The organism is Streptomyces sp. NPDC018693, from assembly GCF_044391385.1.
Lineage (GTDB): Bacteria > Actinomycetota > Actinomycetes > Streptomycetales > Streptomycetaceae > Streptomyces.
The window spans coordinates 1,943-59,613 of sequence record NZ_JBIRZZ010000003.1 but is presented as its reverse complement, the minus strand read 5'-3'; the positions used below and the strand labels follow the sequence as shown (position 1 = coordinate 59,613).

At 71.3% G+C, this 57,671-nt stretch carries 38 protein-coding genes, 1 rRNA gene, 1 pseudogene and 3 other annotated features (1 of these 43 cut by a window edge); of the genes and pseudogenes, 25 read left to right on the top strand and 15 right to left on the bottom strand.

Annotated features, from left to right (window positions below; all coding sequences use genetic code 11):
- The 9 genes and pseudogenes from ACH5AC_RS08580 to ACH5AC_RS08540 form a co-directional block, all read left to right on the top strand.
- Positions 1–2,149, top strand: partial view of an FHA domain-containing protein gene (locus ACH5AC_RS08580; protein WP_398861611.1) — the 3' portion only. The gene continues 1,337 nt to the left of window position 1, outside the view; 2,149 of the gene's 3,486 nt are visible here — the last part of the coding sequence; its start codon lies off the left edge, out of view; the stop codon is at positions 2,147–2,149.
- 210 nt (positions 2,150–2,359) lie between these two features.
- On the top strand, positions 2,360–3,739 hold the full coding sequence (locus ACH5AC_RS08575; protein ID WP_398860967.1) for an ABC transporter substrate-binding protein: 1,380 nt from the start codon (positions 2,360–2,362) through the stop codon (positions 3,737–3,739).
- 4 nt (positions 3,740–3,743) lie between these two features.
- Positions 3,744–5,087 carry a carbohydrate ABC transporter permease gene (locus ACH5AC_RS08570; protein WP_398860966.1) on the top strand — a complete coding sequence of 448 codons (1,344 nt, stop codon included), beginning with the start codon at positions 3,744–3,746 and terminating at the stop codon, positions 5,085–5,087.
- Positions 5,084–5,941: a carbohydrate ABC transporter permease gene (locus ACH5AC_RS08565; protein WP_398860965.1), complete on the top strand. Its 858-nt coding sequence runs from the start codon at positions 5,084–5,086 to the stop codon at positions 5,939–5,941. Before ACH5AC_RS08570 ends, ACH5AC_RS08565 begins: the two co-directional genes overlap by 4 nt.
- Positions 5,942–6,087: 146 nt before the next feature.
- Positions 6,088–6,336: pseudogene (locus ACH5AC_RS08560) on the top strand (glycosyltransferase family 2 protein); the annotation flags it as partial.
- Positions 6,337–6,686: 350 nt separating this feature from the next.
- Positions 6,687–8,891 (top strand): CDP-glycerol glycerophosphotransferase family protein, encoded by a 2,205-nt coding sequence (locus tag ACH5AC_RS08555; protein ID WP_398860964.1) that lies wholly within the window; start codon positions 6,687–6,689, stop codon positions 8,889–8,891.
- A gap of 2 nt (positions 8,892–8,893) precedes the next feature.
- On the top strand, positions 8,894–11,113 hold the full coding sequence (locus ACH5AC_RS08550; protein WP_398860962.1) for a CDP-glycerol glycerophosphotransferase family protein: 2,220 nt from the start codon (positions 8,894–8,896) through the stop codon (positions 11,111–11,113).
- Between the two features lie 11 nt (positions 11,114–11,124).
- Positions 11,125–12,414 carry a hypothetical protein gene (locus ACH5AC_RS08545; protein ID WP_398860961.1) on the top strand — a complete coding sequence of 430 codons (1,290 nt, stop codon included), beginning with the start codon at positions 11,125–11,127 and terminating at the stop codon, positions 12,412–12,414.
- A gap of 72 nt (positions 12,415–12,486) precedes the next feature.
- Positions 12,487–14,154, top strand: coding sequence for a hypothetical protein (locus tag ACH5AC_RS08540; RefSeq protein WP_398860960.1), 1,668 nt, complete (start codon positions 12,487–12,489; stop codon positions 14,152–14,154).
- Positions 14,155–14,169: 15 nt separating this feature from the next.
- Here the strand turns inward: ACH5AC_RS08540 and ACH5AC_RS08535 are convergent, their stop codons facing one another.
- The gene (locus ACH5AC_RS08535) at positions 14,170–14,583 is read right to left on the bottom strand and encodes an organic hydroperoxide resistance protein (RefSeq protein ID WP_398860959.1); all 414 of its coding nucleotides are present in this window, start codon (positions 14,581–14,583) and stop codon (positions 14,170–14,172) included.
- Between the two features lie 103 nt (positions 14,584–14,686).
- Between ACH5AC_RS08535 and ACH5AC_RS08530 the strand changes: the two genes are divergently transcribed.
- The 3 genes from ACH5AC_RS08530 to ACH5AC_RS08520 all read left to right on the top strand — a co-directional run bounded on the left by ACH5AC_RS08530 (position 14,687) and on the right by ACH5AC_RS08520 (position 17,292).
- Positions 14,687–15,187 carry a MarR family winged helix-turn-helix transcriptional regulator gene (locus tag ACH5AC_RS08530; protein ID WP_398860958.1) on the top strand — a complete coding sequence of 167 codons (501 nt, stop codon included), beginning with the start codon at positions 14,687–14,689 and terminating at the stop codon, positions 15,185–15,187.
- Positions 15,188–15,315: 128 nt separating this feature from the next.
- Positions 15,316–16,296 (top strand): UDP-glucose 4-epimerase GalE, encoded by a 981-nt coding sequence (galE, locus tag ACH5AC_RS08525; protein WP_398860957.1) that lies wholly within the window; start codon positions 15,316–15,318, stop codon positions 16,294–16,296.
- A gap of 27 nt (positions 16,297–16,323) precedes the next feature.
- On the top strand, positions 16,324–17,292 hold the full coding sequence (locus tag ACH5AC_RS08520) for an ADP-ribosylglycohydrolase family protein (protein ID WP_398860956.1): 969 nt from the start codon (positions 16,324–16,326) through the stop codon (positions 17,290–17,292).
- 27 nt (positions 17,293–17,319) lie between these two features.
- On the opposite strand, the gene ACH5AC_RS08515 is transcribed toward ACH5AC_RS08520, so the two are convergent.
- Complete coding sequence (locus ACH5AC_RS08515) at positions 17,320–17,955, bottom strand: TetR/AcrR family transcriptional regulator (protein ID WP_398860955.1); 636 nt, start codon at positions 17,953–17,955, stop codon at positions 17,320–17,322.
- Positions 17,956–18,118: 163 nt separating this feature from the next.
- Here ACH5AC_RS08515 and ACH5AC_RS08510 point away from each other — a divergent pair, with 163 nt between their 5' ends.
- The 4 genes from ACH5AC_RS08510 (at position 18,119) to ACH5AC_RS08495 (ending at position 23,929) form a co-directional block, all read left to right on the top strand.
- On the top strand, positions 18,119–19,054 hold the full coding sequence (locus tag ACH5AC_RS08510; protein WP_398860954.1) for an ABC transporter permease: 936 nt from the start codon (positions 18,119–18,121) through the stop codon (positions 19,052–19,054).
- Positions 19,047–19,871 (top strand): ABC transporter ATP-binding protein, encoded by an 825-nt coding sequence (locus ACH5AC_RS08505; protein WP_398860953.1) that lies wholly within the window; start codon positions 19,047–19,049, stop codon positions 19,869–19,871. Before ACH5AC_RS08510 ends, ACH5AC_RS08505 begins: the two co-directional genes overlap by 8 nt.
- A 186-nt stretch (positions 19,872–20,057) precedes the next feature.
- Positions 20,058–22,256, top strand: a complete 2,199-nt coding sequence (locus ACH5AC_RS08500) for a CDP-glycerol glycerophosphotransferase family protein (RefSeq protein ID WP_398860952.1) — start codon at positions 20,058–20,060, stop codon at positions 22,254–22,256.
- Positions 22,253–23,929: a glycosyltransferase family 2 protein gene (locus ACH5AC_RS08495; RefSeq protein ID WP_398860951.1), complete on the top strand. Its 1,677-nt coding sequence runs from the start codon at positions 22,253–22,255 to the stop codon at positions 23,927–23,929. The genes ACH5AC_RS08500 and ACH5AC_RS08495 overlap by 4 nt, the downstream gene beginning before the upstream one ends.
- A gap of 377 nt (positions 23,930–24,306) precedes the next feature.
- Here the strand turns inward: ACH5AC_RS08495 and ACH5AC_RS08490 are convergent, their stop codons facing one another.
- Both ACH5AC_RS08490 and ACH5AC_RS08485 read right to left on the bottom strand, forming a co-directional pair.
- The gene (locus tag ACH5AC_RS08490) at positions 24,307–25,782 is read right to left on the bottom strand and encodes a hypothetical protein (RefSeq protein WP_398860950.1); all 1,476 of its coding nucleotides are present in this window, start codon (positions 25,780–25,782) and stop codon (positions 24,307–24,309) included.
- Positions 25,783–25,865: 83 nt separating this feature from the next.
- Positions 25,866–30,803: an NAD-glutamate dehydrogenase gene (locus ACH5AC_RS08485; protein ID WP_398860949.1), complete on the bottom strand. Its 4,938-nt coding sequence runs from the start codon at positions 30,801–30,803 to the stop codon at positions 25,866–25,868.
- A 1,197-nt stretch (positions 30,804–32,000) separates the two neighbouring features.
- On the opposite strand from ACH5AC_RS08485, the gene ACH5AC_RS08480 reads away from it, so the two are divergent.
- Complete coding sequence (locus ACH5AC_RS08480) at positions 32,001–32,567, top strand: DJ-1/PfpI family protein (protein ID WP_398860948.1); 567 nt, start codon at positions 32,001–32,003, stop codon at positions 32,565–32,567.
- A 45-nt stretch (positions 32,568–32,612) separates the two neighbouring features.
- On the opposite strand, the gene ACH5AC_RS08475 is transcribed toward ACH5AC_RS08480, so the two are convergent.
- Positions 32,613–33,278 carry an HAD family hydrolase gene (locus tag ACH5AC_RS08475; RefSeq protein WP_398860947.1) on the bottom strand — a complete coding sequence of 222 codons (666 nt, stop codon included), beginning with the start codon at positions 33,276–33,278 and terminating at the stop codon, positions 32,613–32,615.
- A 71-nt stretch (positions 33,279–33,349) separates the two neighbouring features.
- Positions 33,350–33,865 (bottom strand): DUF6912 family protein, encoded by a 516-nt coding sequence (locus tag ACH5AC_RS08470; RefSeq protein WP_398860946.1) that lies wholly within the window; start codon positions 33,863–33,865, stop codon positions 33,350–33,352.
- Positions 33,866–34,194: 329 nt separating this feature from the next.
- Here ACH5AC_RS08470 and ACH5AC_RS08465 point away from each other — a divergent pair, with 329 nt between their 5' ends.
- Positions 34,195–34,824 carry an Rv3235 family protein gene (locus ACH5AC_RS08465; protein WP_398860945.1) on the top strand — a complete coding sequence of 210 codons (630 nt, stop codon included), beginning with the start codon at positions 34,195–34,197 and terminating at the stop codon, positions 34,822–34,824.
- Between the two features lie 73 nt (positions 34,825–34,897).
- Here the strand turns inward: ACH5AC_RS08465 and secA are convergent, their stop codons facing one another.
- A complete protein-coding gene (gene secA / locus ACH5AC_RS08460) occupies positions 34,898–37,744 on the bottom strand; it encodes a preprotein translocase subunit SecA (RefSeq protein ID WP_398860943.1) in 2,847 nt (948 codons plus the stop codon).
- A 290-nt stretch (positions 37,745–38,034) separates the two neighbouring features.
- On the opposite strand from secA, the gene ACH5AC_RS08455 reads away from it, so the two are divergent.
- The gene (locus ACH5AC_RS08455; protein ID WP_398860942.1) at positions 38,035–38,604 is read left to right on the top strand and encodes a GNAT family N-acetyltransferase; all 570 of its coding nucleotides are present in this window, start codon (positions 38,035–38,037) and stop codon (positions 38,602–38,604) included.
- A gap of 49 nt (positions 38,605–38,653) precedes the next feature.
- Positions 38,654–39,826, top strand: coding sequence for a winged helix-turn-helix domain-containing protein (locus ACH5AC_RS08450; protein WP_398860941.1), 1,173 nt, complete (start codon positions 38,654–38,656; stop codon positions 39,824–39,826).
- 19 nt (positions 39,827–39,845) lie between these two features.
- Here the strand turns inward: ACH5AC_RS08450 and ACH5AC_RS08445 are convergent, their stop codons facing one another.
- From ACH5AC_RS08445 to mtnA, 7 genes are all read right to left on the bottom strand, one after another.
- On the bottom strand, positions 39,846–40,610 hold the full coding sequence (locus tag ACH5AC_RS08445) for a response regulator (protein WP_398860940.1): 765 nt from the start codon (positions 40,608–40,610) through the stop codon (positions 39,846–39,848).
- 203 nt (positions 40,611–40,813) lie between these two features.
- Positions 40,814–41,506: a ribosome hibernation-promoting factor, HPF/YfiA family gene (hpf, locus tag ACH5AC_RS08440; RefSeq protein ID WP_398860939.1), complete on the bottom strand. Its 693-nt coding sequence runs from the start codon at positions 41,504–41,506 to the stop codon at positions 40,814–40,816.
- A 315-nt stretch (positions 41,507–41,821) separates the two neighbouring features.
- Positions 41,822–42,880 carry a ComF family protein gene (locus tag ACH5AC_RS08435; protein WP_398860938.1) on the bottom strand — a complete coding sequence of 353 codons (1,059 nt, stop codon included), beginning with the start codon at positions 42,878–42,880 and terminating at the stop codon, positions 41,822–41,824.
- 111 nt (positions 42,881–42,991) lie between these two features.
- Positions 42,992–44,845: an LpqB family beta-propeller domain-containing protein gene (locus tag ACH5AC_RS08430; RefSeq protein ID WP_398860937.1), complete on the bottom strand. Its 1,854-nt coding sequence runs from the start codon at positions 44,843–44,845 to the stop codon at positions 42,992–42,994.
- Entirely contained in the window at positions 44,835–46,919 is a 2,085-nt protein-coding gene (mtrB, locus tag ACH5AC_RS08425) for an MtrAB system histidine kinase MtrB (protein ID WP_398860936.1), read from the bottom strand. Before mtrB ends, ACH5AC_RS08430 begins: the two co-directional genes overlap by 11 nt.
- A 1-nt stretch (position 46,920) precedes the next feature.
- Complete coding sequence (mtrA, locus tag ACH5AC_RS08420; RefSeq protein WP_015659998.1) at positions 46,921–47,610, bottom strand: two-component system response regulator MtrA; 690 nt, start codon at positions 47,608–47,610, stop codon at positions 46,921–46,923.
- A gap of 4 nt (positions 47,611–47,614) precedes the next feature.
- Positions 47,615–48,757 carry an S-methyl-5-thioribose-1-phosphate isomerase gene (gene mtnA, locus ACH5AC_RS08415; protein ID WP_398860935.1) on the bottom strand — a complete coding sequence of 381 codons (1,143 nt, stop codon included), beginning with the start codon at positions 48,755–48,757 and terminating at the stop codon, positions 47,615–47,617.
- Between the two features lie 140 nt (positions 48,758–48,897).
- Here mtnA and ACH5AC_RS08410 point away from each other — a divergent pair, with 140 nt between their 5' ends.
- From ACH5AC_RS08410 to ACH5AC_RS08390, 5 genes are read left to right on the top strand one after another with little or no spacing between them, the layout of a single operon-like run.
- Positions 48,898–50,304, top strand: a complete 1,407-nt coding sequence (locus ACH5AC_RS08410; protein WP_398860934.1) for a hypothetical protein — start codon at positions 48,898–48,900, stop codon at positions 50,302–50,304.
- A gap of 4 nt (positions 50,305–50,308) precedes the next feature.
- On the top strand, positions 50,309–51,103 hold the full coding sequence (locus ACH5AC_RS08405) for a DUF4129 domain-containing protein (protein ID WP_398860933.1): 795 nt from the start codon (positions 50,309–50,311) through the stop codon (positions 51,101–51,103).
- Positions 51,100–52,299 carry a DUF4350 domain-containing protein gene (locus tag ACH5AC_RS08400; protein ID WP_398860932.1) on the top strand — a complete coding sequence of 400 codons (1,200 nt, stop codon included), beginning with the start codon at positions 51,100–51,102 and terminating at the stop codon, positions 52,297–52,299. Before ACH5AC_RS08405 ends, ACH5AC_RS08400 begins: the two co-directional genes overlap by 4 nt.
- A complete protein-coding gene (locus tag ACH5AC_RS08395) occupies positions 52,299–53,288 on the top strand; it encodes an AAA family ATPase (RefSeq protein WP_398861610.1) in 990 nt (329 codons plus the stop codon). Before ACH5AC_RS08400 ends, ACH5AC_RS08395 begins: the two co-directional genes overlap by 1 nt.
- A complete protein-coding gene (locus tag ACH5AC_RS08390) occupies positions 53,288–54,598 on the top strand; it encodes a DUF58 domain-containing protein (protein ID WP_398860931.1) in 1,311 nt (436 codons plus the stop codon). Before ACH5AC_RS08395 ends, ACH5AC_RS08390 begins: the two co-directional genes overlap by 1 nt.
- Positions 54,599–54,694: 96 nt before the next feature.
- Here the strand turns inward: ACH5AC_RS08390 and rrf are convergent.
- Positions 54,695–54,811, bottom strand: a 5S ribosomal RNA gene (gene rrf, locus ACH5AC_RS08385).
- A gap of 80 nt (positions 54,812–54,891) precedes the next feature.
- Positions 54,892–55,759 (bottom strand) — a sequence feature (23S ribosomal RNA rRNA prediction is too short).
- A gap of 1 nt (position 55,760) precedes the next feature.
- Positions 55,761–57,392: a sequence feature (23S ribosomal RNA rRNA prediction is too short), on the bottom strand.
- Between the two features lie 99 nt (positions 57,393–57,491).
- Positions 57,492–57,671, bottom strand: a sequence feature (23S ribosomal RNA rRNA prediction is too short).

The window sequence follows — 57,671 nt, the reverse complement described above, 5'->3', positions numbered from 1 at the left end:
GCTCGGTCCGGGGCCCCGGCTGTGGGAGCGCGCCCCCGGGCATCCGGAGGCGCTGACCGTGCGGCTCGGGACGGCCGACCGGCCCGCCCCGGACGGCTCGGGTCTGCTGCCCGCCGTGCCGGTGACGGCGGGCCTGCGTGAGGTCGGCTCGCTGGGTCTGGCCGGGCCGCGTGAGCGGCTGTCCGGGCTGGCCCGCGCGGTGCTGGCGCAGCTCGCCGCGCTGCACTCGCCGGACACCCTGGAGATCGTGCTGCTGAGCACGGACCCCTCCCGCCCGCTCCAGGACCGCACGGCCGAGTGGTCCTGGCTGGGCTGGCTGCCCCATGTGCGCCCCGGCCACGGCCAGGACTGCCGTCTCCTCCTCGCCCACGACCGGGAACAGGCCACCGCCCGCACCGGCGAACTCCTGCGCCGACTGGAGGAGCACCCCGCGCCGGCCGGACACCGCCCCTCCTGGGCCCGGGCCGACACCCCGGACGGCGAGGCATCCGGCGGCGGCCCCTACGCCGTGCTCGTCGTGGACGGCGACCCCGGGTCCGCCGCGCTGCGGGCCGCCGTGGCCCGGCTGGCTCTCGACGGGCCCCGGGCCGGCATCCACGTCGTCTGTCTCGCCGAGACCGCCGCCGCCTCCCCGTCCTCCCCGGTGACGCAGACCTACGAGGCCGCCTGTGCCGCCGTGCCCGTGTTCCGGGAGTGCGGTGCGGTGGCGCTGCTCAGCGGGGACGTGGCGACGGCCCTGCGGCTGCTGCGGGTCGCCCGGAGCGGCGGGCAGGGGCAGCAGGCCGGCCCGGTGGGCCACGGCACCATGGCCGCCGTCGACGCGGTCTCCCTCGCATGGGCCGAGCGGTTCGCGCGGGCCCTGGCCCCGCTGCGCCCGGACGGCGGCAGCGGTGAGCGGCACGCGCGCGTGTCCGTGCCGCTGCCCCAGTCGGCCCGGCTGCTGGACGAACTGGGGCTGGCCCGGGCCACCCCGGCGTCCCTGATGGCCCGCTGGGCGGACGCCGCCGACGACACCGGGGCGCTGGGCGGCAGGGCGACGGCCGTGCTGGGCGCGGGCCCGCGCGGCCCGGTCGGCGTGGACCTCGCGGCCGAGGGCCCGCACCTGCTGGTCGAGGGCCCGCCCGGCAGCGGCCGTACGGAGCTGCTGCGGGCGCTCGTCGCCTCGCTGGCCGCCGCCGAGCGGCCCGACCGGCTGGGGATGGTCCTGATGGACGGCCGCGACAGCGTCGGCAAGGGCGGCGCGGGGCACGGCGACGGACTGCGGGTCTGTACGGACGTACCGCATGTGACGACCCATCTGACCGCCAACGACCCCGTGCGCATGCGGGAGTTCGCGCAGTCGCTGAGCGCCGAGCTGAAGCGGCGGGCGGAGCTGCTGGGCCGGACGGACTTCGCGGAGTGGCACCGCCACCGCGAGGTCTCCGGCCGCCTCGTCCCCCAGCGCGGCCCGCACTCCCCCACGAGCTCCCGCCCGCACACCCCGACCACCGGCACCGGCAACACGGGCACACCCGGCACCGGCACCACAGGCACACGCAGCACCGGCCCCGGCGCCGCCGACCTCGACGCCCCGCCCAGCTCCACCCTGCGGCTGCGCCCCGGCGCGGCGGCCCGGCGGCGGGACGGGGCGGCGCCCCCGCTGCCCCGGCTGGTGGTGGTCGTGGACGATCTGGACGCCCTGGTCAGCCCGGCGCTCGGCTCCCCCGGCCGTCCCGCCGCCGGCTCGGTCATGCGGGCGCTGGAGGCGGTGGCCCGGGACGGCGAGCGGCTCGGCGTGCATCTGATCGTGGCGGCCGGCCCGGATGGCCGTACGGCGGATTCTGAGCCGGCCCGCCGGGCCGGCCTGCGGGTCACACTCGACGCGCCCGGCTCCGGCGCGGACGAACCGACCGCCGGGCGTGGCCGTCTGACCTGTGCGGACGGTCGTACGACCGGTTTCCAGGGCGGCCGGGTCTCGGGCCGTATCCCCCGCACGGCGACCCTGCGCCCCACGGTGGTCCCCCTGGAGTGGCACCGCATGGGCGACCCGCCGGCCCGCCGCCCGGTGCGGGAGCTGGGCAACGGCCCGACGGACCTGGCCCTGCTGGCGAGCGCCCTGGAACGGGCGGCCCGGGAGGTGTCGGCGGCACAGGTCCCGTCACTTCTTTAGCCGACGCCCGCCCCTTCGGCCCACGCCCGCCGCGGGCCGGCCCACAGCCCCCGCCCGCACTGGGCCAACGGTGGTCGAACCAGTCACGACGCGGTCACGATCCCCCGCTTGACACCCCGTGCGCACTTGCCGACCTCTCCCACCCGGCGTAGACCAGAGCCCACGGGACAGCGCTCGAACGTTCGACGAGGCACGAAGAACGGGGCAGTGATGCGTAGCAACACCATCCGGAAGAGCAGGACCGTGCGGGCAGCGGCGGCGTTGGCGGCGGGGGCGCTGGCGCTCACGCTCACCGCCTGCGGCGGCGACAGCGACAACAACGGCGGCACCGCCGGCCAGGACCCAGGGGACACCGAGACGGCCGGCTCCGTCACCCTCCCGAAGCTGGACGGCACGACCCTGGAGGTCGCCGCCGTCTGGACCGGCACCGAACAGGCGAACTTCAAGAAGGTCCTCGCGGAGTTCGAGAAACGCACCGGCGCGAAGGTGACCTTCGTGCCCGCGCAGGACCCGATCATCAACTTCCTGGGCTCGAAGATCGCGGGCGGCGCCCCGCCGGACGTGGCGATGCTGCCGCAGCCCGGCGCGATCAAGCAGGCCGTGGACCGGGGCTGGGCCAAGCCACTGGGCGACAAGGCGCTCGATGAGCTGAAGGAGAACTACTCGCAGGGCTGGCAGGACATCGGCAAGGTCGGCGACCAGCAGTACGGCGTGTACTACAAGGCCGCCAACAAGTCGTTGATCTGGTACAACGCGCAGGTCTTCGAGAACGCGGGGGCGAGCGAGCCCAAGACGTGGGACGAACTGCTCACCACCGCCCAGACGGTCTACGACTCCGGGGTGACCCCGTTCTCGATCGGCGGCGCCGACGGCTGGACCCTGACCGACTGGTTCGAGAACGTCTACCTGTCGCAGGCGGGCCCGCAGAAGTACGACCAGCTGGCCAAGCACGAGATCAAGTGGACGGACTCCTCCGTCAAGGACGCCCTGACCACGCTCGCCGACATCTGGGGCAAGAAGGAGTGGATCGCGGGCGGCCCGGACGGCGCGCTGCAGACGGAGTTCCCGGCCTCGGTGACCCAGACCTTCACCGGCGGTGACCAGCCGAAGGCGGCGATGGTCTACGAGGGCGACTTCGTGCAGGTCAACATCGCGGACACCGACGCGAAGGTGGGCACGGAGGCCAAGGTGTTCCCGTTCCCGTCGGTGGGTGCGACCGCGCCGGTGGTCTCCGGTGGTGACGCGGCGGTGATCCTGGAGGACTCCGAGGGCGCGCAGGCGCTGGCGACCTGGCTGGCCTCGCCGGACGCGGCGACGATCCAGGCGAAGCTCGGCGGCTACCTGTCGCCGAACAAGAACGTCGACTCGTCGGCGTACCCGAACGACACGCAGCGCACCATCGCCGAGTCGCTGATCGCGTCCGGTGACGACTTCCGCTTCGACATGTCGGACCAGGCGCCGCAGGCGTTCGGCGGCACCCCCGGCAAGGGCGAGTGGAAGATCCTCCAGGACTTCCTGAAGAACCCGTCGGACGTCGCGGGCACGCAGGCGAAGCTGGAGGCCGAAGCGGCACGGGCGTACGGGAACTGACGCGGTGGCGTCGGCAGCGGCGGCGGGGGCCTCCAAGGTCCCCGCCCCTCGTTCGCGCAAGAGCGTGACCGGCACCCGCAGGACCGTGGCGGCGCTGTTCCTGCTGCCCGCCCTGGTGCTGCTGGGCGCGCTCGTGGTCTACCCGATCGGGTATTCCGTCATCCGCAGCTTCTACGACCAGCCCGGTGACGGCTTCGCCGGACTCGACAACTACCAGGCGCTGTTCACGGACGACGGCATCCGTATGGCGCTGAAGAACAACATCTTCTGGGTGGTGTTCGCACCGACGATCACCACCGCGCTCGGGCTGATCTTCGCGGTGCTCACCGAGCGGGTCCGCTGGGGCACGGCCTTCAAGCTGGTCGTCTTCATGCCGATGGCGATCTCGATGCTGGCGGCGGGCATCATCTTCCGGCTGGTGTACGACCAGGACCCGGACCGGGGTGTCGCCAACGCGGTGTGGGTGGGGGTGCACGACACGTTCGCCGAGGCGTCGGCGTTCCCGAAGGCCCACCCGGGGCGGGACTCGCCGCTGGAGCCCGCCCCGGGCGGCGGCTTCATCACCAAGGCGACCGTCAGCGCCGGGGAACCGGTCACCCTGCCCCTCGTCGGGGTCGCCCCCGACAACATGCCCGGCGACGCGAAACCGGCCGTGGCGGCCCAGGCGGACCCGGGCAAGGTCACCGGCACCACCTGGCAGGACTTCACCCGGGGCAAGGGCGTCGGCGCGCTGAACGCACCCGACGCGGCCGAGCTGGGCTATCCCGGCATGCGGATCGAGGCGGTGAAGGACGGCAAGGTCGTGGCGTCGACCAAAGCGGCCGCCGACGGCACCTTCACCCTGCCGGAGAAGGCCGACGGGGCCCAACTGAGGCTTCCGGCGAGCAACTTCAAGGAGGCGTACAACGGACTGGACTGGCTGGGCCCGTCCCTGGTCACCCCGGCCATCATCGGCTCGTACATCTGGATGTGGGCCGGTTTCGCGATGGTGCTGATCGCGGCGGGGCTCGCGGGTGTGCCGCGTGATCTGCTGGAGGCGGCACGGGTGGACGGGGCGAACGAGTGGCAGGTGTTCCGCAGGGTGACCGTGCCCCTGCTGGCGCCCGTCCTCGCGGTCGTCACCGTCACCCTGATGATCAATGTGCTGAAGATCTTCGACCTGGTCTTCATCATCGCCCCGGGCTCCTCCCAGGACGACGCGAACGTGCTCGCCCTGGAGCTGTACCGCAAGGGCTTCTCCGAGAACCAGCCGGGCATCGCCAGCGCGATCGCGGTGTTCCTGCTGCTGCTCGTGATCCCGGTGATGTGGTTCAACGTCCGGCGGCTCAGGCGGGAGGTGCGGCGATGACGGCCAAGACACTCGCCGGGAAGATCGTCGAGAGGGTCAACAGCGGTGTGGTCCGGGTCTTCCTGATCGTCGTCGGCCTGTTCTGGCTGGTGCCGACGATCGGTCTGCTGATCTCCTCGTTGCGCGCCCCCGAGGACATGGCCGCCAGCGGCTGGTGGAAGGTGTTCAGCGAGCCTTCCCAGATCACCTTCGACAGCTACCAACGGCTGCTGGAGAACGAGGACATCACCAACTCGATCGTCAACACCGTGCTGATCACGGTGCCGGCGACCCTGCTGGTGGTCGTCGTGGGCTCACTCGCGGGCTACGCGTTCGCGTGGATGGAGTTCCCGGGCCGCGACTGGTGGTTCCTGCTCGTGGTGGGGCTGCTGGTGGTGCCGGTGCAGGTGGCGCTGATCCCGATCGCCGAACTGTTCGGCAACATCGGGCTGTTCGGTTCCATCCTGGGTGTGGTCCTCTTCCACACGGGCTTCGGTCTGCCCTTCGCGGTGTTCCTGCTGCGGAACTTCTTCGCGGAGATCCCCCGCGAACTGCTGGAGGCGGCCCGCCTGGACGGCGCCGGTGAACTGCGGCTGTTCCTGCGGGTCGTGATGCCGCTGGCCGGTCCCGCGGTCGCGTCCCTGGCGATCTTCCAGTTCCTGTGGGTGTGGAACGACATGCTGGTCGCCCTGGTGTTCACCAACGCCGACAGCCAGCCGATCACGGTCGCCCTGCAGACCCAGGTACGGCAGTTCGGCAACAACATCGACGTGCTGGCACCCGGCGCGTTCATCTCCATGGTGATCCCGCTGGCCGTGTTCTTCGCGTTCCAGCGGCAGTTCGTGTCCGGCGTGATGGCGGGCGCGGTCAAGTAGGCCGTACGGAAAGGGGCGTGGCCCGGCACGACCGGCGCGCCCCTCGCCGTGCACGCCTGTTTCCCCCGTATGCCGCAAGAGCCGTAACCAAGTCGTTCCATCGGCCGTTCCCGGGCAGAACGCCCGCGCCGACCCATGGATGTCCCTTGCCCAGGTTCAGTGTCACCGTCCCCGCGTACCAGGTCCAGGCGCGCCTGCACGAGTGCCTCGCGTCGGTGCTGTCCCCGTCGTGGCCGGACCTTGAGGCGATCGCCGTCGACGACGGCTCGCCGGACGCCTGCGGGGAGATCATCGACGCCTTCGCGGCCCGTGACCCCCGGGTGCGCCCGCTGCACCTGCCGGACGACTCGGGACCGGGCCCCGGCGACTGGGAGGCGTACGAGGCGGCCCGCGGCACCTGCTCCGAGAGCGAGGACGAGCTGATCGACATCTTCGCCGAGCGGGTCGTGCGCCGGGTGGTGCCGGCGGCGGCCGCCGGTACTGGCGGCGAACCCCGTCAGGAGACGGTGTTCGTGGGCTCCCCGCTCGCCACCCTGCCGCGCCCCTCCGGCCGCCGCACCGTCACCGACAGCCTCTGAACGCCGTTGTCAGCACCGGGAGTGCCCATGCCTTCCAGCCCCTCGCGGCCCACTCCGAGCCGGCCGGCCACCTGGCGCCCGTCCGGGCGCCCCGGCCGTTCCCGCCGGGCGTGACCGGCCCGTATCCGGACGACGACCCGTGTCCGGACGTCGAGAGAAAGATCAGTATGCCCCGCTTCAGCATCATCGTCCCGTCCCATGGGGTCGCGGGCCGGCTGTCCCTGGCGCTGGACTCCGTCCTCGCCCAGTCCTTCTTCGACTTCGAGCTGATCCCGGTCTGCGACGGCCCCGACGCCCCCGCCTCGTCCGTCGCCGCCGGGTACGCCGAGCGGGACTCCCGGGTGGCGCCGGTGCACTCGCCGCCGTCCTCGGGTCTGAGCGGGGCCCGTACCGCCGGGATGCGCGCGGCGACCGGCGCCTACCTGCTCTTCCTCGACGGCGACGACACCCTCGCCCCCGGCGCGCTCACCGCGCTGGACGCCCGCCTGGCCGAGACCGGCGAGGTGGACGTGCTGCTGTTCGAGCACGAGCGCACCCCCTGGTGGGAGGGCGAGCCCACCAACCCGGCCGCCCCGCTGCTGGCCAGGGCGCCGCGGGGGCCCTTCGCGCCCGCCGACGCGCCCTGGCTGACCGGGGTGCAGCTGCCGGCGTGGAGCGCGATCTACCGGCGGGCGTTCCTCGGCGAGCACCGGCTGGCCTTCCCCGACAGCCACTTCACCGACCTCGTCCTCGGCGCCCTGGTGATGCTGCACGCCGGGCGGGCCGCCGTCCTGCGCCGGGTCGTCGTACGGCATCTGCTGCGCCGGCAGGGCAGCCGGCTGAACCAGCCGGGCCCGCACCAGGCCGAGCTGCTCGACGGAGTGGAGCTGGTGCTGGCGCGGGCCACGGAGCTGAAGGTGCCGGCCAAGCGGTCGGGCCCGCTGTTCGAGCAGTTGTTCGCCGCCGTTCTGCGCACGGCGGCCCATCCGACCCGGCTGCCGTCCGCGCTGCGCCGGCCGTTCTTCCGCCGGGCGTCCCGGCTGTACCGCCTCCACAGGCCCGCCGGTTTCCGCCGGCCGGGCGGCAGTCTCGGGGTGCAGCACCAGCTCCTGGCGGCGGGCGCGTACACGGCGTTCCGGGCGCTGCGGGGCGTCAACCGGGCGGTGTCGGCGGCCGTGGAGCGTCTGCCCCGCCCGCACGGACTGCGCACGCGCCTGTTCTACCGGCGTCAGCTGCGCCGCCCTATCGACCCCGACCTGGCGGTGTACTGCGCCTATTGGGGCCGGGGTTACGCGTGCAGCCCGGCCGCGATCCACGCCAGGGCCGCCGAACTCGCCCCGCACATCCGGTCGGTGTTCCTCGTCGAGCCGGACCAGGCGCACACCGTGCCGGAGGGCGTCGACCACGCCGTCATCGGCAGTCGCCGGTACTGGCGGGTCCTGGCCCGCGCCAAGTACCTCATCAACAACGCCAACTTCGAGGAGGGCGTGGTCAAACGGCCGGGCACGGTCCATCTGCAGACGCAGCACGGGACGCCGCTGAAGACGATGGGCGTCGACCAGTCGACGTACCCTGTGGTCGCCGCCGCCACCGGCAGCTTCACCAAGCTGCTGGGCCGGGTGGACCGCTGGGACTACAACCTGTCCTCCAACACCCACTCCACGCAGATGTGGGAGCGCGCCTTCCCGGGCTCGTACGAGCAGCTGGAGTACGGCTATCCGCGCAACGACGTCTTCTACACGGCGACCGCCGACGACGTGGCCCGCGTCCGCCGCGAGCTGGGTGTCCCGGACGGCACGACCGCCGTCCTGTACGCGCCCACCCACCGCGACTACCGGACGGGCTTCGACACGGGCCTGGACCTGGAGGCGTTCTGCGCGGCGGCCGGCGAGGACGTGGTGGTGCTGCTGCGCGCCCACTACTTCTACGACCGGGGCGGAAGGGCGAGCAGCGGCCGGATCATCGACGTCACCGGGCACCGCTCCTCCGAGGAGGTCTGCCTGGCCGCGGACGCGCTGGTCACGGACTACTCGTCGATCATGTTCGACTACGCCAACCTGGACCGCCCGATCGTCGTGTACGCCGACGACTGGGAGGTGTACCAGGAGACCCGGGGCGTCTACTTCGACCTGACGGAGGCCCCGCCGGGACCGGTCGCCCGGACCCCCGAGGACCTGGCGCGGATCTTCCGGGACGGCAGCTGGGCGGGCGAGGAGTCGGCGCGGCTGCGGGCCGCGTTCCGGGAGCGGTTCTGCGAGTTCGACGACGGCCGCGCCGCCGAGCGGGTCGTGCGCCGTGTGCTGCTCGGCGAGCCGCCGCAGGCGGTCCCGCCGGTGCTGCCGCTCGCCGAACGCGTCCCCGCCCCCGCCGCGACGACCCTGGTCAGGAGCTGACAATGCCCCGCTTCAGCATCATCGTCCCCTGCTTCAAGGTGCAGGGTTACCTGCGTGAGTGTCTCGACTCGATCCTGGAGCAGTCGTACCGGGACATCGAGGTGATCGCCGTCGACGACCGCTCGCCCGACGGCTGCGGCGCCATCCTCGACGAGTACGCGGCCCGCGACCCCCGTGTGAAGGCCCTGCACCTGCCGGAGAACGTCGGCCTGGGCCGCGCCCGCAACGCGGGCATGCCGCACGCCACCGGCGACTACCTGTTCTTCCTCGACAGCGACGACACCCTCACGCCGGGCGCGCTGCGCGCCCTGGCCGACCGCCTCGACGCCACCGGCGACCCGGACGTGCTGGTCTTCGACTACGCGCGCACCTACTGGTGGGGCGGCACCCGCAGGAACGCCCTGGCCCCGGTGCTGGCCGCACGCGACGACACGTTCACCGCCGCCGGGTTCCCCGAGATCCTCGACCTGCTGATGGTGGTGTGGAACAAGGTCTACCGGCGCGGCTTCGTCGAGAAGAACGGCTTCGAGTTCCCGCCCGGGTACTACGAGGACACCCCGTGGACGTTCCCGGTGCTGCTCAGCGCCGAGCGGATCGCCACGCTGGACCGGATCTGCCTGAACTACCGGCAGCGCCGCCAGGGCAACATCCTGTCCACCACCAGCCGCAAGCACTTCGACATCCACGACCAGTACGAGCGGGTCTTCGCGTTCGTGGACTCCCGCCCCGAGCTGGCGGGCTGGCGCCCCTATCTGCACCGCAAGCTGGGCGAGCACTGCCTGGACATCCTGTCCAAGCCGGACCGGCTGCCGCCCGCCGACAAGGGCGAGTTCTTCCGCCGCACCGCCGAGATGTTCCGGGCGCAGAGGCCGGAGGGCACCCAGCCCGTCCCCGCCGAACTGCGCGTCCTGGAGGGCGGTTACGCCGCCTATCGCGTCCGGCGGCAGGCGGGCAGGGCCGCGGCGGAGCTGACCCGGCGCGGCGAGCAGCTGCGTACGGCGGCCGGGGCGCGGATGCGCCGCGGTGTCCTCGCCGTCCGGTCCCGTCGCTCCCTCGACCCCCACCTGGTGCTGTACTCGGCGTTCTCGCACCGTGGTGTGCTCGGTGACCCGGCGGCGATCTACCACAAGGCCCGGGAGATCGCGCCGCAGCTGCGCGGGGTGTGGGTGGTGCGCGACGAGGAGACGGCGGCCGCGCTGCCCGACGGCGTCGAGCACGTCCTCCTCGACTCCCCCGGCTACCGCCGCCTGGCCGCCCGGGCCGGCTACTTCGTCAACAACGTCAACTGGCCCGGCACGCTGGTCAAACGCCCCGGCAGCGTGCACATCCACACCCACCAGGGCACCCCGCTGAAGTACATGGCGGCCGATCTGCTGGACCGGCCCGGCGCCCGGCTCGGCGTCGACGTGCCGCAGATGCTGCGCCGCGCCGACCGCTGGGACTACAGCCTGGTCGCCAACGAGCACTCGGAGCTGGTGTGGGAGCGGGCGTACCCGTGCCACTTCACCTCGGTGCGGACCGGCAGCCCGCGCAACGACGTCCTGGTGAACGCCCCTGACGCCAGGGGACGCGCGGTCCGCGCCCGGCTGGGCGTCCCCGCCGACCACACCGTCGTGCTGTACGCCCCGACCCGCCGCGAGTACCGGCGCGGCGGCCATGTCGACCGCGTCGACCTGGCCCGCTTCGCCGCCGACCTCGGCGAGGGTCACACACTGGTGGTGCGGCTGCACCCGTCCCTGGCGACCGGCCCGGCGCGCGGCCTGGGCCTGTCCGACCTGCACCGGCGCGGCATCGTGATCGACGCGACGGACGAGCCGCACGTCGAGGACGTGATGCTCGCCTCCGACGTCCTGGTCACCGACTACTCCGCCCTGATGTTCGACTACGCCAACCTGGACCGGCCGATCGTCGTCCACGCCGACGACTGGGCGTCGTACACGGCGAGCCGGGGCACCTACTTCGACATCACCGCCGAGCCGCCCGGCCATGTGTCGCGCAGCTACCGCGAACTGGCCTCGCTGCTGGCATCGGGCAGCTGGCGGGACGAGGAGTCGCGGCGGCTGCGGGCGTCGTTCCGGGAGCGGTTCTGCGCGTACGACGACGGCCGCGCCGCCGAGCGGGTCGTACGGACGCTGCTGCTGGGCGAGGCCCCGCCCCTGCGGGCCGCCTCGGCGCTGGTGCCCCGCCAGGCGGTCAGCGGCGACATGTTCGCGACGGCGTGAGGCGGTTGCCGATGGGCCGGCTGCCCGGCCGGCTGCGGACGCGCGGCTGGGTGCTGGTCCTGGCCGTGGTCTTCGCGCTGATGCAGCTCGCCAACGTCACCGGCCGGGACACGCCCGACACCAAGAACTACCTGTCGTACGCCCTCTCCCTGCGTGGCGACGACAAGCGGGCGGCGGCGGCCGCGACCATCGACTACGCGTGCGCGGGCCGGGCCGCGCACGCGGCGCGGCGGCAGAACGTGGACGTGATCCGCTTCCACCGGCCCGACCCCACCGCGCGGGTCATGGCCGAGTGCCGCGCCGAGGAGTGGCGAGGCGTCGGGGCGCGGCTGCGGGCGGGGCAGACCGGCGGGCACACGGCGCCGTTCGCGTCGGAACGCTTCATGCGGATCTTCGAGGCGCGGCCCGGCTATCCGGTGTTCCTGGTGCCGTTCGTGACCGTGTTCGGGGTGGCGTGGGGTGTGTGGGCGGCGGGCGTCGCGGTGACGGTGGCGGGCGGGGTGCTGGTCTTCCTGGTGCTGCGGACGCTGCGCGCGCCGACACCGGTGTGCCTGGCCGGGCAGGGCCTGTACTACGTGCTGCCGTGCGGGACGACAGCGATGCGTCCCATGGCGGAGGGGCTGATGCTGGCGCTGACCCTGGCCGCGCTGTGGGGGTGTGCGCTGGCGCTGAACGGGCGGCTGCGGGCGGGCCTGTGGCTGGTGGGCGGGTCGCTCGCGGCCCTGTTCACGGTCAAGCACTCGCAGGCGCTGTTCCTCGGGCTGTGTCTGGCGGGCGCGGCGGGGCTGCTTCTGCTGCGGCGCGGCGGGTGGCGTCCGGCGCGGGCGATCGCCCTGGTGGGCGGCGGCGCGGTCCTGGGCACGCTGCTGCTGGCGGGGCTGCTGCGCCACCCGTCCACCTCGGAGAGCGTGCAGGACCTGCTGACCGGTCACTTCGGCCGCCCGGACCGGGCCCGTCCGTGGTCGGAGTTCCTGCACCTGCAGGTCAACTTCTGGGTGGAGTGGCTGCGCCGGCAGCTGTGGCAGCCGCTGTTCCTGGTGGCGCTGGCGGGCGGGGCGTGGGGGGCGGCGCGGCGTCCGGCGGCCGGGCTGTTCGTGGCGGCGGCCGCCTGCACCGGCCTCCTCACCCAGGCCGGGCACCCCGACATCAACATCTGGGGGGACCGGCTGATCGTCCTGGCCTGGCTGCTGCCGGTGCTGGGGCTGCCGCTGCTGCTGGAGCCGGCGGTGCGGGCGCGGGCAGTGGCGGTGCCGGCGCAGGAGCAGGCGGCGGGCGCCGATCGGGCTCACTCCTTGGGGTGACGGTCGGCAAGGCCGCTGACCCGGCGGGAACATACGGCCAGTGCCCCTTACGTCCCTTCCCCTGTACGTCCGGTGAGCGCCGGTGTCCTGACCCGGCGGCCGGTGCGCGGTGCGACGGCGCTGCACGGCGGCCGCCGGTGGCGTCCGAGCCCCTACCAGGTCGTCGGGTTCCTGTTCTTCCTGGTGATGTCGCTGGCGTACTGGCGGGTGCCGCTGTGCTGCGACGCCGGCCAGCACGCGGCGGTCGTCGAGCGGCTCAAGGCGCATCTGCTGAGCCCGCGTCACCCGACGGCGGACCTGCCGGGCGCGGGCAGCCCGTACTACTCGCCGTACGCGGTCGCCGAGGGCGCCTTCGCCCGGCTGACCGGGCTGACCGGCTGGGAGGTGCTGCGGGTCGCGGGCCCGCTGAACCTGCTGGTGCTGCTGACGGGCGTCGGCCGGTTCGTGCGGGTGCTGACGCCCCGGCCGTGGGCGCCGGTGCTGGCGCTGGCCGCGATGACCCTGCTGTGGGGCACGGAGCGGGCCTGGTGGAGCGGCTATCTGGGCCTGATGTCGATGACCGGCAACCTCGGCTATCCGTCCACCTTCGCCATCGGGCTGGCCTTCTGGGCGTGGGCGCTGACGGGCGCGCGGGCCCTCGACGGGCGGCGGGTGCGGTTCCTCGGCCCGAGCGGGACGCGCGGTCCGACCGGGTACGCCGGGCTGGGCGCGCTGTACGGGCTGATCCTGCTGGTGCATCCGATCACGGCGGTGGCGGCGCTCCTGGGCGCGGTCGCGTTCGTGGCCGGGTGGCAGCGGAGGTGGAGCGGGGCGGTCGTGGCGCGCTGGGCACTGACGGGCACGGCGACTCTGGCCGTGGCCGCCGCCTGGCCGTACTTCGACGTGTTCGCGCTGGCGGACGACGCCAGCGTGGACGCGATGCACCGGCGCCTCTACGACGGCCTCGGCAGCCACTTCTGGCTGGCGCTGCTGGGCCTGCCGGCGCTGTGGGCGCGGGCAGCGCGGCCCCATGGGGGCGCGGGGCTGTGTCGACATGCGGCTCCGCCGCGGGGCGCGACCGGCCACGACGGCGCCGCACACGAGCGACGGCATGTCTCGGCCCTCGCAGCGGGGCGCCCGTCGTGGCGGGACCCGCTGGTGCTGATGTTCGTCCTGGACTGTGCGGTCGTGGCGTACGGCTGGGTCAGCGGCCACTACACCTACGGCCGCATCCTGGGCCTGACGCTGGTGCCGCCGCAGTTCGCGCTGGCCGTGGAGCTGGCGGCGCCCGGGCCGTGGCGTCCCGCGCGCCGGGCGCTGGGCGTGGCCGCGGCCGGGGCCGTCTGCCTGGGCTTCCTGACCGTGCACGCGGGCGCGGTGGTGCCGCGCTCGCTGGACCCGGTCGGCTTCGAGCAGCCGCCGCGCTGGCCGACGTACGACTGGGCCGCGCGGCACATCGGCCCCGGCGAGGTGGTGATCACCGACGGGTACTACGCCGTGCACGCGATCGCCGGGTACGGGCCGAACCTCGCGGCGCCCGCCTGGCCGGACGCGGCCCTCGACGAACGGGAGCGGCGGCGCAGGTGGGCGGACGTCGAGGCGTATCTCGCCCCGGACTCGACCCGCGCCGAGCGTGAGGCGATCGCCGGCCGCCACCGCGTCCGCTGGCTGCTGCTGACGCGGTGGCATCCGCTGCCGGAGGAGGCGGTGGTGGTGGCGTGGAGCCGGCGCACGGGGGAGGTGCTGGCGCGGGTCGGCTGACCGCCGCCGTGTCGGCTACTCGATGACGAGGTCGACGTCGATGTTGCCGCGGGTGGCGTGGGAGTAGGGGCAGACCTGGTGGGCCTGCTCGACCAGCTTGCGACCGGTCGGCTCGTCCACGGTGTCGGGGAGCTCGACGCGCAGCGTCACCTTCAGGGCGAAGCCCTCGCCCTCCTTGCCTATGCCGACCTCGGCGGTCACGGCGGCCTCGCTCACGTCGACCTTGGCCTGGCGGCCGACGAGGCCGAGGGCGCTGCCGAAGCAGGCCGCGTAACCGGCGGCGAACAGCTGCTCGGGGTTGGTGCCCTGACCGTTGCCGCCCAGTTCCACCGGCATGGCCAGGGCGAGGTCGATCTTGCCGTCGGAGGAGACGGCGCGGCCCTCCCGGCCGTGGGTGGCGGTGGCGACTGCGGTGTAGAGCGCGTCCATGGATGAACCATCCCTCTCGGGTCGTCCTGCTGCTTGACCCCTCAAGTGAAGCACACAATTAAATTGTGCACAACTCAATGACGCTCGGAGCTACCCTGGCGGTATGAGCCCGACACCGACCCCCCTTGAAGCACAGACCCTCGACGAACTGAACTGGCTGCGCCTGGACCGCCAGATCTGCTTCTCCCTGCACGCCGCCTCGCGTGCCTTCAACGGCGTCTACCGCGTGATCCTCAAGGACCTCGGGCTGACCTACCCGCAGTACCTGGTCATGCTGGTGCTGTGGGAGCGGGGCGAGCTGCCGGTGAAGAAGCTCGGCGAACACCTGCGGCTGGACTCCGGCACCCTCTCCCCGCTGCTCAAGCGGCTGGAGGCGGCCGGCCTGGTGGTGCGCGAGCGCAGCGCCCTCGACGAACGCTCGGTGACGATCCGCCCGACCGCGGAGGGCATGGCCCTGCGCGAGCGGGCCCTGAAGGTCCCCCGCCGCATCACCGAGGCCACCGGCTTCGACCTCGCCGAACTCACAACCCTGCGCGAACGCCTCGACAACCTCACGGCGGCCCTGGACTCGGCGACCGAGGGGGACGCCCTGCACCGGTCCTGACGCCGGCGACGACAGCCGGTCGGCGCGCTTGAGGCGACGAACCGCCCCGCCTGCTTCACTGTGAGCTGCTTCACTGTGAGCTGCTTCACTGTGAGCGGACGAGCCGACCGACGAGGGGACGACCGCGGATGACCTGGCTGATCACGGGTGGCGCCGGATACATCGGGGCCCACGTCGTAAGGGCGATGACCGAGGCGGGCGAGCGGGCGGTGGTGTACGACGACCTGTCGACGGGGATCGCCGAACGGGTGCCGGAGGGCGTCCCCCTGATGGCGGGCTCGACACTGGACGGCGAACGCCTGGCGGACACGCTCACCCGGCACGCCGTCACGGGCGTCGTGCACCTGGCGGCGAAGAAGCAGGTCGGCGAGTCGATGGACGACCCCCTGCTCTACTACCGGGAGAACGTGGAGGGCCTGCGCGTCCTCCTGGACGCGGTGGTCACCGCCGGCGTCCCCTCCTTCGTCTTCTCCTCCTCGGCGGCCGTGTACGGCATGCCGGACGTCGACCTGGTGCGGGAGGAGACCCCCTGCCTGCCACTGTCGCCCTACGGTGAGACAAAGCTGGCCGGCGAGTGGCTGGTGCGCGCCACGGGCCGCGCGACCGGCCTGTCCACCGCGTCCCTGCGCTACTTCAACGTCGCCGGCGCGGCGGCCCCCGAACTGGCCGACACCACTGTCTCCAACATCGTCCCGATGGTCTTCGAGAAGCTCACGGAGAACGCCCCGCCCCGCATTTTCGGCGACGACTACCCCACCCCGGACGGCACCTGCGTCCGCGACTACATCCACGTCGTCGACCTGGCCGAGGCCCACGTGGCCGCCGCGCGCGCCCTGCGCTCCTCCCCCGGCCTCAATCTCACCCTCAACATCGGCCGCGGCGAGGGTGTCTCCGTGCGCGAGATGATCGACCTCATCAACGCCGTCACCGGCTACGACCGGCCCCCGACCGTCACCCCCCGCCGCCCCGGCGACCCACCCCGCGTCGTCGCCTCCGCCGACCGCATCGCCATCGAACTCGGCTGGACCGCCAAGCACGACGTCCAGGACATGATCACCTCAGCCTGGGAGGGCTGGGTACGACGCCATCCGGAGGCGGCGCGGGTCTAGCGGCGGCCCCGGGTCCAGGGTGCTCAGGTGCCCTACGAGATCGACCGCGACGACCGTGCCGCCGGCGCCGTCCTCGGTTCCGCCGTGGGTGACGCGCTGGGCGCCCCCTTCGAGTTCGGGCCCGAGGGCGCCTTCTCCGCGCGCTTCCCGACGGCCGGACAGGGCGGTGAGATGTGCGGGGGCGGCGGCTGGGACCCGGGTGAGGCGACCGACGACACACAGATGGCCGTACTGGTCGGCGAGTCGCTCCTGGAGCGCGACGGGCTGGACCTGCCGGATGTCTTCGCCCGCTTCCGGCGCTGGGCGGCCGCCGACCCGAAGGACATCGGCCTGCAGACGGAGGCGGTCCTCGGCAGCGGCGACCCGTGGGACACGGCGGCCGCCCTGCACTTCCAGGTCAGTCAGCGGGCCGCGGGCAACGGTGCGTTGATGCGGGCGGCGACCTCCGCGGTGTACTTCGCGGGCGAGGGCCGCGCGGCGACGATGGACGCGGCCCGCCGTCTGTCCGCCCTCACCCACGGCGACCGCGCGGCCTGGGAGGGCACCGCGGCCCTCCACGAGCTGCTCCGGGTCGCCCTCGACGGCGACGACCCGCCGGCCGCCGTACCCGACACCCTGGCCGCCCTCCACCCGGCCCACCGCGACCGGTACGCCACCGTCCTCTCGCCCGGCTGGCACCCGGACGACGCCACAGAGTTCAACGGGGCCGTGTGGCCCTGTCTCGGCTCCGCCGTCTGGGCGCTGCGCACGACCTCCTCCTACGAGGACGCCGTGCGCGCCGCGATCGACCTCGGCGGCGACACGGACACCGTCGCCGCGGTCACCGGCGCTCTGGCGGGCGCCGTGTACGGGGCCGGGGCCGTCCCGCGGCGGTGGACGTCCGCCCTGCGCGTCCCGCTGCCCGGCTTCGGCGAGCGGGTCCTGGACGCGGCGGATCTGACGGACCTGGCCCGGCGGCTGAGCGGCGCCCGGGGCGTCGGCGCGTCGTTCGGGTAGGCGGGTGCCGCCGGGACCCGGCGGTGCTCACAGGGCCTTGAGCGCCGCCGCGGTGGCCCGTGCCAGTGTGTCCAGGTAGCCCTTGGGGAGGTCGTCGGTGCGGATCACCACGGACCGCCAGTAGAGGGGTCCCGAGATCAGGTCGAGGGCCAGTTCGTCGTCGAGGCCGGCGCGGACCTCCCCGCGCCGCTCCGCCGCCGCGACGATCTTCACGGCGACGCCTTCCTGACCCTCCCGCAGCGCCTTCCGCAGGGCCTCGGCGATCTCCGGGTTACGGGCCGCCTCGGCCTGCAGGTCGGGGATGATCTGCGAGGCGACCGGGTGGCGCAGCGCGCGGGACGTCACCTCGTACAGCACCCGCAGATCGTCCTCCAGGCCGCCGGTCTCCGGCGCGGGCAGGCCCTGCACCGCGATCGCCGACACGATGTCCAGGACGAGGTGCAGCTTGGAACGCCAGCGGCGGTAGACCGCCGTCTTGCCGACGCCGGCCCGGCGGGCGATGCCCTCGATGGACATGCGCGCGTAGCCGACGGACGCGAGTTCCTCGAAGACGGCCGCCCGGATGGCCTGCGTCACGTCCTCGCGGAGCACGGCCGCGCCCGCGGGGGCCCTGCGGCGCGGACGGGGCTGGGGTCCGCCGGGGGTCGCGGCGTTCGTCGTCATACCGACCAGCATAGGACGGCGTTACGACGATACGGTTGCGTTCCGACGCCGGATCGGCCTACGCTCGCGTTGCGACGATACGGTCCCGTCCCGACGTAAGAGAACGGGAAGAAAACGGGAAGAGACGCGCGCACCCCACCCCCACCGAGCGAAAGCAGCGGATGTGACTCAGGTCCTCGACACACCGCCCCCGACGACGGTCCCCCACCGCACCTACGACGCGTACGAAGACCTCGCGGCCCTCGCCGCCCGTCACGGCCTCTCGGTCAGCGGCGCCCGCCCGTCCCTGCGCGCGTACGTCCGACGGCTGTGGGACCGCCGCCACTTCATCACCGCGTTCGCCACCGCCAAGCTCACCGCCCAGTACAGCCAGGCGAAGCTCGGCCAGGTCTGGCAGGTGATGACGCCCCTGCTCAACGCGGCGGTCTACTACTTCATCTTCGGCGTCCTGATGAACACCAAGGAGGGCATCGAGGACTTCGTCGCCTTCCTGGTCACCGGCGTGTTCGTGTGGACCTTCACACAGAGCTCGATCCTCGCCGGCACCCGCGCGATCTCCGGCAACATCGGCCTGGTGCGCGCCCTGCACTTCCCCCGGGCCGCGCTGCCGATCTCGTTCTGCCTGCAGCAGCTCCAGCAGCTGCTGTTCTCCATGTGCGCCCTGCTGCTCATCCTGTTCGCGGTGGGCGTGCCCCCGGCACTGTCCTGGGTCCTGGTTTTCCCGGCACTGACCCTGCAGTTCGTGTTCAACGCGGGCCTGTCGCTGGCCCTGGCCCGGATCGGCGCGAAGACACCGGACATCGCCCAGCTGATGCCGTTCGTGCTGCGCACCTGGATGTACGTCTCGGGCGTCATGTTCAGCATCGACAACATCATCAAGGACCACGGGGGCGACCTGCCCGCCTGGGCCGTCGACCTGCTGCGCGCCAACCCGGCGGCCGTCTACATCGACCTGGTCCGGTTCGCCCTCATCGACAGCTTCCACGCCGGCCAACTGCCGCCCCACGTGTGGCCGACCGCGGCCGGCTGGGCGCTCCTCGCGGGCGTCGGCGGCTTCATCTACTTCTGGAAGGCCGAGGAGACGTACGGCCGTGGCTGACCCCACCCCCCGCCCCGACGGGCGCACCCTCACCGCACATCCCGACGAGCGCGTCCCCACCGTCGTCGCCGACGGCGTCGACATCGTCTACCGCGTCAACGGCGCCTCCGGCGGCCGTGGCTCGGCGACCGCCGCCCTCAACCGCATCCTGCGCCGCGGACAGGCCGATAAGACCGCCGGCACCCGCCTCGTGCACGCCGTGAAGAACGTGACCTTCGTCGCCCACAAGGGCGAGGCCATCGGCCTGATCGGCACCAACGGCTCCGGCAAGTCCACCCTGCTCAAGGCCGTAGCCGGCCTGCTCCCCGTGGAGCGCGGCCGGATCTACACCGACGGCCAGCCCTCCCTCCTCGGCGTCAACGCCGCCCTCATGGGCGACCTGACCGGCGAACGCAACGTCTACCTCGGCGGCCTTGCCATGGGCATGTCCCGCGAGCAGATCAAGCAGCGCTACCAGGAGATCGTCGACTTCTCCGGCATCAACGACAAGGGCGACTTCATCTCCCTGCCCATGCGCACCTACTCCTCCGGCATGGGCTCCCGCCTGCGCTTCTCCATCGCCGCCGCCAAGGACCACGACGTCCTGCTCATCGACGAGGCCCTCGCCACCGGCGACGCCAGGTTCCAGGCCCGCTCGGCGGACCGCATCCGCGAGATGCGCGCCCACGCGGGCACCGTGTTCCTGGTCAGCCACAGCAACGCCACCATCCGCGACACCTGCCGGCGCGTGCTGTGGCTGGAGCGCGGCGAACTGCGCATGGACGGACCGACGGAGGAGGTCATGAGGGAGTACGAGAAGTTCACGGCAGCCCGCTGACGGCCCCGAGGCCCCAACCCGCACCCGCCGCCCTTCCCTCGTAAGGCCCAACTGCGGACCGCCCCTCCACTCCATCGGTGCCACTATGAATTTCGTCCGATTGGCTCCACTTTGCACCCTTTGGCTCCGTCAGGAGGCCAGACAGAGTGGCTGCCGGGAAGCGATGGAGAGGGAAGGAGCCCCGCGATGCCCGAGCTCAGCGTCATCGTCCACGGGCCGAACACCCAGGACCGCCTGACCGGACTCCTCGCCTCCCTGGCGGCGCACCCCCACCCCGAGGTCGAGGTGATCGTGGCCGCGGTCGGCGCCTGGGCGCAGGAGACGGCCCGCGCGTACGTCCCGGAGATGCTGGTGCTGCCCCTGCCGGACGGCACGGACGACGCCACGGCCCGGTCGGCGGGGGCGGCCCGGGCCGACGGACGCTGGCTGCACTTCGTACCCGCCAAGGACGGCCTGCCCCCCGGCGCCCCCCGCACGATCGCCGAGCGCGCCGCCGCACTGCCGGACGAGGTGGACGTCCTGCTGTTCGACCACGTCCGCTCCACCTGGGAGAGATCCGGCCTGCCCTCCGCCGACGGGCCCCTCCTCGCCCGCGCGGCCGGCCCCGCCCAGCTCCTCGACGACATCGCCCGCCCCGCACTCCGCGTCACCCCGCTCCTCGGCAACCGCGCCCTGCGCACCCGCTTCTGGCAGGCGCACGAACAGCGACTCACCCCCCACGACGAGCCGTTCACCGCCCACGCCGCCCTCCTCCACGCCGACCGCATCGCGACCCTCGACCAAGTCGCGTACGAGCACTACGTGGTGCGCCCGGAGAGCCTCCCCCCGCCCACCCCGGAGCAGCACCACGCCCTCATCGACCGCTACGAGACACTCCTCGCCCTCACCTCGAACCGCCCCGCCCCCCACGCCGTCCTCCACGACCTCATGGTCCGCGACTGCCTGCGCACCTTCGCCCGCGCCGGCCTGCCGGACGAGGAGGCCCGCGAGTTCTTCCGCCGCGCCTCCGAGGCGGCCGTCCGACACCGCCCGCCCGGCTACCGCCGCCCCGCCGGCCCCGAGGGCATCCGCCACGCCCTCCTGGAGCAGAACGCGTACACCAGGTACCGCGCCTTCCAGGCGGCCAACCGCGCCCGTCGCGCCACGAAGTCGGCCGTACGGACCCGCAGACGCCAGGTCGCCACCGCGCTCGGCGACCACCACTACCGCAGGTACCTCTCCCACCCGGTCGACCCCGACCTGGCCGTGTTCGCGGCGTACTGGAACCGCGGAGTCGCCTGCAACCCGGCGGCGATCGCCGCCAAGCTCACCGAACTCGCCCCGCGGATCCACCCGATATGGGTGGTGACCCCGGAGAACGCGGCCCTCCTGCCCCCGCACACCGACCATGTGCTCCCCGGCACCCGCCGCTTCCGCGAGGTGCTGGCGACGGCGAAGTACCTGGTCAACAACGTCAACTACCCGAACTGGGTGGTCAAACGCCCGGACGCGGTCCACCTCCAGACCCACCACGGCACCCCGCTGAAACGCATGGGCGTGGACCAGATGGAGTTCCCCGCCGCCGCCCGGGATCTCGACTTCCAGGCCCTGCTCGCCCGGGTCGACAAATGGGACTACAGCATCTCCGCGAACAGCCACACCACCCGCATGTGGCAGCGGGCGTACCCCTCCCGCTTCATATCCCTCGACCACGGCTACCCGCGCAACGACGTCTTCTACACGGCCACCGCCGCCGACATCCGCGCCGTACGCGACCGCCTGGGCATCTCCCCGGCCCACCGCGCGATCCTCTACGCCCCCACCCACCGCGACTACGAGAGCGGCTGGACACCCCGCCTCGACCTCGCCGCCCTCGCCGACCGGCTCGGCGAGAACACCGTCCTCCTGGTCCGCGGCCACTACTTCTACGACAGCGCCCCGTCCCCGCTGACCACCACCCTGCGCCGCACGGGCCGGATCATCGACGTCTCCGCCTACGACCCGGTCGAGGACCTGTGTCTGGCCGCCGACGCACTGGTCACGGACTACTCGTCCATCATGTTCGACTACGCCAACCTCGACCGCCCGATCGTCGTCTACGCCGACGACTGGGAGACGTACCGCTCCACCCGCGGCGTCTACTTCGACCTGATGGCCGAGCCCCCCGGCCCGGTCGCCCGCACCCAGCGGGAACTGACCGAGATCCTCGCCACCGAGGCATGGCAGGACGAGAGCGCGACCAAGGCACGGGCGGCCTTCCGGCGCCGCTTCTGCGAGTACGACGACGGACGCGCCGCCGAACGGGTCGTACGCCGGGTCTTCCTGGGCGAGAGCGAGGACACCCTGCCGCCCGTGATCCCGCCGGCGGAACGCACACCGGCACCGAGCCCCCGGGAGGCCCTGTGAAAGGCCCTGCGAACCCCGACGTGACGGTCACGGTGATCGTCTACAACGACGCGGAACGCCTCCCGCGAGCCGTGGAGTCGGTCCGCCGCCAGACCCACGCCCACATCGAGATCATCATCAGCGACGACCACTCGACGGACGAAACGCCGGCCGTCGCACGGCGGTTGGCGGCCCGAGACCCCCGCATCCGGGTGCTGCGCCTGCCGGAGAACAGCGGCGGCTGCGGCGCCCCCCGCAACCGGGCTCTGGAGATCGCCCGGGCCCCGTATGTGATGTTCCTGGACAGCGACGACGAACTCACGGACAGCGCGGTGGAGTTGCTGCTGGCCGCCCACCGCGAACGGGAGATCGACTTCGCGATGGGCGCGGTGGAGCGGATCCGGGAGGACGGCGGCCGCCGTACGACCTGGATGCCGCAGCTGGTCGCCGAGCGCCGCACGGTGGCCGGCATCGAGTCCGAACCCCGCCTGCTCTTCGAGCACCTGTCGACGAGCAAGATGTACGCCCGCGCCTTCCTGGACCGCCACGACCTGCGCTTCCCGGAGGGCATCCACTACGAGGACCAGCTGTTCTCGGCGCAGGCGTACTGTCTGGCCAAGGAGTTCACGATCGTCCCGGAGCCGGTGTACCGCTGGCACATCGAGCCCTACGCGGCCACGGACGCCCGCTCGATCTCCAACCAGCGCCACCGGCTGGAGAACGTCCGCGACCGCGTCCACGTCCAGCGCCTCGTCGACGACTTCCTCGCCGAGAGCGGGCACGGGGCGCTGCGGGAGGACAAGGACTACAAGTTCCTCAAGCACGACTTCCGGATGTACGCCGGGGACCTGCCGTACCGGGACGACGACTGGCTGGCCTCCTTCGCCGACATCGTCAACCCCTACCTGGACACCCTGTCCCCCGCGGCCTACGCGCGTCTGCCGCGCCCGGACCGGGTGGTCCTCCAGCTGATCCGCGACCGCCGCTTCCCCGAGGCACGGGCGGCGGCGCGGGGCCTGGCGCACGCCGTGGCGCCGAGTCGGATCACGACGGACGCCGAGGGCCGCCCGTACTGGGGCGAGACCCTCCCGGCCACCGACTGGTCACGCCGCGAACTGGACATCACGGACCTGGACCTGGACACCCGCCCCTTCCGGGACGCCCTGTTCCGCCACGAGATCACGGAGATCACCAGAGGCCCGGGCATCTGCTCCCTCGACCTGACGATCCGCACCTACGACCCCGGCCTCCGCCTCCCCGTGGGCCCCCACCGCGCCGCCCTCCTCCTCGCCACGGGCCCACACCGCCTGACCGCCCCTTTCCGCCTCTCCCCCCTCCGCCCCGGCGTCTTCGAAGGCCACGCCCACCTCGACCTCGCCGCAGCCCCCCTCCCCCTCCACGGCTTCGCAGCCACCCGCCACCCTCAACTGCGCATCGAACACCGGACCAGAACCAACACCTCCATCCTCCTGGCCCCCTCGACCTTCCCGACCTGGACGACCCGCGTCCCCTACCACGCCGGCACCACCCCCCACCGTGTGACGATCGAACCCGAGCCCCGCGCCCCAGGCCGCCTCCAGATCCACTGGCAACCAGTGGGCCTCGCAGGCAAACTCATCCGCCCGACGCTACGACGCCTGGCCCACCCACGACTACGCCGCACGGCCCGACTACTGAGAAGCGCACTGCGATAGCCGGGGACACATTCCAGCCCGTCCGGCGTTTGAGGACGAGCCCCCTTAAGGGCCGACGGAGGCCCAGGGGGGTGCAGGGGCAAAGCCCCGCGGGCGGGGCCAGGGGCAAAGCCCCGGTGGGGTGCAGGGGCAAAGCCCCGCGGGGGGACCAGGGGCGAAGGACCCGGTTGGGGTGCAGGGCGAAGCCCCGAGGGGCCAGGGGCAAAGCCCCGGTGGGGTGCAGGGGCAAAGCCCCGCGGGCGGGGCCAGGGGCGAAGCCCCGGTGGGGTGCAGGGGCGAAGCCCCGCGGGGGTCCAGGGGGCGGAGCCCCCTGGCGGGGTCGAAGGGGCAGCGCCCCTTCAGGATGGGACGGGTAGGGGCGGCGGGGGCGAGAACCCTCACGGCAGCACCTCGTACAGCACCTGCCCACCCGGCCCCCGAGCCACCACCCGCAACCCGGGATCCCGCACACCCCCCACCCCCCGGTCCACCACCCACCGCACCCGATACACCCGCACAATCCCCCGCCGCACCCCCACCGACGTCCCCTCCGCGAAGTACCGCCGCACCGCCGCCTCCCTCCGCCCCGCATCCGGCAGAAAGAAGTCGGGATACCCGGGCGCCACGGTGTACGCCCCGTACGCCGGAATCTGCCGCGCCACAACCGTCCGGGCCATCACCACATCCCCGTACTTCACCCACGGCGTGACCCAGTGGTACCCCACCCACGGCTCCCGATACCGCGCCGCAACCGGCTCCGGCAGCGCCCCCCGCGGCACGACATACCCCACCGTCCCCACCTGCGTCCAGGCCCCCACCGCCAACGCCGCACCCAGCACCCCCGCCCACACCACCCGCCCCCTCCAAGCCCCCACCGCCTCCACCCCGGCAGCGACCTGCGCCGGAATCAACACCGCGGGAAGCGCCCGCCCCCACGAGTAGTGCCCGCTCACCCCGCCCACCACGACGACCACCACCGCCAGCACGAAGAACAGCACCAGCGGATCCCGCCGCTCCCGCCCCCACCGCATCCCCAGCGCCACCACTCCCAGCACCACCAGCCAGTACCGCCCGACCAGATCCCGGTACAGCCCCCGATGCACCGACTCCAGGTCGCCCCCCGCCCCGAGCAGCGCGAAGAAGTCGTAGTACGGCCACACCCACAGCACCACCAGCCCCACCGCCAGCCCACCCCCGAGCCGCAGCCACACGTCCCGCCCCGGCGCGGCGGCGACCACGGTGGCCAACGCCCCCAGGGAGGCCACGACCCCCGAGAACTGATGACAGAGCAGAATCACCGCCCACAGCACACCGAGCCCGAGCCACACCCCCCACCCCTCGCCCCCCGACCGCACCGCCCCCGCCAGCCACGCCCACAGGTGAAAGGCCAGCCCCAGCGCGAACACGCTCGGATACGACACCGTCAGCGCCAGCGAGTTCAGCCCGAGGAACCCGCTCCACGCGAACTGCGAGGTCCCCCACAGGAACACCAGGCACAGCACGACCAGCGCGGGCGCGGCCCGATGCGCGCTCAGGGTCCGCACGTACCGCCACACACCCGTGACCAGCAGCCCCAGCCCGACCAGCGCACCGATGCGCAGCACCACGAAGACGGAAGCCCCCGTCACCCGTGCCAGGCACCCGAGCACGAGCATCCACGGCGAGTAGTAAGGACTCGGCGTGTCCGCGTCGACCAGCGGATTGCCGGGGTCGACCAGGCTGTGCCGCAGCCGCGCGACGGTCGCCGCGTGCATCCCGAGGTCGCCGGCCCACGGCAGCCGGACGATCACCAGCAGCACAAGCAGGACGATCAGTGCGGCGGCCACCTGCGCGGCGGCCGTCGTTCTCCGCAGCGCGGCATGCGTCGTGCTCACGCCAGCACTGTAATTCCCGTTTTGCCCGAAATGTACGAGCGCCCCGAGCTGTCACAGCCCGGGGCGCCGCTCTGGTCGTACGGCTATGAGTGCGTACGCAACAACGTCCGCATCGTCCGCATGGCCACCGACAGATTCGCCAGATCGAAGGTCTCCGATGCCCGGATCTCCTCCAGGGTCGCCCGCGCCCGCCCCAGGATCGCCGCGTTCTTCTGCTCCCACGCCTTGAAGCGCTGCTCCGGCGTGGACGTACCGTTGCCCACGGCGAGGACGTCCGAGGTCAGCGCCGCGTGCGCCGCGTACAGGTCCTCACGGATCGAGGCGCGGGCCATGGACTGCCAGCGGTCCGCGCGCGGCAGCTCGATGATGCGGTCCATGAGCTGGGTGATGTGCAGCCGGTCGGCGAGGTCGTAGTACACCTCGGCGACGTCCAGCGGGTCCCGGCCCACGCGGTCGGCCACCGAGACGATGTCCAGCGTCGGGAAGGCGGAGGAGAACCCGGCCACGCGTGTGGCGACCTCGTCCGGGACGCCGGCGGCGGTCAGCTCGTCGTAGATCTGCTGGTACCAGTCGAGGTCCGCGCCGCGCAGCAGCTTCGGCAGCTGTGTCCACACCTGCTCGACCCGGTCGGCGAAGAAGTCGACGGTCTCGGCGAGCTCCACCGGCTGCGGCCGGTTGTTGAGCAGCCAGCGCGTGCCGCGCTCGACGAGGCGCCGCGAGTGCAGCCGGATCCGGGTCTGCACGGCGGCCTCGACCCGGTTGTCGAGGGCCTCGACCGCGTCCCACACCGGGGCCTGGCGGAAGATCACACGGGCCACGGTCTGCGCCCGGACGATCTCCTCCAGCGAGGCGCCGGTCTCCTCACGCAGCCGGTGCAGATAGGTCGTACCGCCCGTGTTGACCGTGTCGTTGACGAGGACGGTCGTGGTGATCTCGCGGCGCAGCGGGTGGCTCTCGATGTGCTCGGCGAACTGTTCACGCAGCGCGGTCGGGAAGTAGGCGTAGAGCAGTCCGCGCAGGTACGGGTCGTCGGGCAGCCCGGTGTGCAGCAGCTCCTCGGAGACCGTGATCTTCGTGTACGCCAGCAGTACGGCCGTCTCCGGGCCGGTCAGGCCGTGGCCCGCGCCGAGGCGTTCGCGGATCTGCCGGTCGGTGGGCAGGAACTCCAGCGCCCGGTTCAGGTGCCCCTCCCTGACCAGGTGCTTCATGAACCGCTGCTGCGCGTGGAGCATGTCCTTGGACTGGGCGAGGGCGTTGGCGATCGCCGTGTTCTGCGCGTAGTTGTTGCGCAGGACCAGACGGCCGACCTCGTCGGTCATCTCGGCGAGCAGCTTGTTGCGCTGCTTGACGGTCATGTCGCCGTCCGCGACCAGGCCGTTGAGCAGGATCTTGATGTTCACCTCGTGGTCGGAGGTGTCCACGCCCGCGCTGTTGTCGATGGCGTCGGTGTTGACCTTGCCGCCGGTCTGCGCGAACTCGATCCGGCCGAGCTGGGTCAGGCCCAGGTTGCCGCCCTCGCCGACGACCCTGACGCGCAGGTCGGCGCCGTCGACGCGGATGGCGTCGTTGGCCTTGTCGCCGACGTCCGCGTGGGACTCGCTCGCCGCCTTGACGTACGTACCGATGCCGCCGTTCCACAGCAGGTCCACCGGCGCCTTGAGGATGGCCTTCATCAGGTCGGCCGGGGTCATCTTGGTGACCTTGTCCTCGATGCCGAGGGCCTCGCGGATGTGACCGTTGACCGGGATGGCCTTGGCGCTGCGCGGGAACACCCCGCCGCCCGCCGACAGCAGATCCGTGTTGTAGTCGGCCCAGCTGGAGCGCGGCAGCTCGAACAGGCGGCGGCGCTCGGCGTAGCCGGTCGCGGCGTCCGGGTGCGGGTCGATGAAGATGTGCCGGTGGTCGAAGGCGGCGACCAGCCGGATGTGCTCGGACAGCAGCATGCCGTTGCCGAACACGTCACCCGACATGTCACCGATGCCGACGACCGTGAAGTCCTCGCTCTGCGTGTCCACGTCCAGCTCACGGAAGTGCCGCTTGACGGACTCCCAGGCGCCGCGGGCGGTGATGCCCATGCCCTTGTGGTCGTAGCCGGCCGAGCCGCCGGAGGCGAAGGCGTCGCCGAGCCAGAAGTGGTAGCTGCCCGCGACCTCGTTGGCGATGTCGGAGAACGTCGCGGTGCCCTTGTCGGCGGCGACCACCAGGTAGGTGTCGTCCTCGTCGTGCCGGACGACACTCGCGGGCGGGACGACCTCGCCGGCCACCATGTTGTCGGTGATGTCGAGCAGCGCCGAGATGAACGTGCGGTAGCTGGCGACGCCCTCGGCGAGCCAGGCGTCCCGGTCCACGGACGGGTCGGGCAGCTGCTTGGCGACGAAGCCGCCCTTGGCGCCGACCGGCACGATGACGGTGTTCTTCACCATCTGAGCCTTGACCAGGCCGAGGATCTCCGTACGGAAGTCCTCACGCCGGTCGGACCAGCGCAGGCCACCGCGCGCGACCTTCCCGAACCGCAGGTGCACGCCCTCGACGCGCGGCGAGTACACCCAGATCTCGAACGCCGGGCGGGGCGCCGGCAGATCGGGGATCGCCCGCGGGTCGAACTTCATGGAGACGTAGTCGTGCGGCGTGCCCTCCTCCGCCTCCTGGAAGAAGTTCGTCCGCAGGGTCGCCTTGATGACGGTGAGGAAGGACCGCAGGATGCGGTCCTCGTCGAGCGAGGCCACCTGGTCGAGGGCGGCGTCCAGCTCCTCCAGCAGGGCGTCGACGATCTCGTGACCGGCCTTCTGCCGGTCCGGTGACATCCGCGCCTCGAACAGGGAGACCAGCAGGCGGGTGGTGTGGACGTTCGTGCGGAGGGTGTCCTCCATGTAGTCCTGGCTGAACGTGGAACCGGCCTGCCGCAGGTACTTGGCGTACGCCCGCAGCACCATCGCCTGCCGCCAGGTCAGCCCGGCGCCCAGCACCAGCGCGTTGAAGCCGTCGTTCTCCGCCTTGCCGGTCCAGGTCGCCGCGAACGCCTCCTGGAACCGCTCACGCGCGTCGTCGACGAGGTGGTCGCCGCCGCCCGCGGCCTTGGGAATGCGCAGGCCGAAGTCGTAGATCCAGGCGTGGCTGCGGTCCGCGCAGCGCAGCTCGTACGGCCGCTCGTCGATCACCTCGACGCCGAGCCGGTTGAGGACCGGCAGCACCGCGGACAGGGAGATGGCGTCGCCCTTGCGGTAGATCTTGAAGCGGCGCTCGTCGGGGCCGGCGCCCACCGGCTCGTAGAGGCTGAGCGAGAAGTTGCGCTGCTCGTCGAGCTGTTCCAGGTGGACCAGGTCGGAGACCGCGGCGCGCGGGGTGTGGTCGGCCTTGTAGCCCTCGGGGAAGGCGTTGTGGTAGCGGCGCAGCAGCTCCGCGGCCTGCTCCTCGCCGAGTTCGGCGTTGAGCGCCTCGGCGAACCCGTCGGCCCACGACCGGGCGGCCTCGACCAGCCGGGCCTCGATGCGCTCCTTGTCGCGGTCGCTGAGCTGCGGCAGCTCGGTGCCCTGCGGGACTCGCACCACGAAGTGCAGCCGGGACAGGATCGACTCGGTGTTCCAGGCGGTGAAGTCGACGCTGATACCGCCGAGCTCCTCCTTCAGGATGTCGATGATCCGCAGCCGGACGCCGGTGGTGTAGCGGTCGCGGGGCAGGTAGACCAGCGCGGAGTAGTAGCGCCCGTACTCGTCCTGCCGCAGGTAGAGCCGCAGCCTGCGGCGCTCTTGGAGGTAGAGGACGGAAGTGGCGATGGACTGCAGCTCCGGGACCGGGGTCTGGAAGAGCTCGTCACGCGGGTACGTCTCCAGGATCTGGAGCAGGTCACGCCCGTCGTGGCTGTGGGGGGAGAACCCTGCGCCCCTGAGCACCTCGTCCACCTTGCGCCGGATGACGGGCACGCGGCGGACGGACTCGGTGTAGGCGGCGGACGAGAACAGCCCGAGGAAGCGGCGCTCCCCGATGACCTCGCCGTTCGCGTCGAACTTCTTGACCCCGACATAGTCGAGGTACGACGGCCGGTGCACGGTGGCGCGGCTGTTGGCCTTGGTGAGGACGAGCAGCTTGTGCTCGCGGGCCTTGGCGCGGGCGTCACGGGGCAGCCGCTCGAAGGAGGGGCTGACGGGGTGGCTGTCGGTGCCGGCGTGGTGCGGGTCGGAGCGCAGTATGCCGAGTCCGGTGCCGGGCACGGCGGCCAGCGAGTCGTCGTCCCTCAGCTGGTACTCGCGGTAGCCGAGGAAGGTGAAGTGATCGTCGGCGAGCCAGCGCAGCAGCTCACGGGCCTCCTCGATGTCGGGCCCGGGCAGGTCGCCGGGCACGGACTCGTCCTCGAGCCCCTCGGCGATGCGCAGCGCGGCGTCCCGCATCTTCTCCCAGTCCTCGACGGCCTCACGGACGTCGGACAGGATGCGCAGCAGATCGACGGTGATCTGCTTCAGGTCGGCACGGTCGGTCTCGCGGTCGATCTCGACATGGATCCACGACTCGACGTGCGCGTCATGCGGAAGCCCGGCGGCCGACGGACCGCCCAGCACCTCGATCAGCTTCCCGGTCAGATCACGCCGTACGACGATCTGCGGGTGGATGACGACATGGATCCCGCGGCCCTGCCGGGTCAGCTCGTTGGTGACGGAGTCGACGAGGAACGGCATGTCGTCCGTCACGACCTCCACGACGGAGTGGCTGCAGGTCCAGCCGTTCTCCTCGACGGTCGGGGTGTGCACACGGACGTTGGCGGTGCCCTGCGGCCGCTTCTCGGCCAGCCGGTAGTGCGAGAGCGCGGCCCCGAAGACATCGACCGGGTCGCGGTCGCCGAGGTCCTCCGGAGCGGTGTGCAGGTAGTAGCGCTGGAGGAACGAGAGCACGGAGTCGTGGTCCGGGGTGTCCGGTGCGCCCTCGCCCGTCGTCCCGGTCGGTAGGTGCCCCCCGACCGGGCTGTTCTCAGCGACCCGGGCGGCCCTTTCGAGCAGCTCGGCCTTGGCTTCGTCCAGCTTGGTCTGCATTGTCCTCTGGCTCCTGTCGCGCGCCGTTGCGTGACGTAGAAGGAAGTACGGTCTCCTGCCCTCCGGCGTGACGCCGCGACGCGGGATGTCCGGTCTGTGTCGACGCTATGCCGGAAGGTGAGATGAGCGGGGGTTTCTGAGCCACATTTGAGCTGCCCGAGCGGTGTGACGCCGCTCTCTGCGCCGCCCCTGCCCGGGGAGTGCAGGGCGCCCCGCGAAGACCAGCGACCGCCGCCCGGTCACGGAGTTGATCCGTGCATGCCGGGCGCAGGGCAGGGGCAACGCCGCCCCCGCGAGATATCGCGCTGATCACGCCACTAAGGCTATCGCTCCTTACGGGTGCCCCGTCATGAGCCGTATGTGTACAAAACAGAGCCCAGAACTTTGACGTTCTGCACAGGCCCCAACCACCGACACGTATGCCGCCCACCCCCATCAACCAAGCCCACACACCAAGACCCACCGAACTCCACCAGCGGGGGCCTCCGCTCCGGACTCCACCAGTAGGGGACTCCTCTCCGACCCCCGCCGTGGGGGACTCCGCTCAGACCCCCGCCGTGGGGGGCTCCGCTCCGGCGTCCGCCGGTGGAGGGCTCCGCAGGGGGCTCCGCCCCTGGATCCCTGCCGGGTTTCGCCCGGCAAGAACTCCACCGGGCTGAACCGGCACCCTGCGGGGTTTCGGCCCCGCCGGGGCTCCGCCCCTTCGACCCCACCAGGGGGCTGCTGCCCCCGGGACACCGCAGGGCTTCGCCCGGCAACAACCCCACCGGGGCTCAACCGGCAGGGCCCTGCGGACCCTCGGCGGGCCCGGGGGGCCACAGCTCGCAGGGGCGCAGCCGCCGCATGCCCGCGCGGGGCACAGGGCGCCGTTGCGGCCGAAACCCCGCAAGGGGTCCCAGAGCCAAAGTCCGCGGGGCCATGGGAGCCGAAACCCGCAGGGATCCAGGGGCGGAGCCCCGGCGGGGATCCAGGGGCGGAGCCCCGGCGGGTGTCCCGGGGGCGGCAGCCCCGGGTGGGGTCGAAGGGGCGGAGCCCCTGGGGATGGGACGGGTAGGGGCGGCGGGGGCGAGAAAAGTCGACGCGCGCCCCCGACCCGGCGCACCCTGAAAACGACCGCGCGCCCTTGGCAAGCCCCTCACGGAGCGGCACCTTGCCCAAAGACACCGCACACCGCACGCCACCGAGGAGCCCCGCACCATGACCGCGAAAATCCTCATCGTCACCGGCGACGCAGCAGAGTCCCTGGAGGTCCTCTACCCCTACCAACGCCTCCGCGAGGAGGGCTACGAGGTCCACATCGCCGCCCCCACCCGCAAGAAGCTCCAGTTCGTCGTCCACGACTTCGAACCCGGCTTCGACACCTACACCGAGAAACCCGGCTACACCTGGCCCGCCGACCTCGCCTTCTCCGAGGTCGACCCCGGCCAGTACGCCGCCATCGTCATCCCCGGCGGCCGAGCCCCCGAGTACCTCCGCAACGACCCGGAACTCCGCAAGATCCTCAAGTCGTTCTTCGACGCCGACAAGCCCGTCGCCCAGATCTGCCACGGCCCCCTGCTCACCGCCGCCGTCGACGCCCTCAGCGGCCGCCGCGTCACCGCGTATCCGGCGCTGGAGATCGACATGCAGTCGGCCGGCGCGACCTACCGGGACGCCGAGGCGGTCGTCGACGGCACGCTGGTCTCCTCCCGCGCCTGGCCGGACCACCCGGCGTGGATGCGCGAATTCCTGACAGTGCTCCGCGCGAAGGCACCGGCCACCTGAGCCCACCTCCACACAAACCCGGCGCCCCTCCCCAGGGGCGCCGGATCACGCCGCCAGCCCCTCCGCCACCTCGACGGCCTCCGCCAACGTGTCCACCACCGGAACCCCCACCCCCTCAAGGCTCGCCCGGCTGTGCGACCCCCCGGTGTACAGCACGGCCCGCGCGCCCGCATGCCGCGCCGCCACCGCGTCGTCCGCCGCGTCCCCGATCACGACCGTCCGTGAGGGATCCACCCCGCCCAGCGCACCGAGATGCCGCACCATGTGCTCGGCCTTGCTGCCCCCGGACGGCCCGGTCCGCCCGTCCACCCGTACGAAGTGCGCCTCGATCCCGAAACCGCGCACCAGCGGCACAAGCTCCTCATGCCCGTACATGCTCAGCAGCGACTGACTGTGCCCCGCCGACCGCCACCCGACGAGCAGCTCCTCCACCCCCGCGGTGAGCCCGCACCGCACCCGCTCCTCGGCGTAGTACCGATGGAACGCCTCGTCCATGACCTCCCACTCGGCATCCGTCGGCAGCCGCCCCATCAACCGCTCGTAGAACTTCGGCACCGGCACGCAGTACAGCGCCCGATACCGCTCCAGCGTGATCGGCTCCAGCCCCAGCTCCGCGAACGCCGCGTTCGTCGCCCCGATGATGGCGTCATTGTCGTGGAACAGCGTCCCGTTCCAGTCCCACACAATGTGCGCCCCTGCCAGCTTCCCCATGCCGACAAACGTACCCGCCACCACTGACAATCAAGAGCCCAGCGCCCACACCCGCGCACGGCCTCACCCGCTCACCCCACCGCGCCCACCAGATTCGCGATCTCCTGCGTGGCGTACCACAGCAGCTCATGGTCCTCGGCACCGTCCACCACGAACTGCGCGTCATCGTCCCCGGCGTCCGCCGCCGCCAGCGCCTCCGCCGCCGCGGCGACATCCGCCTCCGCGTCCCCGGCGTCGACGTGCACCGACGCCGCCTTGGCCAGCCGTACGACCCCGGCGACCCGTACCTCCCCCAGCGCCGCCGGATCGAGTCCGCGGTCGGGGTCGGCGGTCGCGGCGCCCTCCGGCACGTCGACGGCGACCACGACGCGCCGCCGCGGCGCCCCCGGGTCCGCCGCCAGCAGCCGCAGCGAGGCCAGCGCGGCCCGGCTGAGGGCCGCGTACTCCAGTTCCTCGAGGTCGTCGGAGAGGTACCACTCACGCAGCGCGGGCGTGACGCCGTACGCGACGAGCGGCCCGGGCCCCAGCTCCCCCGTCCGGTGCGCCTCGGCGAGCCCGGGGAGGGTCAGGGGGACGTAGACGCGCATGGCTGGCCGCTTTCCGTGGTCGTCGTGACCGGAGGCGCCCCGCTCGGCGCTCCGGAGGCTTCAGGATACGTGCGAGGGTCCCCTTTCGAGTCCGTGCCCGCACCCCTGCCCACGTCACTCTCCGGCCCGGAATTCACCCGCCCCCGCCGCATCGCCACGGGCCTCCCCGGCCCCCACGCCACCCGGATGAGTGAATCCTCCAGGCGCCCCGCCGCGCAGGGCCACCTCCTTGCCGCCGGACCCTCCGGCCCCGTACAAGATCACCACCGTCAAGTTACCGCCCGGTATCAACCGGGTGCGCAGAGTGCTCACCAGAAACGGGGATCGCCATGCACAAGGTCATGACCAGGACCCAACGCCGCCCGGCCAACCGCCCGCCGACCCGCCGCGACACCAGCCGCCCTGGCGGCACCCCACCCCGCGCCCCCGGCAGGACTCCCCTGACCACCCCCGGCGGCCCGCCCCCTCGCCTCCCCGGCGGCACCACCCGCACCGCACCCGCCGACGGCCGCCCACCCAGCACCCCGGCCGCCACGGGCCCCACCCCCGTACGCCCCACCGACAACCGACCCACCACCCCCACCGGAACACCACGCCACCCCCTCCCCCTCCCCCAGCAACGCCCCACCGACCTCTTCGCCGAGCGCCTCCTCGCCGTCCTCACCGGCCGCAGCCCCGTCCACTCCATGCTCCGGTACACGCTGGGCGCCGCCTACGACGACCTCGCCGACCTCGCCGCACACGGCCCCCTGCGCGCCACCCACGGCCTCCGCCCCGTCGTCCGCGACATCGGCTACTACGAACCACGCCCCGGCGCCGTCGAGGCGTTCGCCCGCATCGGCACCGGCGACCGCCTGCGCGCGATGGCCTTCCGCCTGGAACAAGGCCAGGACCACCGCTGGCGGTGCACCGCCGTGGAACTGGGCGGCCCCCGCCGCCCGCACACACGCCACGACTGAGGGAACGCCAAAGGGCCGGCCACCCCGACAGGGAGTGACCGGCCCTTCACACGGCTACCGCCGCCGACGCCACCTACTTCTTACGACGCCGACCGCCCCGCGCCTGCTTACGGCGCTCCGCGCGCGTCAGCCCGTCCGCCTCCGAACGGACCGGCTCCTCGTCACCGGCGAAGTCGCCCTCGATGGTGCCGCCCTCACCGTCCACGGTCGGCGCGGAGAAGTGCAGATTCCGACGCTGCGGGGCGTCCAGCCCCTTCGCGCGGATCTCCGGACGCACCGTCGCCTGCGCCGGCACCGCGTCGCGCTTCTCCAGGTCGGCCACCGGCTTGGCGTCCTCGACCGGGACCTCCTCGACCTGCTGCTCGACCTGGACCTCCAGGTTGAACAGGTAGCCGACGGACTCCTCCTTGATGCCGTCCATCATCGCGGAGAACATGTCGAAGCCCTCACGCTGGTACTCGACCAGCGGGTCCTTCTGCGCCATCGCGCGCAGACCGATGCCCTCCTGGAGGTAGTCCATCTCGTAGAGGTGCTCACGCCACTTGCGGTCCAGGACCGACAGCACGACCCGGCGCTCCAGCTCACGCATGATCTCCGAGCCGAGCTGCGCCTCACGCGCCTCGTACTGCTCGTGGATGTCGTCCTTGATGGACTCGCTGATGAACTCCGCGGTCAGACCGGCCCGGTCACCGGCCGCCTCCTCCAGCTCCTCCACGGTGACCTTCACCGGGTACAGCTGCTTGAAGGCGCCCCACAGCCGGTCGAGGTCCCAGTCCTCCGGGAAGCCCTCGGCGGTCTCCGCCTGGACGTACGCGTCGATCGTGTCGTCCATGAAGTGCTGCACCTGCTCGTGCAGGTCCTCGCCCTCCAGGACGCGGCGCCGCTCGCCGTAGATGACCTCACGCTGGCGGTTGAGGACCTCGTCGTACTTCAGGACGTTCTTACGGGTCTCGAAGTTCTGCGTCTCGACCTGCGACTGGGCGGACGCGATCGCGCGCGTGACCATCTTGTTCTCGATCGGCACGTCGTCCGGCACATTGGCCATCGACATCACGCGCTCGACCATCTGCGCCTTGAACAGCCGCATCAGGTCGTCGCCCAGCGACAGGTAGAAGCGGGACTCGCCCGGGTCGCCCTGACGGCCGGAACGACCGCGCAGCTGGTTGTCGATACGACGCGACTCGTGCCGCTCGGTGCCCAGCACATACAGGCCGCCGAGCGCCTCGACCTCGTCCTTCTCGGCCTTCACGGCCTGCTCGGCGTTCTGCAGCGCGGCGGGCAGCGCGGCCGCCCACTCCTCGATGTGCTCCTCGGGGTCGAGGCCGCGCTGGCGAAGCTCCGCCTCCGCGAGATCCTCGGGGTTGCCGCCGAGCTTGATGTCCGTACCACGGCCGGCCATGTTCGTGGCCACCGTCACAGCGCCCCGGCGGCCGGCCTGGGCGACGATCTGCGCCTCACGCTCGTGGTGCTTGGCGTTCAGCACCTCGTGCTGGATGCCGCGCTTGCTGAGCTGCTGCGAGAGGTACTCCGACTTCTCGACGGACGTCGTGCCGACGAGGATCGGCTGGCCCTTCTCGTGCTTCTCGGCGATGTCGTCGACGACGGCCTCGAACTTGGCGACCTCGGTGCGGTAGATCAGGTCGGACTGGTCGTTGCGGATCATCGGCCGGTTGGTCGGGATCGGGACCACGCCGAGCTTGTAGATCTGGTGGAACTCGGCGGCCTCGGTCATCGCCGTACCGGTCATGCCGGACAGGCCGGGGATTTCCTTGCCGTCGTGGTCGTGGCGCTTGTAGAGGCGGAAGAAGTTCTGCAGGGTGATCGTGGCGAGCGTCTGGTTCTCGTCCTTGATCGGCACCCCTTCCTTCGCCTCGATCGCCTGGTGCATGCCCTCGTTGTAACGGCGGCCGGCGAGGATACGGCCGGTGTGCTCGTCGACGATCATGACTTCGCCGTCCAGGACGACGTAGTCCTTGTCCTTCTTGAAGAGCTCCTTGGCCTTGATGGCGTTGTTCAGGTAACCGACGAGCGGGGTGTTCACCGACTCGTACAGGTTGTCGATGCCCAGCCAGTCCTCGACCTTGGCGACACCGGCCTCGTGGATGGCGACCGTGCGCTTCTTCTCGTCGACGTCGTAGTCGCCGGTCTCCTCGATGCCCTTGAGCGGCTGGCCGGCCTCGCCGCGCTTGAGGCGGGTGACCAGCTTGGCGAAGTCGCCGTACCACTTGGTGGCCTGGTCGGCCGGGCCGGAGATGATCAGCGGCGTACGGGCCTCGTCGATGAGGATGGAGTCGACCTCGTCGACGATGGCGAAGTTGTGGCCGCGCTGGACGAGCTCGTCCTTGGACCACGCCATGTTGTCGCGCAGGTAGTCGAAACCGAACTCGTTGTTCGTGCCGTACGTGATGTCGCAGGCGTACTGCTCGCGGCGCTGGGCCGGCGTCATGTTGGCGAGGATGCAACCGACGCTCAGACCCAGGAACTTGTGGACGCGGCCCATCATCTCGGAGTCGCGCTCGGCCAGATAGTCGTTGACCGTGATGAGGTGGACGCCCTTGCCGGAGAGCGCGTTGAGATAGGCGGGCAGGGTGCCGACGAGGGTCTTGCCCTCACCGGTCTTCATCTCCGCGACATAGCCGAGGTGCAGGGCGGCGCCACCCATGATCTGCACGTCGTAGTGACGCTGGCCGAGGGCGCGCTTGGCGGCCTCCCGCACGGTGGCGAACGCCTCCGGCAGCAGGTCGTCGAGGCTCTCACCGTCGGCGTACCGCTGCTTGTACTCATCGGTGAGGGCCCGCAGCTCGGCGTCGGAGAGGTCGACGAAGTCCTCTTCGATGGAGTTGACCTGGTCCGCGATGCGGTGCAGCTTGCGCAGGATCTTGCCTTCGCCTGCACGCATGATCTTCGAGAGGACGGACACGGGGGTTGGTCTCCTTGCCGGTCGGGCCTGGGACGGTCGGTTTCGATTTGACTTACTGAGCAACGGCCATCGTATGCGAGGACCCCACCGCGCCGGGAGGGCCTGCCGCACGAGGGCCGCACGCTGCCGCGCACCTGCTCCACATTCTTCTTCGAGCTCCTTCGAAGGGGACAACGGCCGGGGCTCCCGGATAGTGCCGCATCCGCCCACCGCATTGCGCGAATTGTGATCACACCCTCACGCTCCGCGAGGCAATGGCACGCCCGGACACCGCCCACCACAATCGTCCGATGGACCCCGTCACCCTGACCTCGGACCGCCTCGTCCTGCGCCCGCTCACCCCCGCCGACACACACACGGTGCACACCGCCGCCCAGGACCCCGACATCCAGCGCTGGACGACGATCCCCTCCCCCTACCACCTCGAACACGCCCGCACCTTCATCGAACAACAGGCACCCGACGGCTGGGCGACGGACTCGATGTACACCTTCGGCGTCTTCCTCCCCGACGCGACCCTGACCGGCCTCCTCAGCCTCACCGCGCGCTCCCTCGGCACCGTGGAGATCGGCTTCTGGACGGCCAAGGAACACCGCGGCCACGGCTACACCACCGAGGCCGCCCTCACCGCCTCCCGCTGGGCCTTCACCCGCCTCGCCGTGGACCGCGTCGAATGGCGGGCCGAAGTGGGCAACACCGCCTCCCGCGCGGTCGCCGAACAGGCCGGCTTCACCCTGGAAGGCACCCTCCGCTCCGCCCTCAACAACAAAGGCACCCGCAGGGACTCCTGGATCGCCTCCCTGCTCCCCTCCGACCTCGGCCTGCCCTCCACCGCCCCCTACCTCCCCCACCGCCCCTGAAACCCCAGCTCAGCGCCCACTGTCAGTACCACCACCTATCGTGCGAGCCATGACGACCCCGCGCCCCACCACAGAGCTCTCCGCGGACGACGCCCGCCGCATCGCCCTGCGCGCCCAGGGCTTTCTCGGCACCCCCGACCGCAAGGCCGGCGTCCGCGGTGTCCTCCGCCACCTCGGCGCGGTCCAGCTCGACACCATCTCCGTCCTCGCCCGCTCCCACGAACTCATCCCGTACGCCCGTCTGGGCGCCGTCGGCCGCAGGACCGTCGAGCACGCCTACTGGCGGGACACCCACGCCTTCGAGTACTGGTCCCACGCCGCCTGCATCCTCCCCATCGAGGAATGGCCCCACTTCGCCTTCCGCCGCCGCGCCTACCGCGACCGCCCGCACTGGAACCACACCCTCCCCGACGGCGTCTACGACCAGGTCATCAAGCAGCTCCACACCGAGGGCCCCCTCACCGCCACCGAACTCGGCGGCGCCAAGAAGACCAGCGAGTGGTGGGACTGGTCAGGCACCAAGGTCGCCGTGGAACGCGCCCTGATGTACGGCGAAGTCGTCTGCGTCGAACGCCGCGGCTGGAAACGCGTCTACGACCTCGCCGAACGCGCCGTCCCCACGGACCTCCTCCATGACGACCTGGACGACCACGAGTGCCTGCGCCGCCTGGTCCGCCTGGCCGGCGAATCCCTCGGTGTCGGCACCCGCGCGGACATCGCCGACTACCACCGCCTCAAGGGCGACCAGGTCGACGCGGTGATCGCCGACTCGGGCCTGGTACCCGTCACGGTCGCGGGCTGGTCCAAGCCCGCCTGGGCCGACCCGGCGGCCCTCGCCACACCTCCGCGCGGCCGCCACCGCACGACGCTGCTGTCCCCCTTCGACTCCCTCATCTGGGAACGCGCCCGCACCGAACGCCTCTTCGGCTTCACCCACCGCCTGGAGGCGTACGTCCCCAAGCCCAAGCGTGTCCACGGCTACTTCGCCATGCCGGTCCTGGCCGGCGGCCGCCTCGTCGGCCGCGTGGACCCGGCCCGCGAGGGCACAACCCTGGTCGCCCGACAGATCACCCTGGACGGCCCCAAGGCGGTCCCGGCGGTGGCCCAGGCGCTGGTCGAGGCGGCCGGCTGGGTCGACTGCACCGACGTACGCGTCGAACGCATCGACAACGAATCCCTGCGCGCCCCCCTCACCGGGGAACTCGCCCGCCTCCTCGCCTGACCGACCGGTTCCGGCGCCCTCACCGAATCTCGAGGATCTTCTCCCGCATCGCATACACCACCGCTTCCATCCTGGAGTGCAACTGCAGCTTCTCCAGGATGTTGCGGACATGGTTCTTCACGGTGTTCTCGGAGATGAACAACTCCTTGGCGATGTCCCGGTTGTTCATCCCCGTCGCGACCAGCTTGAGTACTTCCAGCTCACGGTCCGTGAGCCGCGGCGCGGGCACCAGCCGCCGTTCGTCGGTGCGCTGGATCATCGATTTGAACTCGGTGAGCAGTTTCGACGCCATGGACGGACTGATCTGCGACTGCCCGTCGGCCACCGCGCGAATGGCAGTGGCCACCTCGTCGGTGGAGATCTCCTTCAGGAGATAGCCGGTCGCCCCCGCCTTGATCGCGTCGTAGAGGTCGGCCTCCTCGTCACTGATCGTCAGCATGATGATCTTCGCGCTGGGGGCCACCTCCTTGATGGAGGTGCACGCCTCGATCCCCCCGCGCTTGGGCATGCGTACGTCCATCAGGACGATGTCGGGCAGCAGATCCGCCGCCTTGTCCACCGCCTCCGCCCCGTCGCCGGCCTCACCGACGACCTGGATGTCCTCCTCGGCCGCCAGCACGATCTCCAGGCCGCGGCGGAACAGGGCGTGGTCGTCCACGACCAGGACTCTGATCGGCTCCTTGCGTGGAGTGCCCGTACCGGTGTCCGTGCCCGCGTCCGGGCCCATGCCGACGACGGCGCCGTCGGCAGTGCCGTCCTGCATCGGTCCGAAGCTGTCCGCCATCGTTCCTCCCCCTGAAGGCTGTGGCCGTGGTCCAGTGCCATCGCCAACGCAAGGCAACGGCCCACCCGTTGGACCGTTGCGGCCATGATTCCATGCCCGGGCGACAACACGGTGACAGAGCAGGGCGCGAAGGGGTCGCACGCGGGTGCCCCTGGGGGCGCACACGCGCTCCAGGGGCACCTCTCAGCCGTCACCGAGGCGGTTCAGCCGCCCAGCGTGCCACCCGACCCGGGTGCGTGCGCCTGGGTGACCATCGTGTCCGTCCTGAGGTGGATCACGCCGTAGTCGTACGCGTGCCGCCGATAGACGACGCTGGGCTCCTTGGTCTCGGAGTCGACGAACAGATAGAAGTCGTGTCCGACCAGTTCCATCTCGTAGAGGGCCTGGTCGAGGGTCATCGGGGCAGCCACATGGGTCTTCTCGCGGACCACCAGGGGGCCTTCGCCCTGGACCTCCAGCGAGCCGATCTTCTTGGTGGGCACGGCCTCCGACTCCTCGCCCACCAGGGCGTGACCGTTGCCGTTGAGCGTCGCCACACCCGGGACGTGGTCGGGGACCTCCGCTGCCGTGAGCCGGCGCGTGCCGCGCCGCGTGTACCGCTTGTCGTGCTGCTTGCGCAGCTGGGCGTCCAGCTTCTCCGCCGCCAGGTCGAGTGCCGCGTACGGGTCACTGGCCGCTGCCTCCGCCCGGATCACCGGACCGCGGGAGCGGAGCGTGATCTCCACTCGGTCGCACCGGTCGGCCTGTCGGGGGTTGGGCTCCTTGGACACCTCGACGTCGAGGCTGATCACCTTGCCATCGAGCTTCTGGATCTTCTCCAGCTTCAGCTTCTCGGCCACGTGCTTGCGGAACCGCTCGGGCACCTCGGTCTTGCGGCCCTTGACGACGATGTCCACGCAGAACTCCGTTCCCGGATCGCTCCGCATCCCTGGCGGAGCATCTCCCTTTTGCACCAGGCTCCGGTGAGTGCCGGAACCTCGGACTCGGTGACTTCCACCTCCTCCTCCCCCGTGGGCGCGATCTCCACCCCTGACGCTGCGGGTGATTGCGGACCACCGCAGCACGGCATTCGGATATGAGAGGTGTGGCCTGCGGCTTTCCCTCACAACCGAACATATCTCGCCCGGACGGATGGCGTCACCCTCTACTGCGGCGTACCTCCGTTCAGGTGAATTAGCCTTCTCATTACCTGCAACGTCGCGAGTTCACGCTCAGTTCCGGTTTATTTCGAAGGAATCCGGCGACGCGGCGACCACAGCGGCGCAGACGAGATCGGTGCCGCCCCACTCACCTCCGCCGGCCAGTCCACGACCAGCAGGATCCCCGCCGAGGCCCCCGCCGCCGGCAGAGCCTCGGCCTCCGCCGCCGCCCCCGCCACCGCGCCGCCCCGCGCACCCGTCCAACCCCTCGCCCGGCCGGCCCTGGACGACGCCCGAGCCATACCCGGCGGACCGCGCCGAGCCACCTACGGCCGACTGCGCCGAACCGTGTCCAGCAGACCGCACCGAGCCACCTCCGGCAGAGCACCCCGAGCCCTGACCGGCCCGCGCCGAGCCAGACCCCGCGGACCCTGCCCTTACGCCTCCCCCCGCCGCCCCGTCGTACACATCCGCCAGCGCCTCCCGCACCGCCCGCGCGGCCTCCGCGAGCGATGCCCCCGTCGTCACCAGGTCGTCGACGATCACCACCCGCCCCCCGGCCAGCACCCGCGCCCCCGCCGCCGTCACCGCCAGCGCACCCACCAGATTGGCCAGCCGCTGCCGGGAGTTGAGCCCCGCCTGATCCGCCACCGCCCGCCGCTGCCGCAGCACAGCCGCCACCCGCGCCGGCGTCCCGGTCCGCCGCAGCTCACCGGCGGCGGCGAGCGCGATCCGCCGCGCGGGGTCATGGCCGCGGGCGCGCACGGTGCTCCGCGCGGACGGAACCGGAACCAGCACCACGTCCCTGGGGGCCGGGCCCCCTCCCCCCTCCCCCAACCCCACCCGCACCGCCCCCGCCAACCCCACCCCCAACGCCGGCCCCAGCCCCAACGCCCCCCGCTCCTTGTGCGCCAGCAGCACGGCCCGCACCTCGCCGGTATACGGCGCCGCCGCATACACGGCCGGCAGCCCCGACGGCTCGGGCACGGGCCGCACCCGCCGCGGCACCGCCCCGCTCAGCGCGGCGCGACACTCCGGGCACAGGACCGTACGAGGCCGCCCACACCCCCCGCACTCACCCGGCAGCACCAGGTCGGTGAGGTCCTGCCACCATCCCCGTACGCCGTCCACACCCACCACTGTGCCGGTGTCGCCGCCGCCGGACCACCCCTGTGGAAAACTGTCGAGCCCTCCTGTGGAAAACCGTCAGGAGGGCTCGGTCGAGGGCAGCAGATCCGCAGCTCACCCCGGATAGAACACAGCCGACGCCTTGTCCTTCAACGTCCGCCACCCGCTGCCCCCCGGCAGCCACAGCAGCCCGTTCTCGGAGGTGGCGAAGAGCGGGGCCTCGCTGTCGGTCGACGCGGCGATGCTCTGGACCTTCGTCAGGCCGGGCAGGGTGCTGCCCTCGGGGATCGAGCCGTCGGACTGGACGTACTGGACCTGCTCGACTCCTCCGGACTCGCGGCCGACCACCACGAGCCGGCTGTCACCGGCCCACGACACGGCGGTGACCTGTTCCAGCTCCGGCGTGGCGGAGCGCAGTTCCTGCACGGACACGGTGGGCTGCTCCCCGCTCTTCTCCTCGCGTTCGATCCGTCCGATGAGCAGCGACTGCTTGTCGTCCTTCTCCACGACGAGCGCGACCCGCACCCCGTCGGCGGCGACCCGTACGGCGTTGATCCGCCCGTCGAGCCCGGGCGTGCGCACGGGGAGCGGTGTGCCGGCGCCCTTCTGCAGCAGGTACAGCTGCGGGGCGGCGGGGTTGCGGTCGGCCACCCACAGGTCGCCCTGGATGTCCCAGCTGGGTGGCGTCAGGCGGTCGGCCTCCGTCCTGCCCTGGCTGCGCAGGACGGGTTCGCCGAGTGAGTTGCCGGTGACCATGGAGCCGACGTAGAGCGCCCTGCCGTCGATGGTGACGCCGGCCGCCATGTGCTCGTCGCGGGTGACGGCCACCGAGCGCAGTGTCTGGGTGCCGTCGCCGAGCGCGCCGGGCACCGGATCGGCTTCCTTGTGGCTGCTGTCGGTGTTGGCCATGCGAACGAGCCGGTGCTCGCCGTTGATGAAGTACAGGTAGTCGGCCCGGGTGTCGGAGCCGCGGTCGGCGACGACCTGGGCCCGGTCCCCGCTGAGCGAGCACAGTCTCTTGTCGCCGGAGCGCAGCTCGACCTCGTCGACGGTGGGCGTGAGGCTGCGCAGGGTGAACAGCAGCTGGGCGGCCATCTCGTCGCACTGGTCGTGTCCGACGCGGGCGGCCTTGTCGTTGAGCGGTACGGCCAGTCTGTTCTGGTCGTCGGGCGTCAGCGCGGCGGCGCCGTCGGCCAGGTCGGTGCCGGTGGGGAAGCTGGACCTGACGACCGGCCGCAGCCAGGTGGTGGGGCCGCTGAGCAGGGAGCGCACGACCTGCGTCGTGGGGTCGACGCGTTCGCGCACGTAGATGGGGTCGGCGACGGCGGCGGGCTGGTGTGAGGAGGCGACCGTGGCGTTCGACGCGAAGTAGTACTTGTCGACGGACGTGTAGTTGCGCTGGAAGTCGGACTTGCCCATCACGACGCCCTGGGGGAGGGCGTCGATGCGCCACTGCCCGGACTTCTTGTCGCGGGTGAGGTGCACGGTCTGGTTGTAGCTGCCGGAGGCGGGCGTGTACGACTGCTGGGCGTCGACGGCGGCCACGCGGGTGCCGGTGAGGGTGAAGGAGAAGTCGGCGCCGTCGACCCGGTCGCCGGTGCGGTCGGCCATGGCCTCGGGCCCGTCCACGAGCACGGTGGTGGACTGTTCGGGCCGCCAGGTGCGCGCGGCGGCGCTGGTCAGGTACTGCTGCGCGGTGGAGTAGTTGGGGTCGTCGCTGGTCAGTGCCTCGAGGAAGCCCTGGACGATCTCCGCGGGCGGTGCGTCCTCGCGGGGCGGCATGGCGAAGACCCGTACCTGGCTGTCCTGCTTCGGCGTGGAGTCCACGCCGCGCAGGTCGCCGCTGTCGGGCATGGAGGCGCATCCGGCCAGCAGTACGACGCCGGCGGCGGCCCACGTCCCTGTGCGCCCCGCCTGCCTCGCCCGCCCTTGTCCGCGGCGGGTGCGCTCCTCGCGGTCAGCGCCCACGGAATGCCTCCCCTTGGTCGTCCGAGGACTCCGGCGCGGTGTCCTTGCGGTGGCCGCGGTCGGGGTTCTCGTTGCGCGCCGCGTCCGCGGCGGGCGTGTCGTGCGGTCGCCGGGTGACCGTGGCGGCGGGCCGGGAGACCACGCGTGCGCCGTTGCCGGGCAGCGCCGTGGGGTCGGCCGTGGGGGCCACGGCGGCCATCCGGGGGGCGAGGGGTGCCCGGCCGGGTGGGAGCGGCTCTCCGGCCGTCTGGACGGGTACGGTGGCGCTCTTCTCGCCGCCGCGTGGCAGGCCGGCGTCGTTGAGTCCGCGGTTGCGGCGTGAGTCCTTGGGCTCGAGCGGTATCGGGGAGCCGCGCAGGGGTTCGTCCGCGGTCCTGGGCAGGGTCAGCCGGAACTGGGAGCCGCCGCCGGGTTCGCCCCATGCCTGCAGCCAGCCGCCGTGCAGGCGGGCGTCCTCCAGGGCGATGGACAGCCCCAGTCCGGTGCCGCCGGTGGTACGCGCGCGTGCCGGGTCGGCCCGCCAGAAGCGGCTGAAGACGCGGGTCGCCTCGCCGGGTTTGAGCCCGACGCCGTAGTCGCGCACCGCCAGCGCGACCGCTCCGCCGGCCGAGGCGAGTTTCACGACGACGTCCTTGCCCTCGCCGTGTTCGACGGCGTTGACGACCAGGTTGCGCAGGACGCGTTCCACGCGGCGGGCGTCGGCCTCGGCGACGACGGGCTGCTGGTCGCCGACGATGCGCAGGGTGGTGCCCTTGTGCTTGGCGAGTGGCGCCGCGCCGTCGACGACGCGCCGCACGACCTCCCTGAGGTCGATGGGTTCGGCCTCCAGCTGGGCGGCTCCGGCGTCGAAGCGGCTGATCTCCAGCAGGTCGGCGAGGAGCGACTCGAACCGGTCGAGCTGGTCGGCGAGGAGTTCCGCCGACCGCGCGGTCACCGGGTCGAAGTCCTCGCGGGCTTCGTGGATGACGTCGGCGGCCATCCGTACGGTCGTCAGCGGCGTCCGCAGCTCGTGCGACACGTCGGAGACGAACCGGCGCTGCATCCGCGACAGGTCCTCCAGCTGCTGGATCTTCAGCTGCAGGTTCTGCGCCATCTTGTTGAAGGCTTCGCCGAGGCGTGCGATGTCGTCCTCGCCGGTGACCTTCATGCGTTCCTGCAGCCGCCCGGCCGAGAGCCGTTCGGCGATCCCGGCCGCCATGCGTACGGGGGTGACGACCTGTCGTACGACGAGCCAGGCGATGGCTCCGAGGAGTACGACGACGAAGAGTCCGGCGGTGGCGAGGGTGCCCTTGACGAGGCTGAGGGACTTCTCCTCCTGGGTGAGCGGGAAGAGGTAGTACAGCTCGTAGGGGTCGCCGTTGGGGTCGTTGACCTGCTTGCCGATGACGAGGGCGGGCTGGGATTCTTTGTCGCTCTTGAGATAGATGATGCGGGTGTAGCTCTGGGCGGCGGAGTTGCTGTTGTTGACCCGTTCACGCAGGTTCTCGGGCACGCTCTTGTTGGGGTCGACGCCGCCGGAGGCGCGCGGTCCGCGTCCGCCGCCGCTGATGTCGCCGGGGGGCAGGGTGACCACGTCGAAGGCGCCCTGGCCGCCGCTGGACAGCGACGACACGAGTTCGCTCATCCATTCGATGACGTTCTGCGAGGAGCGTTCGTCCACGGGCGTGCCGTCGTCGGCCGCCGCGCTCGCCGCCTCGTCGGCCTTCTGCTTGGCCACGGCGAAACCGCCGGTGGCCTGGCTCTGGGACGCCTTGACCTTGGCGTCGAGCAGCCCGTTGCGCACCTGGCCGATGACGACGAAGCCCAGCAGCAGCACGACGCCCAGCGACATCAGCAGTGTGGTGACGACGACCTTGAGCTGGATGTTGCGCCGCCACAGCCGCATCAGCGGCAGCAGGGGGCGGCGCACCCAGCGCAGCAGCAGCCGCAGGACCGGGCTGCCCTGCACCCCGCCCTGCAGCAGTCCGCCCGCGACGAGGCGTTCCCAGCGCGAACCGGCCTTCTTCCGGCCGACAGGCCGCCCCGGACGGTCCCCGGACCGGCCGGGGGCCGAAGCGACACTGTCCCCGGTCATGTCAGCTCGGTCCCGCCTTGTAACCGACGCCTCGGACGGTCACCACGATCTCCGGCCGCTCCGGGTCCTTCTCGACCTTGGAGCGCAGCCGCTGCACATGCACGTTCACCAGCCGGGTGTCGGCTGCGTGCCGGTAGCCCCACACCTGCTCCAGCAGCACTTCGCGGGTGAACACCTGCCACGGCTTGCGCGCGAGCGCGACCAGCAGATCGAACTCCAGCGGCGTGAGCGCGATCGACTGCCCGTCCCGCTTCACGGAGTGACCGGCGACATCGATGACCAGGTCGCCGATGGCGAGCTGCTCCGGCGCCGGCTCCTCCGACCTCCGCAGCCGCGCCCGGATCCGGGCGACGAGCTCCTTCGGCTTGAACGGCTTGACGATGTAGTCGTCGGCGCCCGACTCGAGCCCCACGACGACGTCGACGGTGTCGCTCTTGGCCGTGAGCATCACGATCGGCACCCCGGACTCCGCCCTGATCAGACGGCACACCTCGATACCGTCCCGGCCCGGCAGCATCAGATCGAGCAGCACCAGGTCGGGCTTGGTCTCACGGAAAGCAGCCAGCGCCTTGTCGCCGTCGGCCACGAAAGACGGCTCAAAACCTTCACCACGCAGCACGATGCCGAGCATCTCGGCCAGTGCGGTGTCGTCGTCGACGACAAGGACTCGTCCCTTCATAAACGACATCATCCCATTAGCTAATCGTTACCTGGCGTGACCTGGCACACAGCTCCGCGAGAGCGTCGGCGGTCACGGGTGAAACAGCGCCTTCCTCCGTGACGATCGCCGTCACCAGCTCGGGTGGCGTCACATCGAACGCCGGGTTGTATGCCTGCGTCCCCAGGGGGGCCACCGGGATTCCGCCTCCTGGTCCCGTCACCGGAACCTGGGGCGCTGTGACCTCGGTCACTTCGAAGCCGGGACGCTGCTCGACCTCGATCGACGCCCCGTCCGGCGTCCGCGGATCCACCGTGGTCACCGGCGCCACCACGACGAACGGCACATGGTGGTACCGGGCGAGCACCGCGAGCGGATAGCTCCCCACCTTGTTCGCCACCGAACCGTCGGCCGCGATGCGGTCCGCACCGATCAGCACCGCGTCCACCTCTCCGGCCGCGAACAGGGAGCCCGCGGCGTTGTCCGTCAGCAAGGTGTACGCCATGCCGCTGCGCGCCGCCTCGTACGCCGTCAGGCGAGCACCTTGCAGCAACGGACGCGTTTCGTCCACCCACAGCCGCCGCAGCCGCCCCGCCCGGTGCGCGTGGAGGGCCACCGCGAACGCCGTTCCCTCCCCGCCGGACACCAGCGACCCGGTGTTGCAGTGGGTGAGGATGCGGTGCCCGCCGGCGGGCAGCAGCTCGTCCAGCAGCGCCAGCCCGTGCCGCGCCATCCGGGCGCTGGCCTCGGCGTCCTCCCGGTGCAGCTGCCGGGCAGCGGCGAGCGCCGCCCCGGCCGCCTGCCCGGGATCACCACTGCGGGCGTACTCCGCCCGGTACGCGGCCTGGGCCCGCCGCACACCGACGGAGAGGTTCACCGCGGTCGGCCGGGCCTCGGCCAGCGCGGTCGCGGCCCCCTCCACGTCGAAGCCGCGCGCGGCGGCGAGCGCGACCCCGTAGGCCCCCGCGATCCCGAGCACCGGCGCGCCGCGCACGGCGAGCGAGCGGATCGCCTCCACCAGCACGGACGCGTCCGTGCACACCAGCTCGACCTCCTCGGCCGGCAGCCTCGTCTGGTCGAGGAGGACCACCACCGGACCCTCGGGAGGTTCCTCCCAGCGGATAACCGGTACCCCGGTGGGCCGCTCGCCCTCGCCTGATTGCGCGTACTGATCAGCCATGCGGCCAGTCTGCCCCCTGTCGCGCCAACTATTGAAGGCATCCAGCCCATACCGCGGCCGGTCACCCGATGACCACCCCATGGCACGATGGCTCTCGAACTGCCGCCGCGACCGCGGACGGGCACCGTGAAGGAGCGATGATGAACGACACTCCGGGCTGGGCCTCGCCCGGATCCGCCCCGTCCGACGGGCAGAAGCCGGAAGCGTCCGGCCCTGCCGAGCCCGCCGACCACTCCGCAGCCCCGCAGCCCGACGACCAGCCCGGCCAGGAGCCGCAGAGCACCGGCCCGAAGTGGTCCAAGGAGCAGCCGCCACCGGGCCAGTGGAGCGCACCCGCGGGCCCCCAGAGCCCTCAAAGCACGCAGAGCCCCGGCCAGGCTCCGCCACCCCCTGCCCCCGGCCCCGGCTGGGGCGGACAGCCCCCGGCGGGCCCCGCCCACGGCTACCGCGGCTGGGGCACCCCCACCGGCGGCCCGGCGGGCCCCGGCGCCTACGGCACCCCGGGCGGCCCTGTCGGCCACGGCGGCTGGGGCGCCGGCTGGGGCGGCCCCCCGCCCGCGGCCAAGCCCGGCGTCATCCCCCTGCGCCCGCTCGGCGTGGGCGAGATCCTCGACGGCGCGGTCTCCACCATGCGCACCTACTGGCGCACGGTCCTCGGCATCTCGCTGACCGTCGCCGTCGTCATCGAGGTCGTCATCGTCCTGCTGCAGGGCCTGGCCCTCAACGAGTTCACGAGCTCGGCGGCCCTCGACGACACCAGCGCCACCGCGGACGAACAGCTCGACGCCGCACGCGACGCCTTCCTCGGCACCGGCGCCGTCCTCCTGATCACCTTCATCGGCACCATCATCGCCACCGCCCTGCTCACCGCCGTCACCAGCCGTGCGGTGCTCGGCAAGCCGGTCACCACCACGGAGGCATGGCGCGACGCCCGCCCCCGGCTGCCCGGACTGTTCGGGCTGGTCTTCCTGCTGCTGCTGATCCTTTTCGGCGTCTTCGTCGCCGGTGCGCTCCCGGGCGTCCTCATGCTGGCCGCGGGCGCCGGGGCCGGGGGGGCCTTCGTCACACTCCTCGGCATGCTCGGCGCCCTCGTCGTCGCGGCATGGCTGTGGTACCGCCTCTCCCTCGCCTCCCCGGCGCTCATGCTGGAGAAGCAGGGCATCAGGAAGGCGATGAGCCGCTCCGTGAAGCTGGTCCGCGGCTCCTGGTGGCGGGTCTTCGGCATCCAGGTGCTCGCGGCGATCCTCACCAACATCGTCGCCATGATCGTCGTGGTCCCCTTCGCCGTGATCGGCGCTCTGGTGGGCGACGGCGGCGTCAGCGGCTTCCTCAACTCCAACGGCGAGCTCGGCTGGACCTACCTGATCATCAGCGGAATCGGCTCGGTGATCGGCTCCACGATCACCTTCCCGATCACCGCGTGCGTCACCGTGCTCCTCTACATCGACCAGCGCATCCGCCGTGAGGCCCTCGACCTGGACCTGGCCCGCGCCGCCGGCGTCCAGGACCACGGCCCCACCGCTCCCGGCCCGATCCCGGGGAGCTGATGCGGTGATCCCGACGGGGGGAGTTCTCACAGCCGCACCGGCACCGCAGGGCCCGGCCGCCACGACCGTCCGGGCCCTGCGCGGCACCACCCCGGACCCGGCCGCCACCCTGCTGCCCGGCCTGACCGGCGGCGACGAACCGCCGCTCACCATCCCCCGCGACCCCGCGCAGGAAGCGGCCCGGCGCGAACTGTCCAAACAGCTGTACCACCAGGACGACCCGAGCCTGTTCGAGCGCGCCCTCGACACCTTCTGGAACTGGGTCGACGACCTCCTCGGCGCCGCCTCGACCGCCACGCCCGGAGGCGCACTCGGCCTGGTGGTGATCGTCCTGGCCGTCGTCGCCGTCCTGGCGGCCCTGTGGTGGCGCCTGGGCACACCCCGCCGCCAACCCGTCTCCACCACCGCCCTGTTCGACCACCGCCCCCGCAGCGCCGCCCAGCACCGCGCCGCCGCCGAGGCCCACGCCGCCCAGAGCCACTGGAACCAGGCCGTCCAGGAAAGCATGCGCGCGATCGTCCGCTCCCTGGAGGAACGCGCCCTTCTCGACACCCGGCCCGGCCGCACCGCCGACGAGGCCGCCGCGGAGGCGAGCCGCGCCCTGCCCGCCCACGCCGACCGGCTCGCCGCCGCCGCCCGCAACTTCGACGACGTGACATACGGCGGCCGCAGCGCGACCGAGCAGTCGTACCGCCGCATCGCCGCACTCGACCACGACCTGGAACGCACCAGACCCCAACTCACCCCCAGCAACGCCCACAACGCGGCCCACCACACCAGCGGGGGTGCCGCACCGTGACCACCACCAGCACCACACACCCGCCGACCTCGGCCTCGCCCACCGCCCGCCGGATCTGGACCCGCGCACGAGGCGTCGTACTCGCCCTCGCCCTCCTCCTGGCCGGAGCCGTGGTGCTCGCCGCCCTCCGCTCCGATGCCCAGCAGGGCGCCCTGGACCCCCGCTCCGCCACCCCCCACGGCAGCCGCGCCGTCGCCGAACTCCTCGCCGACCGGGGCGTGTCCACCCGCGTGGTCACCACCCTGGACGAGGCGAGCGCCGCGACAGCCCCCGACACCACCCTCCTGATCGCCGTCCCCGACCTGCTGACGACGCGTCAACAGACGCGGCTGCACACCGCGACCGCCGCCTCCGGCGGCCGCACCGTCCTGGTCGCCCCCGGCAGCCCCTCCGTGGGAACACTCGCCCCCGGCGTCACCGCCGCCCCGGCCACCAGCCGCGACTCCACCCTCTCCCCCGGCTGCGACCTGCCCGCCGCCCGCCGCGCCGGCACCGCCGAAACCGGCGGCGTCCGCTACACCACCACCCACCTCAACGCGGACACCTGCTACCCCAGCGAACGCCTCGCCACCCTGCTGCGCGTCCCCGACGCCACCGGCGACGGCGACACCGTGGTCCTCGGCGCGCCCGACATCCTCCACAACGAACGTCTCGACAAGCAGGGCAACGCCTCGCTCGCCCTTCAACTCCTCGGCTCCCGCCCCCACTTGGTCTGGTACCTCCCCTCCCTCTCCGACACCTCCGCCGCCGGCACCGACGACGAGAAGAGCTTCTTCGACCTCATCCCGTCCGGCTGGCTCTGGGGCACACTCCAGCTCTTCATCGCGGCGGCCCTCGCCGCCCTCTGGCGGGCCCGCCGACTCGGCCCGCTCGTCCCCGAGAAACTCCCCGTCGCGATCCGCGCCTCCGAAACCGTCGAAGGCCGCGCCCGCCTCTACCGCAAGGCCGACGCCCGCGACCGCGCGGCCGCCGCTCTTCGCTCCACCACCCGCACCCGCCTCGCCCCTCTCGTAGGCATCCCCGTCGCCCAGGCCCACACGCCCGAAGCCCTCGTCACCGCCCTGTCCGCACACCTCCACACCGGCCGACAGCCCCTGCACTCCCTCCTCTTCGGCCCGCCGCCCAGCGACGACACCGCCCTCATCTCCCTCGCCGACCGACTCGACGCCCTCGAAAGAGAGGTACGCCGTCCATGATGGACCCGACCACTGACAACGCCGGGAACACCGGGGACCCGGGCCGCGCCCGAGCCTCCCTGGAGGCCCTGCGTGCCGAGATCGCCAAGGCCGTGGTCGGCCAGGACCCCGCCGTGACCGGCCTGGTCGTCGCCCTCCTGTGCCGCGGCCACGTCCTCCTCGAAGGCGTCCCCGGAGTCGCCAAGACACTCCTCGTCCGCGCCCTCGCGGCCACCCTCGAACTCGACACCAAGCGCGTCCAGTTCACCCCCGACCTCATGCCGAGCGACGTCACAGGCTCCCTCGTCTACGACGCCCGCACCGCCGAGTTCTCCTTCCAGCCCGGCCCGGTCTTCACCAACCTCCTCCTCGCCGACGAGATCAACCGCACCCCGCCCAAGACCCAGTCCTCCCTCCTCGAAGCCATGGAGGAACGCCAGGTCACCGTCGACGGCACCCCCCGCCCGCTCCCCGAGCCGTTCCTCGTCGCCGCCACCCAGAACCCCGTCGAGTACGAAGGCACCTACCCCCTGCCCGAAGCCCAACTCGACCGCTTCCTCCTCAAACTCACCATCCCCCTCCCCTCCCGCCAGGAGGAGATCGACGTCCTCACCCGCCACGCCGAAGGCTTCAACCCCCGCGACCTGCACGCCGCCGGCGTACGCCCCGTGGCGACCGCGGCCGACCTCGACGCCGCCCGCGCCGCGGTCGCCAAGACCGCCATCTCCCCCGACATCACGGCCTACGTCGTCGACCTCTGCCGCGCCACCCGCGAATCCCCGTCCCTCACCCTCGGCGTCTCCCCACGCGGCGCGACGGCCCTCCTGGCCACCGCACGCGCCTGGGCCTGGCTCACCGGCCGCGACTACGTCATCCCCGACGACGTCAAGGCCCTCGCCCTCCCCACCCTCCGCCACCGCGTCCAACTCCGCCCGGAGGCCGAAATGGAAGGCGTCACCGCCGACTCCGTGATCAACGCGATCCTCACCCACGTCCCCGCCCCCCGCTGATGGCACTCACCGGACGCGCCGCCCTCCTCGCGGCCCTCGGCTCCCTCCCGGTCGGCATCTGGGAACCCAGCTGGACAGGCATCCTGGCCGTCAACACACCTCTGGCCCTCGCCTGCGCCTGCGACTTCGCCCTCGCCGCCCCCGTACGACGCCTGCGCCTGACGCGCTCCGGCGACGCCTCAGCACGCCTCGGCGACCCCGCCGACATCACCCTCACCCTCACCAACCCGTCCAAGCGCCCCCTGCGCGCCCACCTCCGCGACGCCTGGCCACCCAGCAGCTGGCAGCCCGGCACGGAGATCGACGCCTCCCGCCACCGCCTGACGGTCCCCGCCGGCGAACGCCGCCGCATCACCACCCGCCTACGCCCGACCCGCCGCGGCGACCACCACGCCGACCGCGTCACCATCCGCTCCTACGGCCCCCTCGGCCTCCTCTCCCGCCAAGCCACCCACAAGGTCCCCTGGACGGTCCGCGTCCTCCCTCCGTTCACCAGCCGCAAGCACCTCCCCTCAAAACTCGCCCGCCTCCGCGAACTCGACGGCCGCACCAGCGTCCTCCAACGCGGCGAAGGCACCGAGTTCGACAGCCTGCGCGAGTACGTCCCCGGCGACGACACGCGCTCCATCGACTGGCGCGCCACAGCCCGACAGTCGACCGTCGCGGTACGCACCTGGCGCCCCGAACGCGACCGCCACATCCTCCTCGTCCTCGACACCGGCCGCACCTCCGCTGGCCGCGTCGGCGACGCGCCCCGCCTGGACGCCTCCCTGGACGCGGCCCTCCTCCTGGCCGCCCTGGCCTCCCGCGCCGGCGACCGCGTCGACCTCCTCGCCTACGATCGCCGCATCCGCGCACTCGTCCAGGGCCGCACAGCCCGCGACGTCCTCCCCTCCCTGGTCGAGGCCATGGCCCCCCTGGAGCCCGAGCTGGTCGAAACAGACGCCCGTGGCCTCACCGCCACAGCCCTCCGCACGGCACCGCGCCGCTCACTGATCGTCCTCCTCACGACCCTCGACGCGGCCCCCGTGGAAGAAGGTCTCCTCCCCGTCCTGCCACAGCTCACTCAGCGCCACACGCTCCTGGTGGCCTCCGTGGGAGACCCCCACATCACACGCATGGCAGCATCCCGCGGCAACACGGAGGCGGTCTACGAGGCCGCAGCCGCCGCCCAGGCCCAGACGGAACGCCACCGCACCGCCGAACAGCTCCGCAGGCACGGAGTCACCGTCGTCGACGCGACCCCGGACGAACTGGCCCCCGCACTGGCAGACGCGTATCTCGCTCTCAAGTCGGCAGGACGCCTATAACACAAAGGGCTCTCGCACGAGAGCCCTTAGCCGTCACATCGAGCCTAAACGCAGAAAACCCCGCACCGGACCGGTGCGGGGTTCTCTCCAAAAATTGTTCGGCGGCGTCCTACTCTCCCACAGGGTCCCCCCTGCAGTACCATCGGCGCTGTGAGGCTTAGCTTCCGGGTTCGGAATGTAACCGGGCGTTTCCCTCACGCTATGACCACCGAAACACTATGAAACTATCCAGCCGAAAGCTGTTCGTGGTTTCAGAACCAACACAGTGGACGCGAGCAACTGAGGACAAGCCCTCGGCCTATTAGTACCGGTCAACTCCACCAGTTACCTGGCTTCCATATCCGGCCTATCAACCCAGTCGTCTACTGGGAGCCTTACCCCATCAAGTGGGTGGGAGTCCTCATCTCGAAGCAGGCTTCCCGCTTAGATGCTTTCAGCGGTTATCCCTCCCGAACGTAGCCAACCAGCCATGCCCTTGGCAGAACAACTGGCACACCAGAGGTTCGTCCGTCCCGGTCCTCTCGTACTAGGGACAGCCCTTCTCAAGACTCCTACGCGCACAGCGGATAGGGACCGAACTGTCTCACGACGTTCTAAACCCAGCTCGCGTACCGCTTTAATGGGCGAACAGCCCAACCCTTGGGACCGACTCCAGCCCCAGGATGCGACGAGCCGACATCGAGGTGCCAAACCATCCCGTCGATATGGACTCTTGGGGAAGATCAGCCTGTTATCCCCGGGGTACCTTTTATCCGTTGAGCGACGGCGCTTCCACAAGCCACCGCCGGATCACTAGTCCCGACTTTCGTCCCTGCTCGACCCGTCGGTCTCACAGTCAAGCTCCCTTGTGCACTTACACTCAACACCTGATTGCCAACCAGGCTGAGGGAACCTTTGGGCGCCTCCGTTACCCTTTAGGAGGCAACCGCCCCAGTTAAACTACCCATCAGACACTGTCCCTGATCCGGATCACGGACCCAGGTTAGACATCCAGCACGACCAGACTGGTATTTCAACGACGACTCCACCCGAACTGGCGTCCAGGCTTCAAAGTCTCCCAGCTATCCTACACAAGCCGAACCGAACACCAATATCAAACTGTAGTAAAGGTCCCGGGGTCTTTCCGTCCTGCTGCGCGAAACGAGCATCTTTACTCGTAGTGCAATTTCACCGGGCCTATGGTTGAGACAGTCGAGAAGTCGTTACGCCATTCGTGCAGGTCGGAACTTACCCGACAAGGAATTTCGCTACCTTAGGATGGTTATAGTTACCACCGCCGTTTACTGGCGCTTAAGTTCTCAGCTTCGCCCCACCGAAGTGAAGCTAACCGGTCCCCTTAACGTTCCAGCACCGGGCAGGCGTCAGTCCGTATACATCGCCTTACGGCTTCGCACGGACCTGTGTTTTTAGTAAACAGTCGCTTCTCGCTGGTCTCTGCGGCCACCCCCAGCTCAAGCAGCAAGTGCTATCACCAGGAATGGCCCCCCTTCTCCCGAAGTTACGGGGGCATTTTGCCGAGTTCCTTAACCATAGTTCACCCGAACGCCTCGGTATTCTCTACCTGACCACCTGAGTCGGTTTAGGGTACGGGCCGCCATGAAACTCGCTAGAGGCTTTTCTCGACAGCATAGGATCATCCACTTCACCACAATCGGCTCGGCATCAGGTCTCAGACTTAATAGTGTGCGGATTTGCCTACACACCGTCCTACACCCTTACCCCGGGACAACCACCGCCCGGGATGGACTACCTTCCTGCGTCACCCCATCACTCACCTACTAACCGCTTGGTTCAGCGGCTCCACCACTCCGGATCACCCCGAAGGGATCACCGGCGGCTTCACGGCCTTAGCATCACGATGCTCGATGTTTGACGCTTCACAGCGGGTACCGGAATATCAACCGGTTATCCATCGACTACGCCTGTCGGCCTCGCCTTAGGTCCCGACTTACCCTGGGCAGATCAGCTTGACCCAGGAACCCTTAGTCAATCGGCGCACACGTTTCTCACGTGTGAATCGCTACTCATGCCTGCATTCTCACTCGTCAACCGTCCACGACTACCTTCCAGTGCCGCTTCACCCGGCAGACGACGCTCCCCTACCCATCACAGCCACCGTTGGGTGTTAATGCTGCAATGACACGACTTCGGCGGTACGCTTGAGCCCCGCTACATTGTCGGCGCGGAATCACTAGACCAGTGAGCTATTACGCACTCTTTCAAGGGTGGCTGCTTCTAAGCCAACCTCCTGGTTGTCTGTGCGACTCCACATCCTTTCCCACTTAGCGTACGCTTAGGGGCCTTAGTCGATGCTCTGGGCTGTTTCCCTCTCGACCATGGAGCTTATCCCCCACAGTCTCACTGCCGCGCTCTCACTTACCGGCATTCGGAGTTTGGCTAAGGTCAGTAACCCGGTAGGGCCCATCGCCTATCCAGTGCTCTACCTCCGGCAAGAAACACACGACGCTGCACCTAAATGCATTTCGGGGAGAACCAGCTATCACGGAGTTTGATTGGCCTTTCACCCCTAACCACAGGTCATCCCCCAGGTTTTCAACCCTGGTGGGTTCGGTCCTCCACGAAGTCTTACCTCCGCTTCAACCTGCCCATGGCTAGATCACTCCGCTTCGGGTCTTGAGCGTGCTACTCCAACGCCCTATTCGGACTCGCTTTCGCTACGGCTACCCCACCCGGGTTAACCTCGCAACACACCGCAAACTCGCAGGCTCATTCTTCAAAAGGCACGCAGTCACGAGACACCAGCAAGCTGATGTCCGACGCTCCCACGGCTTGTAGGCACACGGTTTCAGGTACTATTTCACTCCCCTCCCGGGGTACTTTTCACCATTCCCTCACGGTACTATCCGCTATCGGTCACCAGGGAATATTTAGGCTTAGCGGGTGGTCCCGCCAGATTCACACGGGATTTCTCGGGCCCCGTGCTACTTGGGTGTCTCTCAAACGAGCCGCTGACGTTTCGACTACGGGGGTCTTACCCTCTACGCCGGACCTTTCGCATGTCCTTCGCCTACATCAACGGTTTCTGACTCGTCCCACGGCCGGCAGACCGTGG

What these genes read in the sequence shown, in the direction of transcription:
- ACH5AC_RS08575 (WP_398860967.1), top strand. Translation starts at nt 2,360, where the DNA reads ATGCGTAGCAACACCATCCGGAAGAGCAGGACCGTGCGGGCAGCGGCG.
- ACH5AC_RS08565 (WP_398860965.1), top strand. Translation starts at nt 5,084, where the DNA reads ATGACGGCCAAGACACTCGCCGGGAAGATCGTCGAGAGGGTCAACAGC.
- ACH5AC_RS08555 (WP_398860964.1), top strand. Translation starts at nt 6,687, where the DNA reads ATGCCCCGCTTCAGCATCATCGTCCCGTCCCATGGGGTCGCGGGCCGG.
- ACH5AC_RS08550 (WP_398860962.1), top strand. Translation starts at nt 8,894, where the DNA reads ATGCCCCGCTTCAGCATCATCGTCCCCTGCTTCAAGGTGCAGGGTTAC.
- ACH5AC_RS08545 (WP_398860961.1), top strand. Translation starts at nt 11,125, where the DNA reads ATGGGCCGGCTGCCCGGCCGGCTGCGGACGCGCGGCTGGGTGCTGGTC.
- ACH5AC_RS08535 (WP_398860959.1), bottom strand. Translation starts at nt 14,583, where the DNA reads ATGGACGCGCTCTACACCGCAGTCGCCACCGCCACCCACGGCCGGGAG.
- ACH5AC_RS08530 (WP_398860958.1), top strand. Translation starts at nt 14,687, where the DNA reads ATGAGCCCGACACCGACCCCCCTTGAAGCACAGACCCTCGACGAACTG.
- galE (WP_398860957.1), top strand. Translation starts at nt 15,316, where the DNA reads ATGACCTGGCTGATCACGGGTGGCGCCGGATACATCGGGGCCCACGTC.
- ACH5AC_RS08515 (WP_398860955.1), bottom strand. Translation starts at nt 17,955, where the DNA reads ATGACGACGAACGCCGCGACCCCCGGCGGACCCCAGCCCCGTCCGCGC.
- ACH5AC_RS08500 (WP_398860952.1), top strand. Translation starts at nt 20,058, where the DNA reads ATGCCCGAGCTCAGCGTCATCGTCCACGGGCCGAACACCCAGGACCGC.
- ACH5AC_RS08485 (WP_398860949.1), bottom strand. Translation starts at nt 30,803, where the DNA reads ATGCAGACCAAGCTGGACGAAGCCAAGGCCGAGCTGCTCGAAAGGGCC.
- ACH5AC_RS08480 (WP_398860948.1), top strand. Translation starts at nt 32,001, where the DNA reads ATGACCGCGAAAATCCTCATCGTCACCGGCGACGCAGCAGAGTCCCTG.
- ACH5AC_RS08475 (WP_398860947.1), bottom strand. Translation starts at nt 33,278, where the DNA reads ATGGGGAAGCTGGCAGGGGCGCACATTGTGTGGGACTGGAACGGGACG.
- ACH5AC_RS08470 (WP_398860946.1), bottom strand. Translation starts at nt 33,865, where the DNA reads ATGCGCGTCTACGTCCCCCTGACCCTCCCCGGGCTCGCCGAGGCGCAC.
- ACH5AC_RS08465 (WP_398860945.1), top strand. Translation starts at nt 34,195, where the DNA reads ATGCACAAGGTCATGACCAGGACCCAACGCCGCCCGGCCAACCGCCCG.
- ACH5AC_RS08455 (WP_398860942.1), top strand. Translation starts at nt 38,035, where the DNA reads ATGGACCCCGTCACCCTGACCTCGGACCGCCTCGTCCTGCGCCCGCTC.
- ACH5AC_RS08450 (WP_398860941.1), top strand. Translation starts at nt 38,654, where the DNA reads ATGACGACCCCGCGCCCCACCACAGAGCTCTCCGCGGACGACGCCCGC.
- ACH5AC_RS08445 (WP_398860940.1), bottom strand. Translation starts at nt 40,610, where the DNA reads ATGGCGGACAGCTTCGGACCGATGCAGGACGGCACTGCCGACGGCGCC.
- mtrB (WP_398860936.1), bottom strand. Translation starts at nt 46,919, where the DNA reads ATGACCGGGGACAGTGTCGCTTCGGCCCCCGGCCGGTCCGGGGACCGT.
- mtrA (WP_015659998.1), bottom strand. Translation starts at nt 47,610, where the DNA reads ATGATGTCGTTTATGAAGGGACGAGTCCTTGTCGTCGACGACGACACC.
- mtnA (WP_398860935.1), bottom strand. Translation starts at nt 48,757, where the DNA reads ATGGCTGATCAGTACGCGCAATCAGGCGAGGGCGAGCGGCCCACCGGG.
- ACH5AC_RS08410 (WP_398860934.1), top strand. Translation starts at nt 48,898, where the DNA reads ATGAACGACACTCCGGGCTGGGCCTCGCCCGGATCCGCCCCGTCCGAC.
- ACH5AC_RS08395 (WP_398861610.1), top strand. Translation starts at nt 52,299, where the DNA reads ATGGACCCGACCACTGACAACGCCGGGAACACCGGGGACCCGGGCCGC.
- ACH5AC_RS08390 (WP_398860931.1), top strand. Translation starts at nt 53,288, where the DNA reads ATGGCACTCACCGGACGCGCCGCCCTCCTCGCGGCCCTCGGCTCCCTC.